Here is a 56,545-nt window from a genome sequence, read left to right as displayed (position 1 = left end):
GTATGTTTGTGCCCATGAGCCTACATCCATCACTGCAGCCAATCTTCGACACGGTGCTCCAACGGAACCCCGGAGAGTCGGAGTTTCATCAAGCGGTACAGGAAGTTCTCTATTCCCTGGGCCCCGTCGTGGACAAGCATCCCGAATACCTGGAACTCTCGGCGCTCGAGCGGCTGTGCGAGCCCGAACGCCAGATCATCTTCCGTGTTCCGTGGATCGATGACGCCGGCGTTGTCCAGATCAACCGCGCCTTTCGGGTGCAGTTCAACTCGGCTCTCGGCCCGTACAAGGGCGGCCTGCGGTTCCACCCCTCCGTCAACCTCGGAATCGTGAAGTTCCTCGGGTTCGAACAGATCTTCAAGAACGCGATCACCGGGCTGCCGATCGGCGGGGGCAAGGGCGGAGCGGACTTCGATCCCAAGGGCCGCAGCGACCGCGAGGTCATGCGCTTCTGCCAGTCTCTGATGACCGAACTCTCCCGCCACATCGGCGAATACCGTGATGTCCCGGCCGGGGACATCGGTGTCGGTGGTCGCGAGATCGGCTACCTCTTCGGACAGTACAAGAGAATGACGAACTCCTACGAGGCCGGCGTCCTCACCGGCAAAGGCCTATCCTATGGCGGTTCCATGGTTCGGACGGAAGCAACCGGTTTCGGTGTGGTCTACTTCCTCAAGGACATGCTCGCCGCTGCGAAGAAGAACATCGACGGCCGCACCGTTTCGATCTCCGGTTCGGGCAACGTCGCTGTCTTCGCAGCCGAGAAGGTCTCGGCGTTCGGCGGCACAGTCATCACCATGTCCGACTCCTCCGGCTTCATCCATGACCCGGACGGCATCGACACGGAGATCGTCAAACGCATCAAGTTCGAAGACCGCGGTCGGATCTCCGAATACGTGGATCAGCGAGGCGGTCGAGCCGCCTATCACGAGGGCGGAAACGTCTGGGACGTCGAGGTCGATGTCGCACTGCCGTGTGCGACACAGAACGAACTCGATGCTGATTCGGCAGCGACCCTGGTCAAGAATGGCCTCATCGCCCTCGCCGAGGGCGCGAACATGCCCTGCACTCCGGAAGCCGTGAAGATCTTCAACGACGCGGGCGTCCTCTTCGCCCCCGGCAAGGCCGCGAACGCCGGCGGCGTCGCCACCAGCGCCCTGGAGATGCAGCAGAACGCCAGCCGCGACTCCTGGGACTTCGATTTCACCGAGGCGCGCCTGGCAGAGATCATGGGGGATGTCCATGACAGCTGCGCTGCGGCTGCCGACGAGTTCGGTTCTCCCGGTGACTACGTCGCCGGCGCCAATATCGCCGGTTTCATCCGGGTCTCCGAGGCGATGCTCGCCCAAGGAGTCGTCTGATCTGCTGAACGGACCGCATCCGGGACCCGCCGACTGAAGCCCGCGGGTCCGCTGGGCGACGAGGAACCCCTGAGGTTCGAACCCATTCTTAGGGAAGGGGCTCGAACCTCAGGGGTTCGTCTCATGCGACGGCGAGGAATGGACCGCTCTCTCACCGAGGTCCCATGGTCCCGTAGGCCTTCCGCCAGCGCAGCAGCGGACGGCTCGTGCCGGCATCCCTGCCCGCGCCCAGAGACACCACTTCGCCGACGACGATATTGTGAGTGGCCACCTCGAGCACTTCGGTGAGTTCGAGCTCGAACCAGGCGATCGCCTCGGTGAGCACCGGTTGGCCGGCCTGCGGGGCCGGGAAGGTGTCGATTCCCTTGAGTGACCCGTACAGCGGCTGCCCGGAAGCGCCGAGTCGTTCGGAGATGTCCCTCTGATCCGAATTCAGCAATGAGATGGCAAAGTGCGAACTCGTCTCGAGAGTCTCCATCATCCTCGAACCCGAATAGATGCTCACAGCCATCGTCGGCGGATCGTAGGAGACGTCGAGAAACGAGTCGACAGTGATGGCGTGCAGTGCACTGCCGCGGGTCGCAGAGACGACCGCGACCGCCGCGGCGATGTCGTCGCTGAGCTCTCTGTACCGTTCTGTGAGCGAATCGTCGTGGGACTGGTCCATGACTCACATTCTAGGGAACTACAATGGAGCCATGACCATTCCAGCTTCAGGCGGTTCAACAACGATCGAACGTGAGCAGTCCGAGCAGCTTGTCGAGCCCGGAGACCACGAGCGATTCAGCCATTACGCGCCCAAGGACAAGATCATGGAGTCCATGGTGACAGGAACTCCGCTGATCGCCTTGTGCGGAAAGGTGTGGGTCCCGACTCGCGATCCCGAGCGGTTCCCGATCTGCCCCAAATGCAAAGAGATCTACGAGACGATGTCCGAAGGACCGCAGGAGTAGATGTCCGCGGAACGTCTCCCAGGAACACCAGGGACCTCCGCAGCTGAACAACTCCCACCGGCCTTCCCCGAGCGCGCCGCTTGGGGAACGGCCGGAAAGCTGCGTGCTTGGCAGGCCGAGGCCCTCGAGCAGTACTTCAAGAACGAACCGAAGGACTTCCTCGCCGTCGCGACTCCCGGAGCCGGCAAGACCACGTTCGCTCTGCGGCTGGCCGCTGAACTTCTGGCTCGCAGGATAGTCAATCGGGTCACGGTGGTCGCCCCAACCGAACACCTGAAGGTGCAGTGGGCCGATTCAGCGGCACGCGTGGGCATCAAACTCGACCCGCATTTCAAGAATTCTCAGGGCAAGCACGCTCCCGGCTATCACGGAGTGGCGCTGACCTATGCGCAGGTGGCGGCCAAGCCCACCCTGCACCACAACCGGACCGCTGCCGGTCGGACACTGGTGATCCTCGATGAGGTCCATCACGGCGGCGACGCTCTGTCGTGGGGCGACGCTGTGCGTGAGGCCTTTGGGCCCGCTGTGCGTCGTCTGTCCCTGACCGGAACCCCGTTCCGTTCGGACACCTCACCGATCCCATTCGTCACGTATGCCCCCGACGAGAACGGAATCCGCACCTCGGTGGCGGACTACTCCTACGGCTACGGTCGGGCGCTCAAGGACTCCGTCGTCCGTCCCGTCCTCTTCCTCGCGTATGCGGGAGCCATGTCCTGGCGGACGAAGGCCGGCGACGAGATGTCGCATGTGCTCGGCGAGGAGACGACGAAGGACATCAACGCGCAGGCCTGGCGCACTGCGCTCGACCCGAAGGGCGACTGGATCCCGGCCGTGCTCAAGGCCGCCGACATCCGCCTCACCGAGGTCCGACGAACCGTCCACGACGCCGGCGGCCTGGTCATCGCCACCGATCAGGAGGCGGCGCGGGCCTACGCGAAACGCCTGCACGAGATCACCGGCGAGAAGCCGACAGTTGTCCTCTCCGACGAAGCGGGCGCCTCGGAGCGGATCGAGCAGTTCCAGAACTCGACAGACCGGTGGATGGTCGCCGTGCGCATGGTCTCCGAAGGAGTCGACGTTCCGCGCCTGTGCGTCGGAGTCTACGCGACCTCCTCGTCGACACCGCTGTTCTTCGCGCAGGCCATCGGGCGCTTCGTGCGTGCTCGCAAACGTGGGGAGACCGCCTCGGTGTTCCTCCCTTCGGTGCCCGTGCTGCTGGCACTGGCCAACACGATGGAGGTCGAACGTGACCACGCCCTCGACCGGCCGAAGAACGACGACGAGAACGACGTCGTCGTCTTCGACGAGCAGGCCATGGACCAGGCGAACCGGAATGAGGGCGCCTCGTCCGACCAGCTCGGCTCGTTCGAAGCCCTCGGCGCGGAGGCGCTGTTCGACAGGGTCCTGTTCGACGGCGGAGAGTTCGGCACCGGCGGGGCCGTCGGCTCCGAGGACGAGCTCGACTTCATCGGGATTCCCGGTCTGCTCGAACCCGATCAGGTCCACGAACTGCTGCGGACCCAACAGGCACGCCAGGCCAAACGCAAGACAGCGGCGGCACCTGCGCCCGAGGCGGACACGAGCGAACTGGAACATAGGGCGATGAAAGAGGAGCGCAATCAGCTCCAGAGCCTCGTCGGAGCCTGGTCCCGGCGAACCGGGACGCCTCACCAGAACGTGCATGTCGAACTGCGAAAGGCATGCGGGGGACCTGCCGTGGCTCAGGCGACGCGAGAACAGATCCAGGCACGGATCAAGAAGCTGCAGGGCTGGTTCATCGGCCGCAAATGACCGAAAGCCGAGCCTTATGCCGAATAGAAGTTCGTCGGGATCGCCGGTTCGCCGTCCTGCAGCCGACGAGCAGAACGCGGCAGCTCGGCCAGGGACTCGTCGTGGCGTGCACAGGCCTGCTTCACACCGGCGGCACCGAGGAACGACTCGTCGACCTCACCGTCGACGACCAGGTCGACGCTCAGCCGGCGGCCCTCACCGAGATCATCGGGCAGTGAGGGGATGCCGACGGCCTCCTCGACGGCGATCGCACCATCGATGAGGCGCAGCGCCTCCTTGTGCCCGCCGCGGGAAGGCTTTCCGGTCGCGTGCTTGGCCACCGAGGTCCATTCTCCGGCCTCGTCGGCGCGAGCCACGAGCTTGTACACCAGACCTGCGGCAGGGGCACCGGAACCTGTGACGACACGGGTGCCGACTCCGTAGGAGTCGACGGGGGAGGCCGCGAGCGCGGCGATCGCATACTCGTCCAGATCGCTCGTGACGGTGATCGTCGTGTCATGAGCGCCGAGGCGGTCCAGCCCGTCCCGGACCTCCGCGGCCTGTTCGATGAGATCACCCGAATCGATCCGCACACCGCCGAGTTCCGAACCGGCGAGCTCCACGGCCACCTCCAGCGCCTCCTCGACGTCATAGGTATCGAGCAGAAGCGTCGTATCGGTGCCCAGCGACTTCAGCTGCGCGGCGAATGCCTCACGCTCGGAGTCGTGCAGAAGAGTGAACGAGTGGGCCGAGGTGCCGATGGTGCGCAGACCGTACTTCAATCCCGCTGCCAGATTCGAGGTCGATGCGAAGCCGCCGATGACCGCGGCCCGTGCCGCTGCCACCGCTGCATGTTCGTTCGTCCGTCGTCCGCCCATCTCCGCGCAGGGCCGGTCACCGGCCGCCTGCGCCATGCGGGAGGCCGCCGAGGCGACCGCACAGTCGTAGTTCAGAGCCGAAAGGATGAGCGTTTCGAGGATGACTCCCTCGGCGAACGTCGCTTCGATCGTCAGCAGCGGCGAGCCCGGGAAATAGATCTCGCCCTCGGCATACCCGCGGATGCTGCCCGTGAAGCGGTAGTCCGCCAGCCAGTCGATGGTGCGGGCATCGACGATCTGCTCGCGGCTGAGGAAGGACAGTTCGGCGTCGTCGAAGCGGAAGTCGCGGATCATCTCGAGGATTCTGCCGGTGCCGGCGACGACGCCGTAGCGGCGCCCTGCGGGAAGGGTGCGACCGAACACTTCGAAGAGGCTCCTGCGGTGAGCGGCGCCGGATTCCAGGGCGGCCTGCACCATCGTCAATTCGTACTGATCCGTGAAGAACGCCGTCGAATCGGTCCGTGTGAGATCACTCATAGGCGCGATCTTACGTCACGACAGCGTCAGTGTTCTGCCGTAAGCTGGAAACGTGAGCAATCCAACGACACCAGTTCTGGAGCCGGCGGTCGACGTCCGACCTGCCGAGGATCTGGCCAAGCCCTGGAGGACCGTGGTCTTCAACGACCCGGTCAATCTCATGAGCTATGTCAGTTTCGTGTTCCAGAGTTATTTCGGATATTCCGAGGACAAAGCCCACGCGCTCATGCTCGAAGTCCACGAGAACGGTCGCTCCGTGGTCGCCACCGGAGGTCGCGAAGCCATGGAGAGAGACACTCAAGCGATGCATGAATACGGCCTGTGGGCCGCCTGCCAACCCGATCCAGGATCCGACTGACACATGGCCGCCATCGACGCACGTGGGGACGATGTCGTCCTCAGACTCGAAGACAACGAACGCTCACTCATGCTCACGGTCTTCACCGACCTCTCGGCGCTGCTGTCCGAAGACGGCGACGAGGACGGGGATCGGCCGGACTCGGAGAACTGGGAGGCCCGTCTCGGCCTCGTCGACCGACCCCGCCCGGACGATCCTGCCCTTCTGAGGCTGCTGCCGGACGTCGATCCCGAAGACGAGGAGCGCTCCGCCGAATTCCGCCGTCTCACCGAATTCGACCTCAAGCAGGCCAAATCCCACAACGTGCGCATCGTGCTGCTGGGACTGAGCAAGGGCACCGAAATCACCCTGACCCATGACGAGGTCCTGGCCTGGATGAAGGGGCTCAATGATCTGCGGCTGGTGCTCGCCGTGCGACTCGGCATCGACACCGAAGAGGCACAGGAGGAGAAGTACGCCCACCGCGAGGAGCTCTCCGAATCAGAGGACCTCACACTGACTCTGTACGACTTCCTGACTTGGGTGCAGGATCGGCTGACGACGACCTTGCTGTCGCGGACGCAAGGGGAAGACGACGAATGAGACTCACTGCCATCGGCACCGCCGGATCCTTCCCGGGGCGTGGAGCGCTCGCCAGCTGCTACCTCATCGAAACCGAGGAGGACACGCCCACCCGCATCGTGCTCGACCTCGGCTCCGGTGCCCTCAGCCCCCTGCAGCAGACCGTCGACACAGACCGGCTCACGGCGATCGTGCTCAGCCACCTGCATCCTGACCACTGCATGGACATGACCGGGCTCTACGTCAAACACTGCTTCGACCCGAAGTTCTTCAACGGAGATATCTCCGACACGGGCACGATCCGCACCCGGACCCCGGTCTTCGCCCCGCCCCGAGCGAAGGAACGACTGACCCGGGCTTACTACACCGAACCCGGCAGATCTCCGGTCGCGAACGGGGGAGACGATTCGGACTTCGACCATGCCTTCGACTTCACCGACCTCGATCACGGCTCCCGACACCAGATCGGGTCCCTGACGGTCGAATCCTTCCTCGTCGACCATCCCGTGGAGACCTACGCGCTGCGCGTCACCGACGCGAGAGGCCGCGTCATCACCTATTCCGGCGACAGCGACGAATGCGACAATCTCGTGGCGGCTGCCAAGGGGGCCGATCTCTTCCTCTGTGAGGCGGCGTTCCAGGAGGACCGTGACACAGCTCGGGGAATCCATCTCACGGGCAGGCGCGCCGGACGCGTGGCACAGAATGCCGAGGTGTCCTCGCTCGTGCTCACTCATATCCCGATCTGGACCGACTGCTCCATCGTCCGCGGTGAGGCAGCCGGCGAATACCGCGGTCCCATCGAACTCGCCAAACCCGGAGCCACCTGGACCGTATGAGCCGACGCTCGCAAAAGAGAGCGCGGCAGCAACCGACACCGCAATCGAGACATGAAAGAGGCACACAGTGCGAGCAGACGGCCGTGCAGCAGACGAACTCCGTGAAGTCCGGATCACCCCCGACTGGATCAACACCGCCGAAGGATCCGCGCTCGTGGAATTCGGCAGCACCCGCGTCCTCTGCGCCGCTTCGCTGACCGAGGGGGTGCCTCGCTGGCTCAAGGGACAGGGCCGCGGCTGGGTCACCGCAGAGTACGCGATGCTGCCGCGGGCCACGGACTCACGCAGCACACGCGAGTCGGTCAAGGGCAAACAGGGCGGACGCACTCACGAGATCTCCCGTCTCATCGGCCGCAGCCTGCGGGCTGTCATCGACATGGACAAGCTCGGCGAGAACACGCTCGTCCTCGACTGCGACGTCCTCCAGGCCGACGGCGGCACCCGCACGGCCTCGATCACCGGTGCCTACGTGGCGCTGGCGAAGGCCATCGACAAGGGGCGCTCGACCGGGCTGATCCCCGCCGCCCACCAGCCGCTCATCGACTCAGTGGCGGCCGTCAGCGTCGGCATCATCGATGGAGAGCCCCTCCTCGACCTGCCGTACGTCGAGGACTCCCGCGCCGAGACGGACATGAATGTCGTCATGACCGGGTCCGGAAAGTTCATCGAAGTCCAGGGCACCGCCGAGGGCGCACCGTTCGACCGCGATGAGCTCGGCAAACTGCTCGACCTCGCCGGCCACGGGTGCACCGAACTCACCCGCATCCAGTCCGAAGTGCTCGCCGGATGACGACCTTCGTCCTCGCCACTCACAATGAGGGCAAGAAGCGCGAGCTGCTGACCATCCTCGGACCCGTCCTCGGCTCCGACACCCAGGTGCTCACCGCCGCCGAGGCAGGACTCGGCGATGTCGCCGAAACCGGAGTCACGTTCACCGAGAACGCGCTCATCAAGGCGCGTGCCGCGGCTGCGGCGACCGGTCACACCGCCATCGCCGACGACTCGGGCATCAGCGTCGACGTCCTCGGCGGGGCACCGGGCATCTTCTCCGCCCGCTGGTCCGGCCGACACGGCGACGATCGGGCCAACCTCGAACTCCTGCTCGCGCAGCTGTCGGACATCGCGTCCGAACACCGTGGTGCGCAGTTCCGCTGTGCGGCGGCCGCCGTGACCGCTGACGGCCGCGAATTCACCACCGAGGGCATCATGCCCGGGCGTCTTGCCACCGAGCCGGAGGGAGAGAACGGCTTCGGCTACGATCCGATCTTCGTGCCCGAAGGGTCGACGATCAGCGCCGCACAGATGAGTCCGGAAGAGAAGAATTCCCGTTCCCACCGTCGACTCGCCTTCGATGCCCTGGCCGAGATCCTGGCGGAGGAGCCGAACCTCTGAAGGCCGCCGCCCCGCAGGCTCCAGCATGCGAACGTGAGCGCCTCACCAGGTGAGAACATCGGATACACTGGCGATGCTTGTGTGTTGGTGAACGGCCCTTCGGCGGTCGGCGATTTCGAGGAGAACAATGAAGACTCCGCGCATGTGGGTGGCGGGCGCTGCCGCTGCGAGCCTGTTGCTGACAGCCTGCTCGGCAGGAGCATCCGACTCGGGCAGTGAGGCGGAGGAGAAGGACTCGATGAGCATCGCGTTCACCGCCGAGCCCGTGAACCTCGACTTCACGTCCACTTCGGGTGTGGCCATCCCAGAGGCCCTGATGGAGAACGTCTACGAATCGTTGGTCCGCCTCGATGAAGAGGGTGAGATCCAACCGGCCCTGGCCGAGGACTGGTCGCTCTCCGAGGACCGCAAGACCTACACCTTCGACCTGCGCCGAAATGTGACGTTCTCCAATGGCGCAGACCTGACCAGTGAGGACGTGAAATTCTCCTACGAGCGGGTGCAGAACGACTGGAAGAACGCGCTGAAGTCGAAGATGGACATCGTCGAGTCCATCGAGACCCCGGACGAACACACCGTCGAGATCGAGCTGGAGAGGCCGTCGAACACCTGGCTGTTCAACCTCACCAGCCTCGTCGGCGCCGTCTTCGACACCGAGGGCACGACGGACCTGGCCAATGAGGCGATCGGCACTGGGCCCTTCGCGATCGAGGAATTCACTCGCGGCCAGTCGATCGACTTCGCCGCCAGAGATGACTACTGGGGTGAGAAGCCGGCGCTGAAGACCGTGGAATTCAAGTACTTCAAGGACGCGGTCTCGGCGTCGAACGCTTTGAAGTCAGGAGAGATCGACCTCGTCTCCAACCTGCAGGCTCCCGAACTCGCGGGCGAGTTCCAGAGTGACGACTACCAGATCGTCTCCGGCACCACGAATGGCGAAGTCGTGCTGTCGATGAACAATGCAGAAGGCATCTTCAAGGACAAGAAGGCTCGCGAAGCCGTCATGCACGCCGTCGACCGCAAGGCCGTCCTCGACACCGCCTGGGCAGGATACGGCGAACTCATCGGCTCGATGGTGCCCCCGACCGACCCCTACTACGAGGACCTCACAGGGGTGTGGGAGTACGACCCGAAGAAGGCCGAGAAGCTCGTCAGCGAGGCCGGGATCAAGGGTGAGGAGTTCACGTTCACCGTGCCCAACCTCCCGTACGCCAAAGCGATCTCCGAAATCGTGTCCGCGCAGCTCGAAGAGGTCGGGCTCAAGGCGAAGATCAAGACCCAGGAGTTCCCGGCCGTGTGGTTGGACAAGACGTTCACGGAACACGATTTCGACATGTCGGTGATCAACCACGCCGAACCGAGGGACATCCTCACGGTGTTCTCCCACGACTACTACATCGGCTACGACGATTCGTCGATCAAGAAGATCGCGAAGAAGGCCGATACGGGAACCGAAGAGGACTACATCTCGGGGATGAAGGAGATCGCGAGAACGATCACCGACGACGCGGCCTCGGACTTCCTGTTCCTGTTCCCGAACCTCGTCATCGCCAAATCCGATATCGCCGGGATCCCCGCCAACAGGGTCTCCGACGCGTTCAGGATCGCCGATCTGAGCTGGAACTGACGACTCGGTTCGATGCTCAACTACGCGCTCAGCCGCGCGACCCAGTTCGCGCTCTCCCTCATCTTCGCTTCTGTGGTGGTCTTCGCTCTGATGAGCCTTCTGCCGGGAAACGCCGCACAGGTGGCTCTGGGCACGAATGCCACTCCTGAGGCGGTGGCGGCACTCGAAGCCCAATACGGTCTCGATCGGCCGCCCGTGATCCGGTACTTCGACTGGGTGCTCGGAATGCTCGGGGGAGATTTCGGCACCTCCTACGTGACCGGCGCCGAGATCACCCCCGTCATCGTCAGCAGCGTCCAGGTCACCGCGATCCTCGTCATCGCCGCAATCGCACTGTCGGTCGTCATCGCCGTGCCTCTGGGCACCTTCGCCGCTCTCGAGCAGCGCAACTGGATCGGGGTGACGATCTCCGCGGCGAGCCAGATCGGCATCGCGATTCCGAACTTCCTGGCCGCCATCATCCTCGTCATCGTCTTCTCGCTCACCCTCGGATGGTTCCCCTCCCAAGGGTGGATGGCACCGATCGAGGGCTTCGGTGGATTCCTGCTCCGCCTCGTCCTGCCGGTGGTCTCCCTCGCACTCGTGCAGGCCGCGATCCTCACCCGATATGTGCGGTCGGCCGTCCTCGACGTCATGCGCGAGGACTTCATCCGCACCGCCCGTGCGAAGGGTCTGACCCGGACGAAGGCCCTGTTCGTCCACGGGCTTCGCAATGCTGCGATCCCTGTGATCACCGTCGCCGGCGTCCAGCTGGCGACCCTGCTGGTCGGAGCCGTGATCATCGAGCAGATCTTCGTCCTGCCCGGCATCGGCTCCGAACTCGTCCGGGCGGTGGCCAACCGCGACCTCGTCGCCGTCCAGGGCATCGTCATGGTCCTCGTCCTGCTGGTGCTCATCATCAACCTCGTGGTCGACATCCTCGTGCCCGTAATCGACCCACGCATCAGGAGCGCCGCATGAGCCACAGACCCACCGGTGCCCAGAACCCCCGCGACGCCGCCGGCGTCGCCGCGCCCCCAGCGACCGCCGCGATGGCGATGGGACCGACCGAATCCCGCCGTTCGGCGCTGCGCCTCAACGCCTCGATGGTCATCGGCGCCGTGCTCGTCGTCCTCATCCTCGGTCTCGCGCTCGTCTCGTTCTTCTGGACCCCCTACGATCCTGGTGAGATCGATCCGGTCGCGCGACTGCAGTCCGGCAGCCTCGACCATCCGTTCGGCACCGACAAGTTCGGCCGTGACACGCTGACCTGGGTGATGTACGGGGCGAGGATCACCCTGCTGGTCGGCGTCGTCGCTGTCGGCATCGCCCTGCTCATCGGCACGCCGATCGGCATCATCGCCGCGATCTTCGCGAAGCAGCCGTGGGGCATCTGGATCGATGCGGTCATCATGCGTGCCAATGACATCCTCCTGGCGTTCCCCGCACTGCTGCTGGCGATCGTCTTCGCCGCGGTGTTCTCCCCGGGCACCGGTCCGGCCATGGTGGCCGTGGGCATCGCGGCGATTCCCGGCTTCGCCCGGGTGGCCAGGTCGGGGACCCTGCAGGTGCTCGGGTCCGAATACGTGCGCGCGGCCAAGGCCTCCAACCGCGGGGCCCCGGCCATCGCCGCAGTCCACGTGCTGCCCAACATCGCCGGCATGGTCATCGTCCAGGCCTCGGTGGCCTTCGCGATCTCCGTCCTTGCCGAGGCGGGGCTGTCCTTCCTCGGCCTCGGCACGCAGGCGCCCGTCCCCTCCTGGGGACGGATGCTCCAGGAGTCACAGCAGTTCCTGTCCACCCATCCGGAGCTCGCGCTGTGGCCGGGAGTGTTCATCGCCCTCGCGGTGCTCGGGTTCAACCTCCTCGGCGATGGGCTCCGTGACCGCTTCGACCCGAAGATGGAGGCGCGTGGTGCCTGAGAATCTGCTCGAGGTCCGCAACCTCACGATCACCCCTGCCGGTGCCGAGACTCCTGTGCTCCACGATGTGAGTCTGAGCCTGGCCTCGGGGGAGAGAGTCGGTCTGATCGGAGAGTCCGGATCGGGAAAGTCCCTCACCGCCCAGTCCGTGATGGGGCTGCTGCCCGAGGAGCTGCACGCGCAGGGACAGGTGAGTCTGGCAGGCCATGACGGCAATCTCCTCGACGCCGACGAAAGGACCATGGCCGCGCTGCGCTCGGACATCGTGTCCATGGTGTTTCAGGAACCCATGAGCGCACTCAACCCGCTCATGCGCATCGGCGACCAGATCGCCGAGGTGCTGCGCATCCACGGCAAGGTGCCGCGGACGCAGATCCCGGCACGCGTGCTCGCGCTTCTCAGCGACGTCCACATGCCCGACCCCGACAGCGCCCGCTACGCCTTTCCTCACCAGATGTCCGGCGGTCAGCGGCAACGGGTGATGTTGGCGATCGCCCTGGCGAACTCCCCGCGGCTGCTCATCTGCGACGAACCGACCACCGCCCTCGACGTGACCGTGCAGAGGCGCATGCTCGACCTCATCGCCGAACGCGTGGCAGCCGTGCATGCGGGGATGCTGTTCATCACCCATGACCTGGCCGTCGTGGCCGGTGTCTGCGACCGAGTCATCGTCATGTACCGCGGTCGCATCGTCGAGACCGGTCCCGTCGACAGGATCTTCTCCGCACCCGAGCACGAATACACGCGCGGTCTGCTGGCGTCCTCGGACCTCGAGGCCACGGACGACCACGGGCGACTCTTCACTCTGAAGACCGCGCTCGCCTACACCGGTCCGCGTATGCCGACTGCCGAAGGCGGTGAAGGGCGCGCGCTCGCACCCGACGACGAGAGGCGAGATCCGTCCCCGGCGCAGCGAACGGGTTCGCTTCGTGCCGCGCGCGGCGGCGGTGCCGACGGTGCCCGCGAGAAGGAGGACAGGGCCGCCCCGGTGCGCGATTCGGCACCGCTGATCGAAGTCTCGGACGTCTCTCGCGTGTTCCGTGCCAGAGGCATGTTCGGCCGACGGCGCTCGGCCGTCACCGCTCTGGGCGGGATCGACTTCACTGTCGCCGCCGGGGAGCGTCTCGGCATCGTGGGGGAGTCGGGTTCGGGGAAGTCGACTCTGCTGAACATCCTCTCCGGCCTCGACCGTCCCACCACCGGCCGCGTCCGGGTCGGCGACATCCGCGTCGAAGCGGCGAGTGCACGGGCTCTGCGCGCGCTGCGGGAGAACCTGCAGATCGTCTTCCAGGATCCGTTCGCCTCACTCGACCCGCGCATGAGAGTCGCGGACATCGTCGCCGAGCCTCTCATCGCAGCCGGCGTCGGACAGGACGAAAGGCTCTCGCGGGTCGAGGAGATGCTCGACGCCGTCGATCTCGACGCGAAATCGCTGCGCCGCTATCCCCATCAGTTCTCGGGAGGGCAGCGGCAGCGCATCTCGATCGCTCGAGCTCTGGTGAACCGGCCGCAGATCCTCGTCGCCGATGAGCCGGTCTCCGCCCTCGACGTCTCGGTGCGGGCTCAAGTGCTCAACCTGCTCACCGACCTCGTCGACGAGTATGCGCTCACTCTGCTCTTCGTCTCCCACGACCTCGGAGTCGTCAAACACCTGTGCTCTGAGGTGATCGTGATGAAGGACGGGGCGATCGTCGAATCCGGGGCCACCGATGACATCTATGCGAACCCGCAGGAGGAGTACACCCGTCGCCTCATCGCGGCGACCCCGAGCTTGGCCGAGGCGCTCGCCGCAGGCGGCCGAGTCGAATCGGGCATCTGAGCCACAGAACCATCGAGAGAAAGGGCAGCACGTGAGCACCACCACGCTCGCCGATCACACCGCAGCCGAGCTCGCGGCCGGATTCGCCGCCGGGGACTTCGACCCGATCGAGGTCCACGGCGCCGTCGTCGACCGCATGGACGAATGCGAACCGGTCATCAACGCCCTCTGCCACCGCGATGACGAACGGTCCCGGGCGGCGGCCGTGGCCAGCGCCGCGCGATGGCGTGAAGGCAGGCCCCTGAGCGATCTCGACGGTGTTCCGGTGACCATCAAAGAGAACATCGCTCGTCGAGGCGTGCCCATTCCCAGCGGCCATGCGTGGGTCGAGGTGCCCGTTGCCGAACACGACGCCCCGATCACGCAGAGGCTGGAGGAGGCCGGAGCCGTCATCCTCGGCTCCACGACGATGCCGGATTGGGGGATGCTGTCCTCGGGCGTCTCGTCTCTGCACGGAGTGACGCGCTCGCCGCTCGACCCCGCACTCACAACCGGCGGTTCGAGTGCCGGAGCCGGAGCGGCGGCCGCAGCCGGTTACGGCCCCATCCACATCGGCTCGGATATCGGCGGTTCGATCCGCCTGCCGTGCACATGGCTCGGGCTGGCCGGACTCAAACCCAGCTTCGGCAGAGTCCCCCTCGACGCCCCCTATCTCGGCCGGTGCGCCGGCCCGCTCGCGCGGGAGATGAACGATGTCAAAGCTGCCATGGACATCATCTCGGCTCCCGACGAGCGGGACTATTCCCGCCTGCCGCGCTTCGCGGTCGACGATGTGCGTCACCATCCCGAGAGTGAGTCGGGCGTCGCGTTCGACCCGCGTGGGCTGCGTATCGGGCTGCAGCTCGACGCCGGCTGCGGGGTGGGAGTCGACGGGCAGGTCCGCGCCACCATCGCCGAGGCGGCCGACCGCTACGCCGCGGCCGGTGCCGAGATCGTCGCGGTCGACCCGTTCATCGACGACGGCCTGCTGCGCGACATGGATCTGTTCTGGCGCGTGCGCTCGTGGGCTGACCTGAAGGCGCTGCCGGTCGAGGAACAGGCGCTCATCCTGCCTTACATCCAGCAGTGGGCCCAGGACGGAGCCGATATCAGCGGTGTGCAGCTGATGAACTGCTACCACAGCGTCCAGGAGATCCGACGGCGCACGGTCGCGGCCACTGCCGATCTCGACCTGATGATCTCTCCCACCGCTCCGGATGCGGCGTTCCCGGCCGAACAGCCGATGCCCTACCCAGAGGTGCACGAGCCGATGGGACATATCGGCTTCACTATGCCCTTCAACATGTCCGAACAGCCGGCAGCGACCGTATTGGCCGGGTTCATGGCCGACGGCCGGACCATCGGCGCACAGATCTCGGGGCGTCGCTTCGCCGACGAATTCGTCATGGCCGCCGGGGCCTGGTTCGAAGCCTCGGCCGGTCTGAAGCCGCCGGAGCGAGCAGCTGTGAACTGAGCTCGGTGAGGCGCCGAGGGCACCGGATGCAGAGATCGGGATGCAGAAGGCCCGTCTCGGTCAGAAGTCGAAGAACTCGACCGAAAGCTTGTCTCCGTCGATCTTCACGCTGCCGGAGACCGACAGCGAATTGCCGTTCGAGAAGTACGAGGATCCGGCCTTCTTGCCGTCGACCGTGAAGTTGAACTTTCCGGGCTTCTCGGTGAAGAACGAACCGGTGTTCGTGTCGCCCGCGCCGAAGCTGGCCTTCACCTTGGGCATCTCCTTCATGTCCCACTTCGCAGTGTTCTTCTTCGCCAGATCATCGAGCTTCTTGTCCGAACCGCCGACCGGGATCTCGGTAGGATCGAACTTGATGAACTTGCACTTGGGCTCGATGCTCTTGTTGTCGAAGCATTTCTCGAGTTCGGCCTCGACCTGCTTCTGAACTTCCTTCTCGAACGCCTTCGTCGGCGCCAGATCGAGGTTGAGGGTGGTGGGGGCGACCTGCCCCTCGTTCGGCTTTCCGCCCGGGGCGAAGGCCTTGGGGAAGTTCACTCCGGCAGTGTCGGATGCCTCTGAGACCCACTTGCTCGAGGGGATCTTGAACTCGTAGTTGCCGGGGTAGACGGCGAACGAGGTGGTGCCGGACTTCGCCTTGTAGTCCTCGCCGTTGACGGTGAGGCCGTCCGCGGCGGGGATGTCGAGGGAGACGACGTTGAGTTCGGGACCGGTCAGCGTCCATTTGTCGAAGAACAGATCCTGCTTGCCGTCCTTCTTGGCAGACAGTTCCACGTTGTACGGGCTGCCGTCGAGTTCGTAGGACACGACTACGGTGCCTTTGTCCCCGTCGACCTTGGAGGACTCGACCTTGGCCTTCTCGATCTTCGCCGACGAGGGTTCGGTGAATTCCTTCGACAGCAGATCGACGTTCGTGCCCTCCGGGCGTGGTGAGGGTGCGATCTTCTCCGCGGCGGCGAAGTCTCCCTTGTTCAGGGCGGCGACGTAGTCCTCGGCCACCTTGTCCGGGCCGTAGTTGTTCTTGTTGACGCTGCCGATGACGAGGAAGCCGACGAGGACGAGGACGATGACGAGACCCACGGCGCCGAGAGTGATGAAGAGCGGAAGTCTGCTCTTCTTCTGTGGACGCGAATCCGCACGGGAAGCAGCGGCCTGAGAGCCGGCGAAGCCGGGGGCCGGCGCAGGCTGGGGAATCGCCTGGGACTGCCCGGGACCCGAACCCGTCCGGTTGTGATTCGGCCCCGAGCCGGTCTGGAACTGACCTGCCTGATTCTGCGCCCCGGGGTAGGCGGGGCCACCCGGATACGGGCCGCCCGGATACGGGCCGTTCTGGTACTGACCGCCCTGGTGCTGATTGCTCTGGGAGTGGCTGCTCGGTGCCGGAGCCACAGTGGGACGGGGCGGCGCACTCTCGGCGGAACCGCCGAACTGAGGGGCCGGAGGAGGCGTCCGTCCTTCGCCGGCGCTCGGCTGGTCGGCCGAGGTCCCCAGCGGGGGCGCCTCGTCGTCGGGCACGGATGAGCTTTCGGAGGTCTGCGGCTGCGCGGATGGATCGTCGAAGTCGGGCGCGGGCAACGCCTGTGTCGCCTCGGCGTCCGAGGATGAGGCCGAGCCCGGGATCTCAGGAGCGTCCGAGTCTTCGCGGGATTCGGCCTGCGGGGCCGTCGATGAATTCGTCTCCTCGGCAGGCGTCGGGCGCTCGCGCCCCTCGTCCGTCGGGTGCTCCGAATGAGGCTTGGCACCGCCGGTCTCCGGAGGCTCGCTGGGTGGTGGCGGGAAATGGGGGTGATCGTTCCCGTTGCTCATCGTTGGATTCATCCTTTGTGTGTACAAGCCTGTCCTGGCGCAATTGTACGTCCCGGAACAGAGAATCGCCTTACCTGCGCAGGGAATCGCGTCGTCAATACCGAGAAGCGGCCCCGAAGTCAGCGAAAATGGGGATGATGCACACTTCTCCTCACCCCCAGTTCCTTCGTCGCACGGTCTTCGCAGCATTCCTCGAAGTCGTGAAGATCGACCTCATCGTCGTACCGGTCGCCTTCGTCGCGGCGACGGTCTTCTGGATCGTCGGACTCGGCTCACAGCTGCCCTATTCGGTGATTCCGGAGTGGGCATTCGCGCTGTGGGCGGCGGTCTCGGGTCTCAGTGTCTCGACTCTCGGCTTCGACTTCTCCCTGGCGCCGAGCCTGGTCACTCTCGGCCTGTGGTTCCTCGTGGCCGCTGCCGTTCGGCGACTGATCGCAGGCTGCGCAGCCGGGGGAGCGGACGACGGCGAGGACGTCCCGGGCGATTGGTGGAAGGCGGCAGCGGCCGCCTTGGCCACGTTCGTCCTCGCGTACGCCGGTCCGCTGCTCGCTCTCGCTGTCTTGGTCGGGGAGGCCACAGTGACTCCTCTGGGCTTCGGCCGTCTCTTCCTCTTCCTCGTCTCCGCCGTGGCCTTCGGCTTCTTCCGGGCCCGCGGCATCGGTGACATCCCGGGACTGCGCGTGATCGACGACGAGATCTGGGATATCGGCACCAGGCTGGTCCGTCGCCTGCTGTGGGGCGCTCTGGCCGCGTCGCTGATCGTGCTCGCGGCCGGCCTCGTCCTCCGCCGGCATGATGTCGCCGAGTCCCTGCAGGTCTACAGCTCACCGGTCGCCGCCGGCGTCGGTCTGCTCATCGTCCAGTTGCTGTTCGCCCCGGGAATTCTCTACTCGGTGCTGTCATGGAGCGCGGGCACCGGCGTCGGACTCGGAGGATCGGCATCGAGTTCGGCATTCCACTCGACCACCTCGCCGCTGCCCGATGTTCCCGTGCTGCAGCTGCTCACCGGGGACTACCCGGCGTGGACCGTGGCCGCGCCGGCGCTTCTCATCCTTCTGGGTCTGCTGTCGACCATTCTCGGACGAGCCCGCGCCGCTGAGGTGCGCGAGGGTGCGTGGACGGGGATCGGCGTCGCTGCGGTGCTCGTCTTCGTCTGCTTCGAGGTCCTCGCGCTCTTCTCGAGCGGCGCGCTGGGACCGTTGGGGCTGTCCGACTTCGGGCCCTCGCCCCTGACTTCGGCCGTGGCCGTCACGGCCTGGATCGGTGTGGGAATGGCGATCGGGCTGCTGCTGATCAGACTCTCCGCGCTGCAGGCCGAGCCGCAGGACGACGATTCCGTATTCTTCGGAGAGGATGCCGAAGGATACGGCGACGACAGTGCCCGTTTCGGTGAGGACGAGCCCCGGTGACGGTTCAGCTGCCGGCGGGCGTGCCTGGCAGGTGCGAACTCACTGAGTGCCCGGCAGGTCGAGGTCCTGGCCGGTGATCTGCTTGAACCAGTCGCCCAGGCCCGTCTGGTAGTCGCTCGTGCACGACAGCTGAGCCTGCTGAGTGATCGCATCGCGCAGGCACTCCTCGTACTTCGACTGCACCGGCCAGAGGATGACCGAGGACATCGTCGAGAAGATGAGGTAGAGGCTGAGCAGACCGCCGAGGATGCCCAAGGACATGTTCCTTCGCTGCTTCGTCCTCACCACGGCGACGATGTACTTCACCGACCAGACGACCGCAGCGATCGCGAAGCCGATGGCGGCGAGTTTGAACGGCAGCTGATACGTGAATGTCAGCACCGATGCGAGGATCAGCAGGATCAGGACGAGTCCGTGTCGTGCCGGAGCGGCCTGTCTCTCCTCCTCGGGAGTCGGCGCCTTCTTCTCTTCGGTGCTGTTTGGTGACGTCACCGTGCCAGTTTCTCACAGTCGACCGGCAAATGCTTCGACGGACTGAATCCGCGGTCCGGCCGCAGGAGAACGACTGTCAACGGCAGACGTTAGACTGGACGGGTGCGCATCGTTCTTCTGGCTTCAGGCTCCGGTACCCTCACGCAGGCGGTCATCGACGCATTCGCCGCCGGCACCCGCGGAGTCGAGATCCTGGCCGTCGGTTCGGATACGTCCACCGCCGGAGTTCTCGGCCGGGCCCGCAGGCACGACATTCCGACCTTCGTCGTCCGCCCCAAGGACTTCGCCGACCGTGACGCATGGAATGAGCAGCTCAGGGACACCGTCGCTCAGCTCGACCCTGACTGGGTGGTGTCGGCAGGATTCATGCGCATCCTCGGCCCGAGTTTCGTCGCGGAGTTCTCACACCGGATCATCAACACGCACCCGGCGCTTCTGCCGGCATTCCCCGGCGCGCACGGGGTCCGCGATGCGCTCGCCCACGGGGTGAAGCTGACCGGCGGCACCATCCACCTCGTCGACACCGGGGTCGACACCGGCCCGATCATCACCCAATACGTCGTGCCCATCGGAGATGACGACACCGAAGAGACCGTCCACGAACGCATCAAGACCCGTGAGCGGGACGAGCTCGTGCGCCTGCTGGCACACCTCGCTCACACTGATCTCGTCATCGAGGGCCGACATGTCCGCGGATATGCCGCCTCGGCGACGGCCGCAAACTGAACCCCGCCGTGAGAAGAGACGACCGGCAACCGAACCTCGAGGAGGATCTGTGACAGGAACCCGCGCGATCAAGAGAGCGCTGATCAGCGTCTACGACAAGACCGGCCTGGAGGACCTGGCTCGCGGACTCCATGCCGCCGGAGTCCAGATCGTGTCGACCGGATCGACGGCTGCGAAGATCGCCGAGGCGGGAGCGGATGTGACGAAGGTCGAAGAGCTGACCGGGTTCCCCGAATGCCTCGAAGGTCGGGTCAAGACTCTGCACCCGCGCGTGCACGCCGGCATCCTCGCCGATTCCCGCAAACCCGAGCACCGGGACCAGCTCGCCGAACTCGAGATCGAACCCTTCGACCTCGTCATCGTCAACCTCTATCCCTTCACGGACACGGTGGCCAGCGGCGCCGGGTTCGATGAGTGCATCGAACAGATCGACATCGGCGGACCATCGATGGTGCGTGCGGCCGCGAAGAACCATCCCACGGTCTCGGTCGTGACCGATCCGGCCGACTACCCGGCCGTGCTCGAAGCCGCAGAAGGAGAAGGATTCGATCTCGCGGCCAGGCGCTCCTTCGCCGCCCGGGCCTTCGCACACACGGCCGCCTACGACTCTGCGGTCGCCTCGTGGTTCGCTTCCGAACTCGCGGAGGACAGCCAAGCGGCATTCGCCGGGGTCACCGGTGAGAAGATCGCTGACCTGCGCTACGGGGAGAACCCGCATCAGGCCGCCGCGATCTACTCCGACGGCACTCGCGGCATCGCGGGGGCCGAACAGCTGGGCGGCAAGGCGATGTCATACAACAACTACACCGACACCGATGCCGCGATCCGCGCGGCCTTCGACTTCGACCAGCCGGCCGTGGCCATCATCAAACACGCGAACCCGTGCGGCATCGCCGTCGGTGAGACCGCGGCCGCTGCGCACAGGGCCGCTCACGAGTGCGATCCGGTCTCGGCCTACGGGGGAGTGATCGCGACGAACCGTGAGGTCGATGCCGAGCTGGCCGGTTCGATCAAACCGATCTTCACCGAATGCCTGGCGGCGCCGTCGTTCAGCGACGAGGCCCTGGAGATCCTGTCGACGAAGAAGAACCTGCGTCTGCTCGAACTCGGCGAGATCGACGTTCCTGCCTCGGAGGTCAAGCCGATCAGCGGCGGTTTCCTCGTCCAGGACCGCGACGCCTTCCAAGCCGAGGGCGACCGGCCGGAGAACTGGACGCTGGCTGCGGGCAAGGCCGCGACGCCGGAGGTCCTCGCCGATCTCGCGTTCGCCTGGAAGGCCGGACGAGCCGTGAAGTCCAATGCGATCCTGCTGGCCAAGGGCGAAGCCTCCGTCGGCGTGGGTATGGGGCAGGTCAACCGGGTCGATTCGGCGAGGCTGGCCGTCGAGCGTGCCGGTGCCGAACGCGCAGCCGGCTCCGTCGCCGCATCCGACGCCTTCTTCCCGTTCCCCGACGGTCTCCAGATCCTCATCGACGCCGGAGTCACCGCCGTGGTGCAGCCGGGCGGATCGATCCGCGACGAGGAAGTCATCGCGGCCGCAGAGGAGGCCGGCGTCACGATGTATCTGACCGGGAGCCGCCATTTCTTCCACTGAGATGAAGCGACCTCACCCCCGCCACGCACGGCGGGGGAGAGGCCCGATCGCCAAGCGATGGATCTACTGGAAGCGCCGGTATGCGCACCCCACGCGCCGCGATTGGGTGCTGCTCGGATGCCTGCTGGGAGCCGTTGCCGCGGCTGGATGCTCATTCGTCGATTTCCGGCTCGGCGCCGTCGTCTTGGCTGCCGTGCCGGCCGGCCTCGCCGTGTTCCGAGCGATGCCTCCGCCGTGGAACGAAGTGTGGACCAACCGCTCGAAGGCCGTCGACATCACCACCTGTCTCCTGTTCGCGGTGCTGCTGGTCGCCCTGGCGTTCCTCGTCCCACCGTCTCGGTGACGCAAGGCGGGTCCCACCGTCCCGGTGACGCAAGGCGGCTTGAGCTGATGATTGCTTTGGCCGCCTTTATGTGCATTCGCTGAGAAATGCGACTGTGCGGTGTCGCAACCTCGCTATAGATGGCAGGGTGAAAGACGTCAAGAGGTTCGCTTCGAACCTTTTCCGTTGAAAGGAGACAGTATGGGACTGGACGATCTGACGAACAAAGCCAAGGACGCCATGAATAGCGACAAGGGTGAGCAGATCAGCGACCAGGGCCTGGACAAGGCTGCTGACGCCGCCAACAATGTCACCGGTGGAAAGTTCGAGGACCAGGTCAACAAGGGCCGCGACGGAGCCGATGGCAAGTTCGGCAACGAATGATCTTCACTCCATAGCCGCGTCCGGCATGGAACAGGCGCCGAGGAGAACTCACGTTCACCTCGGCGCCTTCTTCGTCTGCCCTGCCCCGGGCGCGCAGGGTTCAGGCGGACGTGTCGGTCAGCCGAGTTTCTCGATCGGAGCGTAGCGCAGCAGCAGCCGCTTGGAACCGGCCGAACCGAAGTCGACGACCGCGACCGTCTTGTCCCCGACCCCGTTGACCTCGGTGACGGTGCCGAGGCCGAAGGACTCGTGCGAGACCTTCTCTCCGACCTCGACAGCGATCACCTCGCGGTTGGGCCGGATCCGATTGGGGAATCCGGCCACCGGCGCAGAGGAGCCGGCGCTCGCACGCGATCGGGAGGAACTGCCCGAGGAATGAGAGGATCCGAAACCGCGTGAGGATCCGGAATAGCCCGTCGAATAGCCGCTGGAGCCGTAACCGCCCGAACCGTATCCGCCGGAGAGCCCACCGGGGAAACCGCCGGAGAAGCTGCCCGTGTTCTCCCACGTGATGAGGTTCTCCGGGATCTCGGAGAGGAACCGGCTCGGAGGATTGTACTGCGGCTGACCCCACATGCTGCGGGTCTCGGCCCGGCTGACGAGCAGACGCTGTCGGGCACGCGTGAGGCCGACATAGGCCAGACGCCGCTCCTCGGAGAGCTCCTGCGGATTCTCGAACGACCGGGAATGGGGGAACCCGCCGTCCTCGAGGCCGGTGAGGAAGACGACGGGGAACTCCAGCCCCTTGGCCGTGTGCAGAGTCATGAGCGTGACCTGACCCAGTTCGGCGTCGGGGATCTGGTCGGTGTCCGAGGCCAGAGCCACCTGCTCGAGGAACTGATCGATGGCCGCAGGGCCCACGCCGGGCGCGGAGCCCGCCTCCGCAGCTGCGGCAGCGGAAGCGTCCTCGCTGCCCGCGGCGCCCGAGTCGGCGACCGTCTCGGTATCGTCGCTCGCACTCTCGAGCGCATCGGCGTCGGAGACGACGGCGGCCTGCCGGGTGGCGACGAAGTCCTCCGCCACAGCGACGAGCTCGGCGAGATTGTCCACTCGGGACTCGTCCTGCGGGTCGGTGCTCTTCTGCAGCGATTCGAGGTAGCCGGACTGTTCGAGGATCGCTTCGATGACTCGCGACAGCGGAGACGACTCGGCTGTCGAGCGGAGGTCCTGCATGAGGTCGTAGAACCTCTGCACCGAGGTCACGGCCCGTGAGCTCAGGTTCGGGATCTCCTCGAGGCGTCCCAGAGCCGTACAGAAGCTGATGCCCTCCCGGTCGGCGAAGTCCGCGATGAGACCTTCGGTGCGATCGCCGATGGAGCGTTTGGGGACATTGAGGATGCGCCGCAGGTTGACGTCGTCATCGGGATTCGCGATCACCCGCAGATAGGCCAGAGCGTCCTTGATCTCCTTGCGTTCGTAGAAGCGCGTGCCTCCGACGACCTTGTACGGAATGCCCGAGCGCACGAGGGCGTCCTCGATGGCTCGCGACTGAGCATTCGTGCGATAGAAGACGGCGAAGTCGCCGTAGGTGTAGCTCTCCTCGTCGATGAGGTCATCGATGCGGTCGACGATGAACCGGGCCTCGCCCTGTTCGTTCTCGGCCACCCAGCCGACGATCTGCTCGCCCGTGCCCTCCGAGGTCCACAGCTTCTTCTCCCTGCGGTCCTCGTTGTGGGCGATCACGGCATTCGCCGCGTCGAGGATGTTCTGCGTCGAGCGGTAGTTCTGCTCGAGGAGAATGGTCTCGGCGTTCGGGAAGTCCTTCTCGAACTCGACGATGTTGCGCACCGTGGCGCCGCGGAAGGCGTAGATCGACTGATCGGCATCGCCGACGACGGTGAGTTCGGCACCCGTCGCACCGCCGGCACCGTCTCCGGCCAGAGCCCTGATGAGCGCGTACTGGGCCGGGTTCGTGTCCTGGTATTCGTCGACGAGGATATGGCGGAAGCGCCGACGATAGGAGGCGGCGACCTCCGGGAAGGCGCCGAAGAGGTGGACGGTTTCGGCGATGAGGTCGTCGAAATCGAAGGCATTGGCCAGAAGCAGCCGGGAGGTATAGCGCTTGAAGACGTCCGCGAGCACCTCGTCGGCGGGGTTGTTCGGGCGGGGGACGAAGTCGTCCGGGGTCTGCAGCTCGTTCTTGAGGTTCGAGATCCGGTGCAGAACGGCCCGTGGAGCGTACTTCTTCGAGTCGAGGCCCAGTTCCTTGAGGATCTGTGCGACGAGACGCTGAGCGTCCTGTGCATCGTAGATGGTGAAGTTCGTGCTTCTGCCCAGGACCTTCGCCTCGCGACGCAGAATCCGCACGCATGCGGAGTGGAACGTCGAGACCCACATGGCGCGGGAGGCCGGCCCGACGATGGAGGACACGCGTTCGGCCATCTCCTTGGCGGCCTTGTTCGTGAAGGTGATCGCCAGCACCTCGCCCGGGTGGGCGCGTCCTGTGGCCAGAGCGTAGGCGATGCGACGAGTGAGCACAGAGGTCTTGCCCGAACCGGCACCGGCGACGATGAGCAGCGGGGAACCGGTGTAGATCACGGCTTCGCGCTGTCGCGGGTTGAGTCCGGTCAGGAGTTCGGCCGCTCGGGGGTCGGCGCCGGCGGCATGGTCGGTGTGTTCGGCTGCAGCAGTCATGTCGTCCCCAACGATACCGCCCGGGTCGGACACGGGACGATTCCCCTCACAGACACCTGACGGCGGCCCTGACACCTCGCGAGGTGTCAGGGCCGCCGTCAGGTGGTTCGAAGCGATCAGTGGACGAAGACGGCGACGAGAACGTTGATGATCGCGAAGGCGAACGTCAGATGCGCCATCGTCGCCGAGGGGTTCTTCACCGCCGTCGCCGCAGCACCTTCGGAGGGGGTGCCGCCTGCAGCGAAGGCCTTCTGCTTCCTGTTGCCGATGAAGGCGAAGACAGTGACGAGGATCGCCACGACAAGCTTGATGCCGAGCTTCATATGGTTGACGTCGCCATCGCCCATCTCGGCCAGCCCCATGAGCAGCAGGCCGGTGATCAGCTGCAGATAGGAGCCGTGCAGCATCCCGGGCATGACTTTGGGGGAGCGGATGACGGTGAAATAGCCGCCGACAATGATCGCCATTCCGACCAGATGCAGGGTCAGAAGAATCTCGCGTAGAATTTCCATAGAATTAATCGTAGTGGCATGATGGTGTCTCGTGAGCGCGGGCCCCTCTACTGGTGCACGCTGTTCCGCCCTGGTGTAATGGCAGCACGCCGGCCTTTGGAGCCGTGCAGTATAGGTTCGAATCCTATGGGCGGAGCTGGCCCGATCCGACATGCGAAGGATTCAACTATGCCGCAGACTCGTCCGACCGCCGTCATCGTCCTCGCCGCGGGCCAAGGCACCCGAATGAAGTCTTCTCTTCCCAAGGTCATGCATCCCCTCGGTGGTCGTTCCCTGCTCCATCATGCCGTCTCGGCTGCGGCCGGCACCGCTCCCGAGCATCTGGTCGTCGTCGTCAGGCATGAGCGCGAGCGGCTCGTCTCTCACCTCGACTCCCTGCCTCTGGCCGCGGAGCGTTCGCTGCTCATCGCCGATCAGGACGAGATCCCCGGCACCGGTCGCGCCGCCGAATGCGCGCTCACCCGGCTGCCCGAGGACATCAGCGGCACGGTCGTCGTCACCTACGGTGATGTGCCCCTGCTCACCGCGGAGACCATCGACGGCCTCGTCGAGGTCCACGAATCCTCCTCCAACGCCGTGACCGTCCTCTCCGCCGAGGTCGATGACCCGACCGGCTACGGCCGCATCGTCCGCGACGGCTCCGGAGCCCTGCTGCGCATCGTCGAGCAGAAGGACGCGAATGAGGACGAACGCGCCATCAGCGAGATCAACTCCGGAATCTACGCCTTCGACGCCGACGCCCTCAAGAAGGGGCTGGCATCCCTGACGACCGACAATGTGCAGGGCGAGAAGTACCTCACCGACGTCATCGGATTCTCCCGTGAGGCCGGCCTGCCCGTGGCCGCCAGCGCCACCGATGATCTGTGGCAGGTCGAAGGCGCCAATGACAGGGTGCAGCTGGCGAACCTGGGCAAGGAGCTCAATCGCCGCCAGTGCGAGAAATTCATGCGAGCCGGAGTCTCCATCATCGATCCTGACACCACCTGGATCGATGTCGATGTCTCCATCGCCGAGGACGTGACGATCCTGCCCGACACCCAGCTGCTCGGCGCCACCGACATCGCCACCGGCGCCGTCGTCGGCCCCTCCACCACGCTCAAGGACACCGAGGTGGGGGCCGGGGCGCACGTGGTGCGCACCCATGGCGAACTCGCCGTCATCGGCGCCGGAGCGGATGTCGGCCCCTTCGCCTATCTGCGTCCGGGCACCCGCCTCGGCGAATCCGGCAAGATCGGCACCTTCGTCGAGACGAAGAACGCGGACATCGGCGCCGGCGCCAAGGTTCCCCACCTGTCCTACGTCGGCGACGCCGAGATCGGCGAGGGCACGAACATCGGAGCCGCTTCGGTGTTCGTCAACTACGATGGGGTCAACAAGCACCGCACCGTCGTCGGCAAGCATGCACGCATGGGCTCGGACAACATGTATGTCGCCCCTGTCACCGTGGGCGATGGCGCCTATTCGGGTGCGAGCACGACCGTGCGCAAGGATGTCCCTGCAGGAGCGCTGGCCATCTCCGTGGCTCCGCAGCGCAACCTGGAGGGCTGGGTCCAGACAAACCGTCCCGGCACGCTTGCGGCGCAGGCGGCCGAAAACGCATCCGAAGGGGAACGGATTAGTGAATGAGATAACGACGGCGGGCGATAAGAAGCTCGTCCTGGTCAGCGGTCGGGCGAATCCCGAACTCGCCGAACAAGTCGCGGAGAATCTGGGGACCGAACTCCTCCCCACCGACATCTACAACTTCGCCAACGGAGAGATCTATGTCCGGTACTCCGAGTCGGTCCGCGGCAGTGACGTCTTCGTCCTCCAGTCGCACTGTGCGCCCATCAACGAATGGCTGATGGAGCAGCTGATCATGGTCGACGCCCTCAAGCGCGCCTCGGCCAAGCGGATCACCGTCATCGCCCCCTTCTTCCCGTACGCGCGCCAGGACAAGAAGCACCGCGGACGCGAACCCATCTCCGCCCGTCTCGTGGCCGATCTGTACAAGACGGCCGGCGCCGACCGCATCATCACCGTCGACCTGCACACCGCGCAGATCCAGGGATACTTCGACGGTCCGGTCGACCACCTCATCGCGATGCCGATCCTCGCCGGCTACGTCAAGGACAAGTATCCCGGCGAGCTCGCCGTGGTCTCTCCCGACGCCGGTCGCATCAAAGTCGCCGAGAACTGGTCGAACTCGCTGGGTGGGGTGCCACTGGCCTTCATCCACAAGACCCGCGACATCACACGTCCGAACGAGACCAAGGCCAACCGCGTCGTCGGTGAGGTCGAGGGGCGCACCTGCGTCCTCGTCGACGACATGATCGACACCGGCGGCACCATCGTCCAGGCCGCCGACGCCTGCATGGCCGCCGGCGCGAAGGGCGTCATCGTCGTGTCCACTCACGCAGTGTTCTCCGGGCCCGCCGTCGAACGCCTGTCGAACTCCGTGGCCGAAGAGGTCATCGTCACCAACACGCTGCCGCTGAGCGAGGACAAGGTGTTCGACAAGCTCACCGTGCTCTCGATCGCTCCGCTCATCGCCCGTGCCGTGCACGAAGTCTTCGAGGACGGATCGGTCACCAGCCTGTTCGAGGTCTGAGGCGGAGACGCTCCTCTCCGGGCAGTGGACTGCGCCGATGGGCCACGGGACCCCGAGTCGATGATCGGCTCGGGGTCCCGTCGTCTTCGGGGTCGTTCTACACTGGAGGCAACACCTAAGCGAAGGGATCCGCGACGATGTCGTCTCACGATTACAACCGGTACCGGGTGGACGTGGAAGGCGGGCAGCTGTCCGTGGGCGTCTGGGAACCCGTGGCCTCCGGGCCCGGACACGTACCGACGGTATGCGTCATCCACGGCATCACCTCGAACCATCTCTTCTTCGCCGGACTCGTCTCCGCTCTGCCCGGAGTCCGCGTCATCGGCCCCGACCTGCGCGGCCGGGCGGATTCCCGGACCCTTCCCGGGCCGTTCGGAATGCGCGCCCACGCCGAGGACGTCCGCGCCGCCGTCGACGCCTTCGCTGAGGACGGGCCCGTGACCCTCGTCGGGCACTCCATGGGCGGATTCGTCGCGATGACTCTGGCCGGACTCAGCCGCCGCACCGGCGCCGAGGCGGTCCGATGCTTCCGCGGCCCCGTGCTCATCGACGGCGGCCTTCCCCTGCCCGTGGGACACTCGGGCGGCGGAGAGCCCGTCGATGACCTCAACGACGAAGACCTCGACACCGATGATCTCATCGCCGCCGTGCTCGGGCCCGCCGCGGAGCGGCTGTCGATGAGCTTCTCGACCGTTGAGGAGTACCTCGCGTTCTTCGCCGCTCACCCCGCCTTCGTCGACGGTCTCGACACCGTGGCCACAGAGAGCTTCGTCTACGACCTGGCGGCCAAGGACGATCATTCCTTCCAACCCTCGACCTCGATCGAGGCGATGCAGGCCGACTCCGCCGATATGTACACCGGAACTGACTACCGGGAGGCGTTGCAGACGATCATGGGAGACGAGGAGTCGCAGTCCGAGGTCGTATTCCTCTACGCCGAACGCGATCTCGTCGCCTCGGAGCCGGGGCTCTACCCGCCCGAGCTCGTGTCCGACTACGCGCGGCAGTGGCCGCGTCTGAGGACCAACGACGTGCAGGGAACGAACCACTACGACATCCTGCTGACGGAGACCGGCATCGACACCTGCGCCGCTGCCGTCGGCGACCGACTTGGTGCCGCCCCGGACGGTGCCGTAGAATAGCCTGGTTGCCTCGGCGAGGGAGACCCCCGGTCTCCGTGATCGACGCGGCCGACGTCCCACGAACTGCGCGAACCGATCGGATTCGACGGTCGACGGTTCGGAGCGGATCCAGGCTGTTTCGCCGTGGTGCTCGAAGGTAAGTTCACCACGAAGGAGAGAAAATGGCTGACTTCAAACTTCTGGCCGAAGCTCGCAGCGAGTTCGGCAAGGGCGCAGCGCGCCGCATCCGCCGTTCCGGCCGCATTCCCGCAGTCATCTACGGTCACGGCGGAGACCCCGTGCACGTTTCGCTCGAGGGCCATGCCACCATGATGGCGCTCAAGCACGCCAACGCCCTGCTCGAGATCGAAAGCACCGATGGTGCCAAGAACGTTCTGGCCATCGCCCGTGACGTGCAGATCGAGCCGGTGCGCCGCGAGATCGAGCACCTCGATCTCATCATCGTCAAGCGCGGTGAGAAGATCGAGGTCGACGTGCCCGTTCACGTCGTCGGTGAGGCCGCACCCGGCACCATGGTCTCGCAGGAGGAGTCGACCATCGCCGTCAAGGCCGATGCGACCAAGCTGCCCGAACTCATCGAGGTCACCATCGAGGGACGTCCCGCCGGTGAGCACGTGCTCGCAGGCCAGGTCGAGCTGCCCGACGGCGTCGAGCTCGTCGCCGACGAGGAGCTGCTCATCGTCAACGTCTCCGAGGAGATCGAGATGGATGTCGAGTCGGACGCCGAGGAAGAGGCTGCCGACGCCCCGGCCGAGGCAGCGGCCGCCGACGAGAAGTCGGATGCGGAAGCGGGCTCCGAAGAGGAGTGACCCCCTCTCGGCACAGCACCTCGATGCTGTGGTGAGTGCAGACTGAATACGGATTTCGGTGGGTCGTCGATCGGGCGGCCCACCGAATCCGTATCCGCCGGGGGCTTCCCGGAAACCACCGGTTCCGACCCGGGCAGCGGACACAGATGAGCGGAGGACGGCAATGACGAATGAGGCGTGGTTGGTCTTCGGGCTGGGCAATCCCGGCCCGAAATACGAAGCGACCCGTCACAACATCGGACAGATGGTCATCGCCGAGCTCGCCTCGCGGATCGGGACCTCGCTGACGCGGACGAAGCTGCGGTCGAACGTCGGGACGGGCCGACTGCCCACGGGCAGCACACCTGGACTGCCCGGTCCGCGTGTGATCGTGGGAACCTCGACCAGCTACATGAACGACTCGGGCGGCCCAGTGCGACAGCTGGCCGACTTCTACGGCATCGCCACCGAGCGGATCATCGCCGTCCACGACGATGTGGACATCCCCTTCGACGCCATCAAGGCCAAACTCGGCGGGGGAGAGGGCGGGCACAACGGTCTGCGCTCGATGACCTCGGTGCTGGGGACGAAGAACTACCTGCGCGTGCGAGCGGGAGTCGGACGTCCTTCGGGGCGACAGGACACCGCCGATTACGTGCTCCGACCGTTCTCCAAGGAGGAGCGGACGACGCTGCCGATCTTCGTCTCCGATCTCGCCGACGCCGTCGAGATCCTCATCAATGACGGTCTGGAAGCAGTGCAGCAGAAGTTCCACTCACGCTGACGGTCTGACCGTCGCAGTCGAGCGGAGGGACTCACTTCCTGCCGGCCGGCTTCTGCCGCCTGCGGTGGAGGAGCCAGGCGGCGAAGATGCCGCCGGCGAAACCGAAGAGATGCCCCTGCCAGGAGATGTCATTGGCCTGCGGCAGCATGCCGAAGACCATGGAGGCGCCGTAGGTGACGAAGATGAAGAAGCCGATCGCGAAGTAGACGATCTTGCGCAGAACATCGTCGGTGAACCAGGTCCGCACGGCCAGATAGCCGAAGAATCCGAAGACGATGCCCGAGGCGCCGACGATGTGCTGGCCCGGCAGGGTCGTCAGCCACGCTCCGAGACCGGAGCTGAGCGCGGTGATGCCCGTGACCTGCCAGAACCGTCGCGACCCCTCGAAGGCGATGACGATGCCGAGGACGAGGAACGGGAATGTGTTGGCCACGAGATGGCCGAATCCGGAATGGAGCAGAGGCGAGGTGACGAGGCCGTAGAGGGAGAGCAGGTTCCATGACTGCAGGCTGAAGGCGTCGAGACCGAGCGGGAGGACGGTGTCGACGATCTCGAGCGCCCACATGACGGCCAACAGCACGAGCACCGGGACGAACCGCGACAGGTGGTGGCTGCGGTCGACGCTGGTGTTGAGGTGCGCCACGGGTGGGTGCGAGGCGCGGCCGGACCGGGGAGAGCCGCCGTCGGAGGAATCGGAGCCGAAGAGGATTCGGGCTTCCTCTGCGGAGAAACGGGGGGAGTGGTTGGAACTCATGCTCCAATTGTGTGCGATGAAGATTGGAGAACCCCGAAAAATCGGGGTTGTCGTATAAACGTGACCGTACCGTTAGTCCCGTTATCCGTCCGAAATGTTCTCAGCCCAGCCGTCGGCGGTCGCATCCGCTCCGCGGCCGCGGTCTCGGCCGGTCCTCGCCCGCGGTCTCAGCCGTTCCGAGTGCCCACCCGCGTCGAGCCGAGTGACTTGCCGTCGGCATCGAGCGCCTCCACCACGATCGTCGACCCGTGCGGAGTGATGTCGGCGGCGGTCTCGAACCCTGTGCGCTCGACCTCGGCGTTCTCAACGAGCTGGTCCTCGCCGTCGCCGCTGAGGATCCTCCAGGAGGCGACTTCAGTGGCGCCGTTCCAGCTCATGTGGATGCGGGTGACCCCGGCTCGGGGCTCGGACTTCGACGCTGTCGGCGGTGCGGACGGCTGGGCATGCCAGTCGAAGCGGTAGGCGCGGTAATTCGAGCCGCCGGTGAAGGTCAGATCGGTGAGCAGCTTCCCGTCCTCGGAAAACTCCGAGACGTAGGGCTGCGAACCCCAGCCGATCACGACGTTGCCGTTGTCGAGCTCCTGCAGATTGCCCTGACTGCCCGAGGACCGATCGTCGGGCGCAGGATACTCGGTGACCACCTCGGCGCGTCTGTGCTTCTCGTCGACGTCGAGACGCAGACCGCGGGTATCTCCCAGCCGCGGGGCGGCATGGTTGTCGAACAGTGTCAGTGTGCCGTCGGCTTGACGCTGGGCGTCGTGCTGCCACGCGAAGGTCGCATCCTGACCCATCTCGAAGTCCGAGGCCTTGCCTCCGAGGACCCAGTTCAGCTCCGCCGTCTTCCGGTCGAGCTGGTAGACGGCATGCGTATTGCGGGCCGAGATGAGCAGTGCTGAGCCGTCATCGTCCTCGCTGACCGAGTTGAGGTGGATGTAGTCGAAGGGCTCGTCCTTCGTGCCCTCGCCGTCCTTGAGCTCGGCCTCGGTCTGCTCCACCGGAACGTCGTCGAGAGAACGCCATTCGACGAGTGGTTCGCCGGTGGCGATGTCGACCTCCTGGGCCACGCCCTCCCAGACCCAGCCGTCGGCGTCTCCGCCGATCTCGCTGAGGTCGGCCTGCGTCTTGACATAGGAGAGCAGGAACATGGTGTCGTCATCTGTGATCGTCGTCTCGTGCAGATCCGAGGTGTCCTTGGCCAGCTCGCCGCCCATGCCCACCCGTGCGATCTCCTCGTAGGAGGAGTTGAGGACGACGACCTCTCCGGCGGTGTGAGGGGTCTCGGCCAGGCCTTCCCACCAGGTGAGCACGGGCTGGTCCTGATACTCCTGGACGCGCAGATCCCACAGGGTGCCCGAATTCTCGCGCACCCAGACGGGGTCGCCGGCCGCATCGAGGATGAGCCCGCCGACCCAGGACTTGTCGTCGGTCTTCGTCTGTCCCTTCGGAGCCAGGAAGGTCTTGAGATCACCGTTGTCGTCGGGGAAGGCGCCGGAGTCGATGTCGACCTTCGGCGGTGCGAGATCAGGGCGGGTGTGGAAGTCCCAGCGTTCGGCGACCTCGACGTCGTCATCGGCATCGCCGGTGCAGCCTGTGAGCAGGAGCGCCGTGGCGGCCAGTCCTGCCAGGACGGTTCTCATCATGGCCATGCACTCATCCTCACACGTTTCCGTCGCTTCCGCTCGATCTCCCACCGCGGCGGGGGCGGACGTGGGTGTCAGGTGCGTGGCCTAGAATGTTCGGGTGCTCAACGGACTCGATCTCACACGCCAGAATCCCACCATCACCGGACTCGTCGAAGCCTTCAACGACCCGAGCACGAGCGGTGGGACGATCGATGCGATCAAGGGACTGTGGCCCTCGATCCTGCGCCGGACCGTCACCGCCGCTGCAGCCGCGTCATCGGGTCAGGACGAGGGTGAGGGAAGGGTTCGAGCAGCGGATGCCGCGGCCTCGGCGCCGCAGCTCATCGTCACCGCCACCACACGTGAGGCCGAGGATCTCGCCCAGGCGCTGGCCGACTGGGTGCCCGCCGCGTCGATTGCGATCTTCCCCAGCTGGGAGACTCTGCCGCACGAGAAGCTGTCGCCGCGGTCGGACACCGTCGGCCAACGGCTCGAGGTGCTGCGTCGCCTCACGCACCCTCGCACCGACAGGGAACTGACCTTCATCATCGCTCCCGTGCGGGCCTTCCTCCAGCCCCTGGCGAAGGGCCTCGGCGACATCGCTCCGGTGGAACTGGCGGTCGGTGACGAATGCGAGATCGACGAGCTGTCGGAACGACTCACCGAACTCGCCTATTCGCGGGTGGACATGGTCTCTCGGCGAGGCGAGTTCGCCGTGCGCGGCGGCATCGTCGATATCTTCCCAGCCACCTCGGAGCGGGCGCTGCGTGTGGAGTTCTTCGGCGACGAGGTCGACGAGATCCGCGAATTCTCTGTCAGCGATCAGCGCTCCGTTCCCGCAGACGACGACGCGGATCCTCTGCGGCTCTCGGCACCCCCGTGCCGAGAGCTGCTCCTGACCGACTCGGTGCGGGCCCGGGCGGCCGAACTCGCCGAGACCGTGCCCGGTGCGGCCGATATGCTCGAGAAGATCGCCGGCGGAGTCGCCGTCGAAGGCATGGAATCCCTCTCCGCCGTCCTCGCCGACGGGATGGAGCCGATCATCGCGCTGCTGCCGGCGGAGTCGAAGATCATCATCACCGAGCCCGAGCGCGTCGAGGCTCGGGCCGCGGACCTCGTGGAGACGACTAACGAATTCCTCGAAGCCGCCTGGACCGGAGCCGCGGCCGGGGGAGAGTCACCGATCGACCTCTCCGCCGCGAGCTTCCGCACAGTGGCCGAGATGGAGGAGGGCGCTCGCCTCATCGGCCTGGCGTGGTGGGAGATCGGCGGTTTCGCCGCCGATGAGGAACTGGCCGGTCCCGAAGAGAACATCTTCGCCGTGCCGGCTCGCATCCCCAAGGGATATGCCGGAGACGTCGAAGCGATCCTGGCCGACGTCAAGGGACTCATCCACGACAGATGGCGCATCCTCGTCCTCACCGAGGGACCGGGCCCGGGCAGGCGGATGGTCGAGGTGTTCTCCGAGGCCGGTGTGCCCGCGAGCTTCGTCGACGACCCCACAGATCTGCCCGAAGCCCTCGTGACCGTGACCACGGCGGCGTCCTTCGGCGGCTTCGTCTTCGACGATCTCAAGCTCGCCGTTCTCACCGAGGCCGATGTCCTCGGGCGGGCTGCGGCCACCTCGACGCGGGACATGCGCCGTCTGCCCACCCGTCGCAGGCGCAACCAGGTCGACCCGCTCAACCTGGCACCGGGCGACTACGTCGTCCACGACCAGCACGGCGTCGGTCGATTCGTCGAGATGACGCAGCGGACGACGGGAAGGGGCGCGAACAAGCACACCCGCGAATACCTCATCATCGAATATGCCCCGGCCAAACGGGGCCAGCCCGGGGACCGGCTCTATGTTCCCAGCGATGCGCTCGACCAGGTCACCCGGTATGTCGGCGGGGAGAGCCCGAGCCTCAACAAGATGGGCGGCGCGGATTGGCAGACGACGAAGGCCAAGGCGCGCAAGGCCGTCAAGGAGATCGCCGGAGAGCTCATCCGCCTCTATTCGGCGAGGCAGGCAACGGTCGGACACGCCTATGGGCCGGACACTCCGTGGCAGCGGGAACTCGAGGACGCCTTCCACTACGTCGAGACCGCCGACCAGCTGACCACCATCGACGAGGTCAAGTCGGACATGGAGAAGACGGTGCCCATGGACCGTCTGATCTGCGGCGATGTGGGCTACGGCAAGACGGAGATCGCAGTCCGCGCCGCGTTCAAGGCGATCCAGGAAGGCAAGCAGGTGGCGGTGCTCGTGCCGACCACGCTGCTCGTCCAGCAGCACTATGAGACCTTCGCCGAACGCTATTCGGGGTTCCCCGTCACCCTCGGCGCGCTCTCACGGTTCCAGACCAAACAGGAGTCCGAGAAGGTCAAGGAGGACCTGGCGGCCGGTAAGCTCGACCTCGTCATCGGCACCCACCGGCTGCTCAGCGGTGAGGTGAGATTCAAGGAACTCGGACTGGTCATCATCGATGAGGAGCAGCGCTTCGGTGTCGAGCACAAGGAGACGCTCAAGGCCCTGCGGACCAATGTCGACGTGCTCGCGATGTCGGCGACCCCGATCCCGCGCACCCTGGAGATGGCCGTCACCGGCATTCGCGAGATGTCGACCCTGGCCACGCCGCCGGAGGAACGGCATCCGGTTCTGACCTATGTGGGCAGACGTGAGGACAAGCAGATCAAGGCCGCGATCCGCCGTGAGCTCATGCGCGAGGGGCAGGTCTTCTACATCCACAACCGGGTCCGGGACATCGAGGCCGTGGCCGGGCACATCGCCGAGTTGGTGCCCGAAGCCAGGATCGCCATCGCCCACGGAAAGATGAATGAGTCTCGCCTCGAACAGGTCATCGTCGATTTCTGGGAGAAGAAGTACGACGTGCTCGTGTGCACCACGATCGTCGAGACCGGCATCGACATCGCCAATGCCAACACCCTCATCATCGACAATGCCGACCGCTACGGACTCTCACAGCTCCACCAGCTGCGCGGACGGGTCGGGCGCGGACGGGAACGCGCATATGCGTACTTCCTCTACCCGCCGGACACACAGCTGACGGAGACCGCTCACGACCGCCTGACGACACTGGCCGCGCACACGGAGCTGGGTGCCGGAATGCAGGTGGCGATGAAGGACCTCGAGATCCGCGGCGCCGGCAACCTGCTGGGCGGTCAGCAGTCCGGTCACATCGAGGGCGTCGGATTCGATCTCTACGTCCGCCTCGTCGGCGAGGCGGTGGCGAAGTTCCGCGGCGAGGACACCGAGCCCGAGGCTGACATGCGGATCGAACTGCCCGTCGACGCCCACCTGCCGGCCGAATACGTCGATCATGAGCGGCTGCGCCTCGAGGCCTACCGGAAGCTCGCGGCGGCGACGAACGAAGCCGAACTGCAGGAGGTCCTCGACGAACTCGTCGACCGCTACGGGCCCTACCCCGACGCCGTCGCCGTGCTCGCCGATGTCGCCCGGCTGCGCATCCGCGCGCGTGCATCCGGCGTCAGCGACATCGTCGTCCAGGGCAATTTCATCCGCTTCGGGCCCCTCGAGCTGGCCGACTCCCAGGTGGTCAGACTCAAACGGCTGTACCCGAAGTCGCTGCTCAAGCCGGCGCTGCGGTCGGTGCTCGTGCCCAAGCCGATGGCGGGAACCGGATTCGATGCGAAGGAGATGACCGATTCGGACATCCTGCGCTGGGCCCACCAGTTCCTCGACGCGATCGTGCCTGTCGTCGAGTCCGAGGCAGCGGCCCCGGAGCAGAGCTGAGAAGGCTGTGCGAATCCGCTTCGGCACCGCCGGCAGACTGCAGACGTAGCGTAGAGTGCGCAGTGCGGAGCAGACCGCAGTGATCGATGAACTATCCGCAGCAATCGATGAAGGAGAGATGTCATGGGCGTTGACGACAGGTTCCAGAATAAGGCCGAAGACCTCGGCGGACGAGCCAAGGAGACCATAGGCGACATCACCGATGACGACGAGCTGAAGGCCGAGGGAGCAACCGACCAGCTCAAAGCCAAGGCCAAGGACGTCGGCGAATCCGTCAAGGACCTCGGAGACTCGGTCAAGGACAGATTCTCGAAGTGACCATTCCGGCCCCCACCGCATCTGCGGTGGGGGCCGTTCCTGTCAGCAGGAGGACGATTCAGCAGGAGGACGTTGCGTGGACGAGCCCACAACGGGGCAGGTGGTGGCGGCGATGGCGACTCTGCGGCAACGCTGCCCATGGTCGAGCAGGCAGGACCATCGCAGCCTCGAGAAGTATGCTCGCGAGGAGACCGAGGAGCTCATCGAGGCGCTCGAGGACTTCGGAGCCGCACCGACGGCGAACAATCGTGCGGCAGTGGTCGAGGAGCTCGGGGACGTGTTCTACCAGGTGCTGTTCCACTCCGCGCTGCTCGACGAGAGCGGAGGGCACGACTACGGGCACAGCCTCGGCGTCATCATGGACGGTCTGGAGGAGAAGCTCGTCCGCAGACACCCACTGGCCTTCGGCGACGATGCCGGCAACGAGATGGCTTCGCTCGAGGACGTGGAACGGGAGTATCGCCGAATCAAGGCGGAGGAGAAAGAGGAGACGGCGCGGCGGGGACAGGAAGGGCAGCGATGAGTCTGGAGCGGCTCCCGATCGAGGGCACGTTCAATTTCCGAGACCTCGGAGGCGCTCGCACCCGGGCGGGGGATTCCGCAGTGCGTCGCGGGATCGTGTTCCGTGCCGACGGTCTGGCCCAGCTGACCGACAGCTCGCGTGCCGACATCCGTGCTCTGGGCATCGGGACCGTCATCGACCTGAGGGACATCGGCGAGCGGGCGAAGCTTCCCGATGCACTCGAGGGACTGGGGGTGGAACGGATCGAGCTGCCCGTCTTCGACGACCACTTCTTCCCCAGCCGACCGATGAGCGCCGAGGAGATGAAGGCCGCTGCCGAGGCGACCGGAATGGACCTCAGCGATCGCTCGCTGAGCCGGATCTACGATCTCATGATCACCCATTTCGGGCACAGGCTCGCGCTGGCCGTCGACACCGTGGCCGAACACTGTGCCGAGGGTGTGGTCTTCCACTGTTCCGCCGGCAAGGACCGGACCGGGGTGGTGGGGGCGTTCCTGCTCGACCTCCTCGGGGTGGGACGCGAGGAGATCATCGACGAATACGCGATCACCTCGACCCATCTCTCCGGGGGCTTTCTGCAGTCGATCACCCGGAACTTCGCCGATGCCGGCATCTCCGGCAACCTCGCTGAGACCGCCACGGCCTCCCCTCCCGAACTCATGCACGGAATCCTCGAACGGCTCGAGGCCGAGCACGGGGCCGCCTCGGCGGGGGAGGATGGAGCCGACAGTGCGGTGGAAGACTATCTGCGCAAGCACGGAATGGATCCGGCGACACCCGAACGGCTGCGTGCCCGCCTGCTCGGACCCGCGGACTAGATCCCGGACCAGAAGTCTGTGCATCGGCGGGCCCGAGTACTCGCGCAAAAAGCGTTCGTGCCGTGTCGGGCGAGAAGGACGTGAGCCCGGACCCCCGGTGCATTATGCTGATCCGCAGGCACATGTTCCCCATGTGAAACCAAATGTGAAGGAGTACTCAGTGGCTGAGATCGTTGCCGCAAACGCCCGTGAAATCCTGGATTCCCGGGGAAACCCCACCGTCGAGGTGGAAGTGCTGTTGGCCGATGAGTCCGTCGGTCGGGCCGGTGTCCCCTCCGGTGCCTCCACCGGCGAGTTCGAAGCCGTCGAACTGCGCGACGGAGATCCGGAACGCTACCTGGGCAAGGGTGTCACCCAGGCCGTCGACGCCGTCGTCGACGAGATCCACGAGGTCATCGTCGGCCTCGAGAGCGACGATCAGCGTCTGGTCGATCAGGCTCTCATCGAACTCGACGGCAGCGACAACAAATCCCGCCTCGGTGCGAATGCGATGCTCGGCACCTCGCTGGCGGTGGCTCGGGCGGCAGCGGTCTCGGCCGATCTGCCTCTCTACCGCTACCTCGGCGGACCGAACGCACACGTCATGCCCGTGCCGATGATGAACATCCTCAACGGCGGATCCCACGCCGACTCGAACGTCGATATCCAGGAATTCATGATCGCCCCGATCGGTGCCGCAAGCTTCCATGAAGCGCTGCAGTGGAGCGTTGAGGTCTACCACGCGCTCAAGGGCGTGCTCAAGGAGCGTGGCCTGTCCACCGGGCTCGGCGACGAGGGCGGATTCGCTCCGAACCTCGACTCGAACGCCGCGGCGCTCGACCTCATCATCGAGGCCATCGACATCGCCGGTCACCGTCCCGGACGAGATATCGCCGTCGCCCTCGATGTGGCCTCCTCCGAGTTCTACAGCGACGGAGTCTACGAGTTCGAAGGCGGCAGGAAGACGGCCGAGGAGATGGCCTCATACTACGAGGAGCTGCTGGCGAAGTACCCGCTGGTGTCCATCGAGGACCCCCTCGACGAGAACGACTGGGACGGGTGGGCGACGCTCACCGAAACGATCGGTTCGAAGGTCCAGCTCGTCGGCGACGATCTGTTCGTGACCAACCCCGAGCGTCTGCAGCGCGGAATCGACAACGCCACCGCGAACTCGCTGCTGGTCAAGGTCAACCAGATTGGCACCCTGACCGAGACTCTCGACGCCGTCTCCCTGGCGCAGACGAACGGGTACACGACGATGATCTCGCATCGTTCGGGCGAAACCGAGGACACGACGATCGCCGATTTCGCTGTCGCCACGAATGCCGGTCAGATCAAGGCCGGCGCACCGGCACGGTCCGAGCGGGTCGCTAAGTACAACCAGCTGCTGCGCATCGAAGAACAGCTCGGTGACGCCGCACGCTACGCCGGCCGCAAAGCATTCCCGCGCTTCGAGGCCTGAGCCGGCGGCCCGGACCGAGGGTTCGGAACCGGGCACCGGTTGAGCTCGCCGAGGCGGGGTCGGACGATCAGCAGCGATCGCCGGCCCCGCCTCGACGTTCCTGGCGATAGGGCGCTGCGGCAGCCCGTGAGGTCGAGCATCCGCCACCGCTGCCGTCGCTTCCGAGCCGGAGCAGAATCTTCGAGCGCTGCTGGCATTCCGCACCGCTGCTTCGGGAAGAGACGGCATTTGCGGTGAGGGATCAGGCCTGTATCTTCTGTGCGGCCCGGATGGCCCGCCTGATCTCTTCGAACTTCGCCTCCTGAAACAGCTCCTTCCAGCTGATCCGCACCACCCGCCAACCGCGGTCACGCAGCCACTGCTCGCGGTGGCGCTCCCTCTCGAGCTCCTCCCGGGGAACTCCCGTGATCTGCGGTTCCATTCCCGTGATGCCGTGTTGGAAGAACCTCACCGCGGCAATCGACTCGGCGGGGGACTCTCGACGAGGGTCGGAGAGATCGATCGCCGACCTGACCTTCGAGACGTTCCTCTTCTCCAGGCACTGTGCGAGAGTCTCGAAGGTCTTGGTCTTGCTCGTCAGTCCGCGGCGCAGCGCATCGTCGAGCATCGCCACGGAGATGTCGAGGTTGTAGCTGCGTGCGACGTCGATGAGTGTGCGCTCGAGGGTCGTCACCTCGGCGCCTCCGATGGTGGTCCGATGCGAGCGAGGGATGCGACTGCCGCGGACGTGGATGCTTTTGAACCGACGGTTGATGCCGGGGCGGACGACCTCGACCTGATGGGTGACGGGGTAGGCGACGGGAAGGCTGTGCATGAGGGCCGCTGAGATGTGTGAGAAGACCTCTGGCGGCGGATTCGATTTCCCTGCGTCGGTCAGTCGGTCGGAACGCTGGGCGTAATGAGCCATCACCGAGGCGTTGAGCTCTTCCACCTGGTCGCGCATGTCGCCGTGTTCAATGAAGACCTGGTGCACCTTCTCATCGATGCTGGCCCACAGAGGTCGGTGGAAGTCCTGGTCGCAGACATGTCTGACGAGGTACGTGCCCCTCGACAGCCGGCGCAGACAACAGGAACGGGCGCGTCTGATATCGCTGTGGTTGAATCCGAGCCGGACGATCTCTTCGGTGCTCACTCGTTTGTACATGGATACAAAGTGCATCAAACTACATGAAAGCGCAATGGCAGCGTGCCTGCCTGTGGATAACCCTGTGGATGACTGTTCGTCGTGTGCGAAGAGTCTGAACGGCATGACGTATGTGACGGGACCAGTCCCGCGCGCCACGCACCCGCAGCGTCGAAACATCGTGCAGGAACAAGAGGTCATGGTGCCGATGGTGATGGGTGCCTCAGTACGTGTAGGCGAAGCTGCTCGTGCGAGGGTGTACCGGCAGCGGTGCGGAATCGAACACGCCATGAGGGCGAAATCCTCGCGCTGCGTGTGCGGACACGGCAGACTTGGAGATGTTGCGACACCCTTCCCCGATCCCCGGTCGCAGAGGAAAGAAGCATGGTCCCGAGCAAGCCCAGAAGAAGTGCCCCGAAATCGGCTCCTGGCAAGGCCTCCCCTCGTCGACGCCCGAAACCGGTCGTCGAAGCCGATGCCTCCGCTGACGTGCACCGGCACCGCATGTCCTGGCGCACCGGAATGTTCCTCGTCGTCATCGCCATCGTCCTCTTCGCCTTCCTCGCGCCTTTGAATTCCGCGCTGAAGCAGGCCCAGCAGATCGCTGCGCTGAACAATGAGATCGAGACCACGCGCGCCGAGGTCAAGAGCCTCGAGAAGAAGAACGAGAACCTCAAGGATCCCGAATACATCAAGCGGAAGGCCCGGGCGGACCAATACTACGTGGAGAAGGGCAAGAACGCGGTCATCGTGACCAACCAGGAGGCCGTCGACGAGGAGTCCGAGTCGGATCGGACGGTTCGCAAGCAAGCCTGGTACCTTGAATTGCTGGAGTCGATTCAAGAGGTCGGCAATACCGTGGAGAAGAGCTGATGATCACAGAGTGCACCGAGGCGGATTTCGCGATCCTGAAGGACCAGCTCGGCCGCATTCCCCGCGGAGTCGTCGGCATCGCCGCCCGCAGCGGCTCCGGTGAGCCTCTCGTCGTCGCGACGGCTCCGCGACTCGAGGACGGCACCCCGTTCCCGACGACCTACTACCTCACCCATCCGGCCTATGTGGCGGAATGCTCTCGTCTGGAGGCCTCGGGGATCATGGCCGAATGGACAGCCGAGCTCGGCGACGACGAGGAGCTCGCCGGCGAATACGCCGCCGCGCACCGAGCCTATCTGGCCGTTCGGTCGGAGATCGGCTCCGCAGCGGGTCTCGCCGAGGTCGAGGAGATCAAGGACTACTCGGCCGGCGGTATGCCCAGTCGGGTCAAATGCCTGCACGCGCTCGTCGGCCATTCGCTCGCCGCCGGTCCCGGAGTCAACCCGATCGGGGATCGCGCGCTGACGTTCATGGACGATGTGCCGCCGGTGGCCGAGACGGTCGCCGAGCCCGCTTCCCGGGCCGAGACGGACGCGCCCGGGAGTGCGGACGTCGCCGAGGCCACCGCCCCCACCGAATCGACTGACTAGGACCCGACCATGCGTGTTGCTGCCCTCGACTGCGGAACGAACTCCCTGCGCCTGCTCGTCGCCGATGTCTCCGCCGACGGCGCACTCACCGATCTTCGCCGCGAGACCAGGATCGTCCGTCTCGGCCAGGGCGTCGATGCGACGGGCGAGTTCGCTCCCGAAGCTCTGGAGCGCACTTTCAGCGCGGCAAGGGAATTCGCCGAGGTGGCTGCGGAGTATGAGCCGGAGAAGCTGAGGTTCGTCGCCACCTCTGCCAGCCGCGACGTGAAGAACCGCGATGAGTTCTTCGCCGGCATCTTCTCGATCTTCGGCGTCGTCCCCGACGTCATCACCGGCGATGAGGAGGCGCGACTGTCCTTCCTCGGGGCCACCGCCGAGCTCGGCCCAGCAGACGGACCCTTCATCGTCATGGACCTCGGAGGCGGCTCGACTGAGCTCGTCCTCGGCACAGAAGACGTCGAGGCGGCCGTGAGCATGGACATCGGATCCGTGCGCCTGACCGAACGGCACCTGCCTGTCGAGACCCCTGACGACGAGCAGATACGGGCGGCGATCGCAGACATCGATGCCCAGCTCGACCAGGCCGCGCAGATCGTCGACTTCTCGGCCCCGCGCACCTTCATCGGAGTCGCCGGCACCGTCACCACTGTCACGGCAGGCGTTCTCGGCCTCGGCAGCTACCAGCGAGAACGCATCCACGGTGCCCGCATCAGCGTCGCCGACGTCGACCACGAGGCCCGGCGGCTGCTGGCGATGGACCGCCAGTCCCGTGCGGATCTGCCGTACATGCACCCGGGGCGCGTCGACGTCATCGGTGCAGGCTCCCTGCTCTTCGCCCGCATCGTCGCACGGATCGACCGCGCGGTGACCGAGGCCGGCGGTGAGCTCGGCATCCGCATCTCTGAGACCGACATCCTCGACGGGACAGCGCTGGATCTCGCGCTGACGCGGTCGTGAGAGCGGCAGCCAGACTCGCCGCCGTCGCCTTGCTGGTCCTCGGGCTCGTCGTCGGCACCACGCACCCGGTCATCGCTGCGCCCAAAGCCGGGCCCGGTCAGTGGTTCATCAAGGACTACGGCATCGACAAGCTCTGGAAGACATCCACCGGCAAGGGCGTCAAGGTCGCCGTCATCGACTCGGGCGTGAACGCCGACCATGAAGACCTCGGCGGTGTCGTCGGCAAGTCCAAGGACTTCAGCGGACTCGGCAAGGACGGCAAGACTCCGATCGGTGGGAAGACGACGATCCACCACGGCACCGCAGTCGCCGGAGTCATCGCCGGGAAGGGGACCGGGGCGGGTCCGATCGGTGTCGCCCCTGATGCGACGATTCTCTCGGCGTCGATGTGGCTGGGCCCCGACCGGCCGAAGGAGTCCGGCTCAACCCGCGAGCAGGCCGACAAGGCCATCCGCTGGGCCGTCGACTCCGGGGCGAAGGTCATCAACATGTCCCTGGGGTGGGACGATCCGGGGTGGCCGGAGAGCTGGGACAAAGCCTTCTCCTATGCCTACAAGAAGGATGTGCTCGTCGTCGCCTGCGTCGGAAATGCCTCCCAGGGCGCGACCCAGGCCTGGTCTCCTTCGACCGTGCCTGGGGTCATCGGCGTCGGGGGGCTGGACAAGAAAGGCAAGGTGCTCGAGGACTCCACCGCTCCGGGCACCGCTGTCGACCTGATGGGGCCGGCCGAAGACATCCCGATTCCGTACTACAGCGGAGGCTACGCAGAGGGCCAGGGCTGTTCCTTCGCCTCGCCGATCGTCTCCGGAGTCGCGGCCCTCATCCGAGCGGACGACCCGAAGCTCAGCGCCGATGAGGTGAGAGCGAAGCTGCAATCGAGCGCGAAGCCGGTCTCCGGACACAAAGGAGTGAGCAAGAAGGGTGATCCGGATCCGATCGTCGGATGGGGCCGTCTCGACCCGAAGGCCGCGCTCAAAGCCGAAGTCCCCGCGAAGGTGCCCTCCGCGGAGAAGCAGCTGGAGGACTGGGTGAAGATGCACCGCCGCGGGGAAGCGGAGGCGAAGGAGACTGAAACCGCGTCGCCGGACGAGAGCGAGAGTCCGCAGGCCGTTGCACCCACGGACATCGCCGCTTCCCAGCCGACGCCCACACTCGGCTTCGTCGCCCTCGGTGCGGGTGCTTTGGTTTCGGTGGTCCTCATGGTGGCCTCGCTGCTCTCCTTCGCCCGCCGCAGACGCTGATTCCCCGGTCCGGGACAGCTCTGATCTGGGTGTTCGAAGCCTGTGGAGAAACAATTAGTGAAAGTTTTCACAAGGGTCTAGCATGGGAATATGGCACTCATCAGAAACTCAAAACTGCGTCCACGAATCCTCGTCGTCGGTGGCGGCTACCTCGGCCTGACCACCGCCCAGAATCTGCTGAAGAACCTCGGTCGGGGCGAAGCCACCGTCACCGTGGTCGACCCCAACCCGTATATGACCTACCTGCCGTTCCTCCCCGAGGTGGCAGCCGGTTCGATCGAGCCCCGCCACGCCGTTGTGCCGCTGCGTCGCAACCTGCCGGGCGCCGAGGTCATCACCGCGAAGGTCACCTCGATCAACCACGCCGAGAAGTTCGCCACCATCGAACCCGAGAACGACGAAGCATTCGAGCTCGACTATGACCACATCGTGCTCGCCGCCGGTTCGGTCGCTCGTGCGCTGCCGATTCCGGGTCTGAAGGAGAACGCGATCGCGCTCAAGCGCATCGAAGAAGCGGTCGCGCTGCGCGATCACTTCCTCTCCCGTCTGGCCGATGCCTCGCTGATGGAAGACGACGAGGAACGCCGCAAGGCTCTGACCTTCGTTTTCGTCGGCGGCGGGTTCGCGGGCATCGAGGCTCTTGCCGAGCTCGAGGACATGGTCCGCTCGGCCATCGCCCAGTACGAGACGCTGACCGAGGCCGATGTGCGCTTCGTCCTCGTCGAGGCTGTCGACCGTGTCATGCCGGAAGTCGGCGAAGCTCAGGCCCGATGGGTCGTCGAGCACATGCGTGAGCGCGGAATCGACGTCTACCTCGAGACCTTCCTCCAGGACTGCACCGATAAGCACATCAAGCTCTCCAACGGTGAGGAATTCGACGCGGACACCATCGTATGGTCGGCCGGCGTCAAGGCGAATCCGGTGCTCATCGACTCCGATCTGCCGATCAACGAGCGCGGCAACGTCACCGTCCGCGCTGACCTGCGGGTCGAAGGCGATGACGGCGTCGTCGAGGGTGCCTGGGCCGCCGGTGACAACGCCGCAGTCCCCGACCTCTCCGGCGGCGGCGTGGGCGGCTACTGCGTGCCCAACGCCCAGCACGCAGTGCGTCAGGCTCCGGTTCTGGCCGCAAACGTACTCGCTGCGCTGCGCGGAGAGACCGAATTCAAGCAGTACTTCCACAAGACGATCGGCACCGTGGCGGGCCTCGGTCTGTACAAAGGCGTCTCGCAGATGGGCGATTTCGAGGCTCGCGGTCTCCTCGCCTGGCTCATGCACCGCGCTTACCACGGCTACGCCATCCCGACCGTGGACCGGAAGGTCAAGGTCTTCGGCAACTGGTTCTTCAACGCCATCCTCGGACGGGACACCATGCCGCTGGTCGATCTCGACGTTCCGCGCAAGAACTTCGTCGAGGCCGCGAACTCGAAGCCGGCACCGAAGAAGGAGTCCGCGAAGGCCTGATCTCAGGCATTCGCAGCCGGTGCCATCCGGTATCCAGCCCTGATGAGGCGAAAGCGCCGGGGATGCAGTCATGCATCCCCGGCGCTTGCCTATTCAGCACCCTCTGCGTCAAGCGCAGCCACCGTCAAGTCCAGTCTGCGTCTGTGAAAGGCGCCGGCGACGGCAGGGCACGCTTTGCCCCCGCCTGCGGGAGCCCGGCTCAGTTCGCGACGGTGAACCGGGAGTCGATGTGCTTCGGATCGAGGATCTCGTCGACCATGGCCACAGCGAAGTCCTCTGCGGAGATCGAGTCGCCGGCCGGAACGTCGAGTTCGCTGGTATAGATGGCGGTGCGTTCGCCCGGTGCGATCTCCGGGGCGGGGGAGATGAGCGTCCACGGCGAGGGATTCGCCGAGCGCAGCAGCTCGAGTGCCTTCGTGCCGGTCTCGGACTCGGCCTTGTAGGCGGGCGGGAATCCCGGAGTGTCCTTGAGCATCACATCACCGACGAACAGCGACCCCGCACCTCCGACGACGAAGAGACGGGTGTCGCCGCTGGCCTTCGCCAGAGTCGACAGGGCATCGAGCCATTCCTGGTGGTCCCCGCCGGTGCGGCTGGGGCCGGTCGTGGACACGATGACATCGTGAGTGGCGGCCATCCGGGCGGCGAGCTCGGCATCGGACATATCGCCTGTGAGCGAACCAGCCGCATGGGGGACCTCGGTGCCGGAGCGGGTGATGGCAGTGACCTCGATTCCGCGGGAGGCCGCCTCGGCGGTGACGCGTGATCCGATCATGCCCGATGCTCCGAAGAGTGCGATCTTCATCTGCTTCCTTTCGTATGGCATCGCAGATGCGATGCGTGGAGTCGTATGCCGACATGATCACAGTATCTTTGAGATATCGAGTACCTCAAAGATACTATTGGATCATGGCCATGAGAGTTCACTGGGAAGGCGATGCCTTCGACCCCGAATGCCCGACCCGGATCGTGCTCGACCGGGTCGGGGACAAGTGGACGGTGCTCATCGTCGATGTCCTCGACGCCGGCCCGAGGCGATTCAGCGAAATCCGTCTGGCCATCGGCGGGATCACTCCGAAAGTGCTCACCTCGACGCTGCGCTCCCTCGTCGCAGACGGGCTCGTCGACCGAGAGGTGTATGCCGAGACTCCGCCGCGGGTGGAGTATTCGCTGACCGAGCTCGGGCGGTCCCTGCAGGAGCCCGTCACGGCATTGCGCCAGTGGGCAGAGGCGAATGTCGCGGCGATCGCCGGGAATCGGAATCGTCACGAGGAGAGGACCGCTCGCGTCTGAGGACTCGGACGACGAGGATCGCGGCGATGATCAGCCGCGGGTGAGCTCGCCGAGAACGGCGACGAACTGGCGCAGACGGCCGGCGACTCGGTAGACGCGAGGGGTGCCGGAATAGACCCAGTTGTTCGTGATGAGCGAGGCGCTTGCACCATTGGTCGCCTGCTTGAACTCCTTCACGTCGAGCGTCGCTCGGGTGTCGTCGATGAGCCGCCGACGCAGCTCGTCGGTCATCTGAGTCCAGTGGTCGGCCGCTTCGAAGTCGACCTCGACCCAAGCGCCGTCCTGCTCACGGCAGGCGAGTGGTCGGGAGGCGATGACACCGGTGATCTGACGAGTCTGCGAAGTTCGACCGGAGGAGTCCGGGGCGGCGGCCGCGTCCACGATCACAGCCGGTCCCGGGAGCACCTTCGAATCATCGAGAGCGGGAATTCCCTGATCTGCGAACTCGTCGATTCGCTGTGGCTCGAGGCGCCTGTCGAGAAGAAGGATGGACATGAGTCGATCATGCCCCAAACGGGGCCGGGAAGCGAGGGGTGGGAAGGCGCCCCGATGTGCGGTCTCAGCTCGTCGTCCACCGCGCCTGATTTTGCTCTCAATTGAACAGTGTTCAATAATGACGATATGGATAGGTACTTGTCACTCGCGGAGCGGGTGCTCTCCGGTACTCCGGCTGCCGTTTCTGATGCCCGTGCGATTCTGTCGTCTCCTGATGAGGATCTGCTCGACCTCGTTGCGGCCGCAGGCCGACTGCGCCGTGAGCACTTCGGCAATCGGGTCAAGGTCAACTACCTCGTCAACCTCAAATCCGGTCTGTGCCCGGAGGACTGCAGCTACTGTTCCCAGCGACTGGGCTCCGAGGCGGAGATACTCAAATACTCGTGGCTGCCCCAGGCCGAGGCCAGACGGCAGGCAGAATTCGGCCTGGCCGGAGGCGCCTCGCGCGTCTGCCTCGTCGCCTCCGGCCGCGGTCCGTCGAATCGGGATGTCGAGCGCGTCTCAGGCATGGTCGAGGAGATCAAGTCCGCCAGTCCCGACGTCGAAGTCTGCGCGTGCCTCGGATTCCTCAGGGACGGCCAGGCGCAGCGTCTCAAGGAAGCAGGCGTCGATGCCTACAATCACAATCTCAACACTGCGGAGTCCCATTACGCCGACATCTGCTCGACCCATACGTTCGCCGATCGTGTCGATACCGTGGACAAAGCCCGCGGCGCCGGGCTCTCTCCCTGCTCGGGTCTCATCGTCGGCATGGGCGAGACGAACGACCAGGTCATCGAGACGATCGAATCGCTCAAAGCCGTCGATTCCGACTCGATCCCCGTCAACTTCCTCATCCCGTTCGACGGCACTCCTTTGGAGGGAACCAACACGCTGACCCCACAGCACTGTCTGCGGATTCTCTGCGCCGTGCGCTTTCTGTGTCCGGACCGCGAGCTGCGCATCGCCGGAGGCCGCGAGATGCACCTGCGCTCGCTGCAGCCGATGTCGCTGCACGTGGCCAATTCTCTCTTCCTCGGCGACTACCTCACCTCTGAGGGACAGGCTGCCGAAGAGGATCTCGACATGATCGTCGACGGCGGGTTCGAGATCGTCGGCACGGACAGTGCCCAGCAGCTGCGCGATGAGCTCAAGGCCTACCGGGCAGCCCATCAGGCCGCCTTCGACAGTGCAGCGCCCGTCGACACGAAGCGCGACGAGACGAGGGGCGAGGGCACAACTGCTGTCGATGCCGAGAGCGTGCCCCCCTCGGCGCCGACCGCGGCCACCACCCTGCCGTGCGGCAAATCGCTGCCGCCAGTCGGTCACGAGGCCGATGGTTCGGGTGTGAGGATTCCGACGATCCGTCGCCGAGGTGCCGGCACGGAGCTCTCTCCCAATGCCTGAGCCTGCACGGAGTCCCGGTCGAAGTCGCGCACAGGCTCGCCATCCCATGCAAGCGAGCCCGCGGACGCGACCGCAGACGCTTTCTCTCTCTCGAGTGCTTCAGCGGTTTCACGTCGCATCGTTGTCGGTCGGAGCCAATTCTGTAGTCCCCAGCGCTTTCAAGGACATTGTGGCTCAGGCAAGCTCTTTCCCTGAGGCGGAGTGATCCGTATCTCCGCAGGAGAGAAGCGCATCAGGTGCGTCGCCGATGCGGCGGATCGGCCTCCAGGGGCTCGAGCAGGGCCATTCTGATGTTCTTCGACATCAGCGTGGCCAGGAAGAGGAGGAGGAACATCATGACCGTGTTCAGGAGCACGACTGTGAGGAATACCAAGGGATCCTCGAAGCTGCCCTGGGCGACGATGACCGCGGCGGCAGTGTTGCGCTGTGCGGTGCCCAACGCCCCGATCTGCGACTCCGTCGGCTGGGCCAGACCAGCGCCGTGACCGACGGAGAAAGCGATGAGCAATGCCAGCACACCGGTGCCGAGTGCGACCCACATCCGCGCGTCTGCGAAGACGTCGATGTTGCCGACCAAGGTGGCCGCGAGCATCGCGTACAGAGTCACATTGGACAGTCGTGCCACCCATGGCTGGACGACAGCAGTGAATGATTCAGCCGCTGCGTGCAGGACCATCCCCACCGCCATCGGGGCGATCGTCTGCAGCAGGAGGCTGGCGATCATCGCCTGCACATCGATCTCGACTCCCGTGATCAGCAGCGGCAACAGGATGGGAAGGACGATGACGGTGCCGACCATGAGCACCGTCTGCACAGTGGCCCCGGCCGCGACGTCGTTGCGGCTGCGGGCAGTGAGTTTGATGAGCAGTGGGGCACCGGCCGCGGCCGAGAAGATGATCAGGCCCGATGCGTACGGCCCATCGACGCCGAAGATGCCGATGAGGAAGATCATCAGCGCGGGGACGATGATGAAGTTGGCCAGAGCCATTCTCAGCAGGTACTGCCAGTGGCGCAGGTGAGAGAGAATATTTGCGGGCTTCTGCGTCAATCCGACATTGAGCATGGCCGAGACGACGAACACCGGCGTCAGCCAACCCACCATGGACTGCGCAAGCTCCTGCATCCGCCGACTCCTTCGCTTTCTTCTTCCGCCCCGGATATTCTCAGACTAACCGGTGGCCGGCGGGCCCTGACCGGCTGGGAGGGCGGCGTGCCGCTGTGACGACGACGAAAGGGAGTGGAAATGGCGCACAAGCGACCGAACATCCTGTACATCCTGGCCGATGACTTGGGACAGGGAGACGTCTCCTGCTTCAATCCCGACGCACAGTTCACCACGGAGAACATGGACCGCCTGGCCCGAGAGGGCATGCGCTTCACCGATTCCCATTCGACGTCGGCCCTGTGCACTCCCTCACGCTATGGACTGATGACCGGCCGCTACAACTGGCGCTCCCCGCTGAAGCGCTCGGTGCTGCCGGGAGACTCGATGGCCCTCATCGAGAAACATCGTCTGACGGTGCCCGAGTTCCTCCGCTCGGCGGGATATCGCACGGCGGTCGTGGGCAAATGGCATCTAGGACTCGACTGGCAGCTCAAAGACTCCGGCGACGATCTCGAGTCATTCGGACTCGACCCTGACGAACACCCTTGCCCCGAGCATCGGTATGGCCGGAACGGGAACTTCGACCCGCAGCACCTCTACGAAGTGGAAGGCCTCGATATCGACTATTCCAAGCCGGTGACCTTCGGTCCCGATGAGATGGGCTTCGACTACTCTTTCATCACGGCGGCCAGTCTCGACCAGCCGCCATTCGTGTACATCGAGAACGGCCAGGCGCAGGGAATTCCGTCGACCTTCGGCGGGGACCAGTACCACCTCGACCGCCGCACCGACTCCCAGCAGCAGCAGATCCAGAAGGGTCCGATGGTCGACGGCTACGACGTCGCCCAGGTGGCTCCCCGCTTCCAGGCGAAAGCGCTGGAAGTCCTCGACGATATGCTCGCAGCCGACGATCCGTGGTTCCTCTATGTGCCCAGTCACCTCGTGCATGGTCCGATCATCCCGAACGAGCCGTGGCAAGGCCGCAGCGGTGTCGGACCATACGGCGATTTCGTGCTCCAGTTCGACGACTACGTCGGACAGCTCGTCTCTCGGGTCGACGAGGCTGGGGCCGCTGATGACACGATCATCATCGTGACTTCGGACAACGGAGCCTCCGGGGTGGCCGGACTGCCCGCTCTGCGTGCCCAGGGGCATGACCCGTCGAACGGCTGGCGGGGGCACAAGACGGACATCTGGGAAGGGGGCCACCGTGAGCCGCACATCGTCAGGTGGCCTGGGCAGATCGAACCGGGATCGTGCAGTCGTTCCCTCATCTCGCACTCTGATCTGTTCGCCACGATTGCCGAGGTGCTGGGGCTGGGCGTCCCTGATGATGCGGCGGAGGACTCGATCAGCAACCTGCCGCTGTGGCGAGGGAGCGAGGGCCCCGTGCGCACGGACGTCGTCTCCCACTCGGGCGGAGGGGGCTTCGCCTTGCGTCAGGGCGAATGGAAACTCGCCTTCACCACGACCGGAGACGGCATGGATGCCGACTGGGAGGCTGCTCACGGTGGTCCTGCCACTCGTTATGTCCCGGCCCAGCTGTATCATCTCAGCGAGGATCCTGGCGAGCAGAACAATGTGATTGACGATCACCCGGAGCGTGTGCACATGATGCAGGCTGTGCTCGAGGACCACATCGCTCGCGGCAGGAGCACCCCGGGGCGGGATCAGCCGAATCATCGCAATGATCCTACGGGGGAGTGGCCGCAGATCGACTGGATGAGCAGTGCGGATGAAGTGCGTGCCCGGGCGAAGAGCCAAGGTCTCGGGTGAAGACCTGCACGCCGAGTTTCTGCAGATCCCTACGAGCGCCAGCGGCTCTGCAGGTGTCGGAGATCCTCCGGCATTAAGGACTGAAACGAAGCAGTTGGGTTTCCGATGACTGCTCGATCTCCCGTTGAAGTCGACTGATCTTCGCAAATGGCATCGTCGCAGATGCCTTTTCCATGGTCCCCCCAGTGGGACTCGAACCCACACTGAATCGATGTGGAGTCATGGTTTTCGCGAGTTTCCGTGGGGTGGCGTCTGCCCCTAGAAGTCGGGGAACTATGCACTTTTAGAGTTCGTGTAGTTGCCATGAGTTTCCGTGGGGTTCCGTTGAAAAAGATGGGTAAGCGTGGGGCGAGTGGAGTGGCCGCTGTGGTTGATCCGGTGTTTCCTGCTGGTCATTCCCGAGCCTGTGGGGACGGGGCTGATGCCAGCTAGTTTCACGAACGCGGGTTCGGATTTGAGGAGGTCGGGATTCTCGCCAGTGACGATGAGGATGTCCGTGGCGGTATCGATGCAGAATTGTTCTATCAGTTGTGGTGCTCGAGCGTTGACAAGCTCAGCGATGAGACCGCTGAGGTCTTTGAGTTTGTCATCGAGGTTGATCCACCGCCGGGCAAACGAGAGCAACATGTGCCGAATTGGGTCATCGGGATGCTCCAGTTTGCGCGGTTGCAGAGCGGCGCAGTGACGAGCCAGGGTGATCTGAATTTTCCAGCAGTCTCTTCCCGCAGCTGCTCGGGAACGTGGACGAGCATCACTTTCAGAGTCACCATGGTGGCCGTTCGTGCTTTGATCGCGGTGTCGTGGGCGACCTTGAACTGGCGAATCATCTCCACAGCCCCATCCCCGGTCTTAGGCGCTGCAGTGGCGAAGCCGGCCAATACGGCACGGGCAGCGTCCTCGGCATCGAGCGTGTCGGACTTGCCTTTGAGATTTCGTAGTCGTCGATCCGGTCGAGATACTTCGACGACCGTGTGACCATGCCCGCGGACGAACGAGGTGAGTCCGGCACCGTAAGAACCTGTGCCCTCAACCCCGAAGGCGATGATCTTCCCGAAGCCTGTCGCTCACTCCGCGAGCTGCCTGAAGCCGGCAGAGTCGGTAGCGATTGTCAGACTTGCCAGGACCCTTCCCGGGGTGTCCACCACGGCGGCGACATGGATGTCTCCGTCAATGAGAGCGGAAATCGCACGGTCAAACTGTGGTCGTGAGGCTCGTGCTCCCGAGACCCCTTGATCGATGTAGAGGTCATCGTGGCGAACGCCTGCCGCACGCAGATCGTCCACTTGCCGATCGGTTGACTGATCGCGAGTTGAGACTCGCGCGTAGCCGATCAGTTTCCCCATCGAAGACCTCCATTGCGTCTCGAAATTCACGGCGACAACGCCATTCCACCTTCCAGATTACGATGCAAAATTGCGAGAAGGCATCGAGACTTAAGTGGTCCGAGATTTGTCCCGGCCATGTGTTTTAGTTCCGGTGATAGCTGGAGGTCTCTCGATGACGCTATGCCGTTGTGCGCGAGCCGCAGACGCTCAATTGCTAAAGGGCTCGGCTTTTGCATCCCGAGAACCCACTGGTTGACCGATTCTGTTCCGTGGGCTCCAGCAATGTAGGCAACCAGAAGAACCCCGAGGCGAGCTCTAAGTTCGACCGCCAACGACTCTAGAGGAAGGGTTTCAGCTTCCTCACGAGCGCGTTGTTCAATAGCAGCAGACATTTTCCAAGTGTACCAATTCTGCCTTGCGATGAGGGGCTCTGGATCGATTGAGACAAACGCCCGATGCCGATCGAGCCAGTCTTGCAACCCTAGGGATCCGGAACGTCTCATGGATGCCTGACTCAATCGTTGCTCGGTCAGGCTGAGTTCCGCGGGTTTTCAGTCTTCTTGAGCAGTCGGCGCTTTCTTGTATCTATGTCTTGTAACCTCCGAGGCGGATTGTTGTACTCACCGCTAGATATGAGACACAGTCGAGGAGGTCTCTGTCGAGAGTTGTTCGAGATGTCCGAGTATTGCCGTGCGACCAAGCTCGCTGGCGGATGCATAACGCCCTCAGCATTGCGACCACTCAGAGTGTGTCGCGCCGCCCTTTCAAATGAACCTGTCAAACGACCCATAGTTCATGCCCTTGGCTGGGCCCGGACGAGCTGCCACTTCTCCTGGGCTGGCGCGTTTTGAGCGTGAAGACGGTTCATTCTGTTGGGAACTTCTTGATTCCGGACCGGAACCGAGTATCCTCATACTGAACATGAAAATGTTTCATGTTTGAGTGGTTTCGGTCCGAGACCACGACGCGCAGACAAGGACGTTCGTGCAGGGGGAGTGATGACTCAATCAGATCCAGTTTCAAAACCGTTGAATCGACTACAAGGAAACCTTGGGGTAACAAGTATCGTCCTCATGGTGGTGGCCGCGGCGGCTCCGCTGACCGTGGTCAGCAGTAATGTGCCGCTGGCCATCGCTTTGGGGAACGGTGTGGGGGCACCCTATGGATTCATCCTCGCAGCCGTGGTGTTGTTTCTCTTCTCGGTCGGATTTGTGGCGATGTCGCCCCGGGTGACCAACAGCGGTGCATTCTTTTCATATGTCAGGCTCGGATTGGGCCAGCGCCTCGGCAATGCAACAGCTGCGATCGCGCTGATCGCCTACACGTGCATTCAGTGTGCAGTGTGGGGATTCCTTGGTGTCGCTACTAACACGCTCATCGAAGGTTACACAGGCTTTGGGCTGCCCTGGTGGGTGTATTCGTTTGCGTACATCCTCATCACAGGTGTCCTCGGCTACCGTCACATTGAGCTGAGTGCAAAAGTGCTAGGAGTAGCGCTTGGAGCCGAAATCTTGATTGTCGTCATCTACGACGTAGTCGTATTCGCGGTGAGCAGCCCTGCATCACTCGGTGGAGCTATCGGTCCAGTCGGTACACTCGTCGACCCGGGAATCGCGACCGCAATAACTTTCGCTATTGCTGGCTTCATGGGCTTCGAGGCCACAGTGGTTTTCCGGGACGAAGCAAAGAATCCCGAAAAGACGTTGCCTCGTGCTACATACATATCGGTCTTCCTCATTGGTGGCTTCTATGCTGCGTCAGGGTTCGCGTTGATTGCGGCGACTGGAGCTTCCGAGGCAGTGGCAACGGCAACCCGGTCAGTTAACGGTGATGGAACCATGTTGACGGACTCGATGGAGATGTACCTTGGGACGATTGCTGGGCATGTCGTTCAGATCCTGCTGGTGACATCGTTGTTTGCTTGTGCTCTGTCGTTCCACAACGTGATTGCTCGCTATGTGCTCGTAATGAGTCAGGATGGTCTGCTGCCGACGAGACTTGGGCGAATCCATGAAAAGCATCAGTCGCCCTATGCTGCTTCTCTCACTCAATCGATCAGCGCCGGTGCCCTACTACTGATCCTTGTGATATTCGGCCTGCACCCCATTGCGCAAATTTACGGCTTTATGGCCGGAGTGGCAGCGATCGGATTCCTACTGTTGATGACTTTGACATCGATTTCTGTCTGGTTCTACTTCCGGTCCCAGCCTCATCGACGAGGCGGAAGTGCGTTCAAGCTGCAGGTGATCCCCGCAATAGCGGTGATCGCACTGGTGGTCACCCTTGTTGTCGTCCTGAGCAAGTTCACCTTAGTGACCGGGCTCTCCGTCCCGACCAGCGCAGTAATCGCAGCAGTGCCCGCGCTGGCGGGTGTCATTGGCCTATTCGTAATGACTCGCACAAACCCTTCTGACGCTACCGATTCGAACATCCCGAGTAAAGGAAGACGATGAACATGAACCCTGAGCACGATTACGCACTACCGATTGAGGCGCGACGAGCAGACTATGATCCGCTCCACGTTGTCGACGCCAAAGGCGCATGGCTGACTCTGGCCGACGGCCGAAGGGTCCTCGACTTTCACAGTCAATATATGTGCATTGGAATCGGCCACAAACATCCCAAAGTGACTGAAGCTCTTCACCGCGCTGTGGATGAACTCGATTATGTGAGCGAGGTGATGATCCATGACAGAAGACTTGATGCTGCTAAGCGCATTACTCAGGAAACCGGAGACCCGGACCACTGGAGAGGATGCAGGTTCGTGTCTTCTGGGTCTGAGGCTGTCGAAATGGCAATCCTTATCGCTCGCACAGTGATGCGAAGGCCGCGCATAGTCGTGGCACAAGCGGGCTACCACGGCTGGACCTCATCGGCTGCTGCTTCGACGACCCTGCCCCACATGCGCAACAACTTTTTTGACTTCGGGAACAACCGATATACGAGCGTACTGACTGATCAGCCACCGTTCTTGGGAGCCCCCACGCCGACCCCAGGGGCCGATGAAGACGAGGTGGTGGATTGTTTGAGAGAAACCGAAGGGACTGCTGAAGGTTTGGTTGACTCCTGGGTTTATGCCGCCAGGGCGACGGCCTTTTGGTGAACAAGCTCG

53 protein-coding genes, 1 tRNA gene and 1 pseudogene are annotated in these 56,545 nt (G+C 64.7%); 39 read left to right on the top strand and 16 right to left on the bottom strand.

Features of this window, described 5'->3' with window-relative positions; all coding sequences use genetic code 11:
* The first annotated feature begins 14 nt into the window (after positions 1 to 14).
* Positions 15 to 1,361, top strand: coding sequence for an NADP-specific glutamate dehydrogenase (gene gdhA, locus IHE57_RS15355; RefSeq protein WP_209325459.1), 1,347 nt, complete (start codon positions 15 to 17; stop codon positions 1,359 to 1,361).
* A gap of 151 nt (positions 1,362 to 1,512) precedes the next feature.
* On the opposite strand, the gene IHE57_RS15350 is transcribed toward gdhA, so the two are convergent.
* A complete protein-coding gene (locus IHE57_RS15350; RefSeq protein ID WP_209325458.1) occupies positions 1,513 to 2,028 on the bottom strand; it encodes a flavin reductase family protein in 516 nt (171 codons plus the stop codon).
* Positions 2,029 to 2,059: 31 nt separating this feature from the next.
* On the opposite strand from IHE57_RS15350, the gene IHE57_RS15345 reads away from it, so the two are divergent.
* Complete coding sequence (locus IHE57_RS15345) at positions 2,060 to 2,314, top strand: DUF3039 domain-containing protein (protein WP_209325457.1); 255 nt, start codon at positions 2,060 to 2,062, stop codon at positions 2,312 to 2,314.
* Positions 2,315 to 4,105, top strand: a complete 1,791-nt coding sequence (locus IHE57_RS15340; RefSeq protein ID WP_209325455.1) for a DEAD/DEAH box helicase — start codon at positions 2,315 to 2,317, stop codon at positions 4,103 to 4,105.
* Between the two features lie 14 nt (positions 4,106 to 4,119).
* On the opposite strand, the gene IHE57_RS15335 is transcribed toward IHE57_RS15340, so the two are convergent.
* Positions 4,120 to 5,439, bottom strand: a complete 1,320-nt coding sequence (locus tag IHE57_RS15335; protein WP_209325454.1) for a nicotinate phosphoribosyltransferase — start codon at positions 5,437 to 5,439, stop codon at positions 4,120 to 4,122.
* Positions 5,440 to 5,491: 52 nt separating this feature from the next.
* On the opposite strand from IHE57_RS15335, the gene clpS reads away from it, so the two are divergent.
* The 10 genes from clpS to IHE57_RS15285 all read left to right on the top strand — a co-directional run bounded on the left by clpS (position 5,492) and on the right by IHE57_RS15285 (position 15,389).
* A complete protein-coding gene (gene clpS, locus IHE57_RS15330) occupies positions 5,492 to 5,797 on the top strand; it encodes an ATP-dependent Clp protease adapter ClpS (RefSeq protein ID WP_209374444.1) in 306 nt (101 codons plus the stop codon).
* Positions 5,798 to 5,800: 3 nt separating this feature from the next.
* Complete coding sequence (locus IHE57_RS15325) at positions 5,801 to 6,379, top strand: DUF2017 family protein (protein WP_209374442.1); 579 nt, start codon at positions 5,801 to 5,803, stop codon at positions 6,377 to 6,379.
* Complete coding sequence (locus IHE57_RS15320) at positions 6,376 to 7,197, top strand: MBL fold metallo-hydrolase (RefSeq protein ID WP_209374440.1); 822 nt, start codon at positions 6,376 to 6,378, stop codon at positions 7,195 to 7,197. The genes IHE57_RS15325 and IHE57_RS15320 overlap by 4 nt, the downstream gene beginning before the upstream one ends.
* A gap of 67 nt (positions 7,198 to 7,264) precedes the next feature.
* On the top strand, positions 7,265 to 7,987 hold the full coding sequence (gene rph, locus IHE57_RS15315; RefSeq protein ID WP_209374438.1) for a ribonuclease PH: 723 nt from the start codon (positions 7,265 to 7,267) through the stop codon (positions 7,985 to 7,987).
* The gene (gene rdgB, locus IHE57_RS15310) at positions 7,984 to 8,589 is read left to right on the top strand and encodes an RdgB/HAM1 family non-canonical purine NTP pyrophosphatase (RefSeq protein ID WP_209325445.1); all 606 of its coding nucleotides are present in this window, start codon (positions 7,984 to 7,986) and stop codon (positions 8,587 to 8,589) included. The genes rph and rdgB overlap by 4 nt, the downstream gene beginning before the upstream one ends.
* Before the next feature lie 127 nt (positions 8,590 to 8,716).
* Positions 8,717 to 10,216 carry an ABC transporter substrate-binding protein gene (locus IHE57_RS15305; RefSeq protein ID WP_209374436.1) on the top strand — a complete coding sequence of 500 codons (1,500 nt, stop codon included), beginning with the start codon at positions 8,717 to 8,719 and terminating at the stop codon, positions 10,214 to 10,216.
* A 12-nt stretch (positions 10,217 to 10,228) separates the two neighbouring features.
* Entirely contained in the window at positions 10,229 to 11,176 is a 948-nt protein-coding gene (locus tag IHE57_RS15300) for an ABC transporter permease (RefSeq protein ID WP_209325438.1), read from the top strand.
* 71 nt (positions 11,177 to 11,247) lie between these two features.
* Positions 11,248 to 12,117 carry an ABC transporter permease gene (locus tag IHE57_RS15295; protein ID WP_246475926.1) on the top strand — a complete coding sequence of 290 codons (870 nt, stop codon included), beginning with the start codon at positions 11,248 to 11,250 and terminating at the stop codon, positions 12,115 to 12,117.
* Positions 12,110 to 13,936, top strand: coding sequence for a dipeptide ABC transporter ATP-binding protein (locus IHE57_RS15290; protein ID WP_209374434.1), 1,827 nt, complete (start codon positions 12,110 to 12,112; stop codon positions 13,934 to 13,936). The genes IHE57_RS15295 and IHE57_RS15290 overlap by 8 nt, the downstream gene beginning before the upstream one ends.
* A 31-nt stretch (positions 13,937 to 13,967) precedes the next feature.
* Complete coding sequence (locus IHE57_RS15285) at positions 13,968 to 15,389, top strand: amidase (RefSeq protein ID WP_366933987.1); 1,422 nt, start codon at positions 13,968 to 13,970, stop codon at positions 15,387 to 15,389.
* Between the two features lie 60 nt (positions 15,390 to 15,449).
* On the opposite strand, the gene IHE57_RS15280 is transcribed toward IHE57_RS15285, so the two are convergent.
* Positions 15,450 to 17,195: a zinc ribbon domain-containing protein gene (locus tag IHE57_RS15280; protein WP_209374431.1), complete on the bottom strand. Its 1,746-nt coding sequence runs from the start codon at positions 17,193 to 17,195 to the stop codon at positions 15,450 to 15,452.
* Positions 17,196 to 17,332: 137 nt separating this feature from the next.
* Between IHE57_RS15280 and IHE57_RS15275 the strand changes: the two genes are divergently transcribed.
* The gene (locus tag IHE57_RS15275; protein WP_209374430.1) at positions 17,333 to 18,604 is read left to right on the top strand and encodes a cell division protein PerM; all 1,272 of its coding nucleotides are present in this window, start codon (positions 17,333 to 17,335) and stop codon (positions 18,602 to 18,604) included.
* A 39-nt stretch (positions 18,605 to 18,643) separates the two neighbouring features.
* On the opposite strand, the gene IHE57_RS15270 is transcribed toward IHE57_RS15275, so the two are convergent.
* Positions 18,644 to 19,096: a hypothetical protein gene (locus IHE57_RS15270; RefSeq protein ID WP_209374429.1), complete on the bottom strand. Its 453-nt coding sequence runs from the start codon at positions 19,094 to 19,096 to the stop codon at positions 18,644 to 18,646.
* A 102-nt stretch (positions 19,097 to 19,198) separates the two neighbouring features.
* On the opposite strand from IHE57_RS15270, the gene purN reads away from it, so the two are divergent.
* From purN to IHE57_RS15250, 4 genes are all read left to right on the top strand, one after another.
* The gene (gene purN / locus IHE57_RS15265) at positions 19,199 to 19,822 is read left to right on the top strand and encodes a phosphoribosylglycinamide formyltransferase (protein ID WP_209374428.1); all 624 of its coding nucleotides are present in this window, start codon (positions 19,199 to 19,201) and stop codon (positions 19,820 to 19,822) included.
* A gap of 49 nt (positions 19,823 to 19,871) precedes the next feature.
* The gene (purH, locus tag IHE57_RS15260; RefSeq protein ID WP_209374427.1) at positions 19,872 to 21,416 is read left to right on the top strand and encodes a bifunctional phosphoribosylaminoimidazolecarboxamide formyltransferase/IMP cyclohydrolase; all 1,545 of its coding nucleotides are present in this window, start codon (positions 19,872 to 19,874) and stop codon (positions 21,414 to 21,416) included.
* Position 21,417: 1 nt separating this feature from the next.
* Positions 21,418 to 21,759 carry a DUF3017 domain-containing protein gene (locus tag IHE57_RS15255; protein ID WP_209374426.1) on the top strand — a complete coding sequence of 114 codons (342 nt, stop codon included), beginning with the start codon at positions 21,418 to 21,420 and terminating at the stop codon, positions 21,757 to 21,759.
* A gap of 180 nt (positions 21,760 to 21,939) precedes the next feature.
* On the top strand, positions 21,940 to 22,122 hold the full coding sequence (locus tag IHE57_RS15250; RefSeq protein ID WP_209325429.1) for an antitoxin: 183 nt from the start codon (positions 21,940 to 21,942) through the stop codon (positions 22,120 to 22,122).
* A 117-nt stretch (positions 22,123 to 22,239) separates the two neighbouring features.
* On the opposite strand, the gene IHE57_RS15245 is transcribed toward IHE57_RS15250, so the two are convergent.
* Positions 22,240 to 24,756: a UvrD-helicase domain-containing protein gene (locus IHE57_RS15245; RefSeq protein ID WP_209374424.1), complete on the bottom strand. Its 2,517-nt coding sequence runs from the start codon at positions 24,754 to 24,756 to the stop codon at positions 22,240 to 22,242.
* Positions 24,757 to 24,872: 116 nt separating this feature from the next.
* Complete coding sequence (locus tag IHE57_RS15240) at positions 24,873 to 25,268, bottom strand: hypothetical protein (RefSeq protein WP_209374422.1); 396 nt, start codon at positions 25,266 to 25,268, stop codon at positions 24,873 to 24,875.
* Positions 25,269 to 25,332: 64 nt separating this feature from the next.
* Here IHE57_RS15240 and IHE57_RS15235 point away from each other — a divergent pair.
* The 6 genes from IHE57_RS15235 (at position 25,333) to pth (ending at position 30,572) form a co-directional block, all read left to right on the top strand.
* A tRNA-Gln gene (locus IHE57_RS15235) sits at positions 25,333 to 25,404 on the top strand.
* Between the two features lie 32 nt (positions 25,405 to 25,436).
* A complete protein-coding gene (glmU, locus tag IHE57_RS15230; protein ID WP_209374420.1) occupies positions 25,437 to 26,894 on the top strand; it encodes a bifunctional UDP-N-acetylglucosamine diphosphorylase/glucosamine-1-phosphate N-acetyltransferase GlmU in 1,458 nt (485 codons plus the stop codon).
* A complete protein-coding gene (locus tag IHE57_RS15225) occupies positions 26,887 to 27,858 on the top strand; it encodes a ribose-phosphate diphosphokinase (protein ID WP_209325425.1) in 972 nt (323 codons plus the stop codon). Before glmU ends, IHE57_RS15225 begins: the two co-directional genes overlap by 8 nt.
* A gap of 137 nt (positions 27,859 to 27,995) precedes the next feature.
* On the top strand, positions 27,996 to 29,000 hold the full coding sequence (locus IHE57_RS15220) for an alpha/beta hydrolase (protein ID WP_209374418.1): 1,005 nt from the start codon (positions 27,996 to 27,998) through the stop codon (positions 28,998 to 29,000).
* Positions 29,001 to 29,161: 161 nt separating this feature from the next.
* A complete protein-coding gene (locus IHE57_RS15215) occupies positions 29,162 to 29,809 on the top strand; it encodes a 50S ribosomal protein L25/general stress protein Ctc (RefSeq protein ID WP_209374416.1) in 648 nt (215 codons plus the stop codon).
* Positions 29,810 to 29,972: 163 nt separating this feature from the next.
* On the top strand, positions 29,973 to 30,572 hold the full coding sequence (gene pth / locus IHE57_RS15210; protein ID WP_209374414.1) for an aminoacyl-tRNA hydrolase: 600 nt from the start codon (positions 29,973 to 29,975) through the stop codon (positions 30,570 to 30,572).
* 31 nt (positions 30,573 to 30,603) lie between these two features.
* Here the strand turns inward: pth and IHE57_RS15205 are convergent, their stop codons facing one another.
* Both IHE57_RS15205 and IHE57_RS15200 read right to left on the bottom strand, forming a co-directional pair.
* Positions 30,604 to 31,326: a rhomboid family intramembrane serine protease gene (locus IHE57_RS15205; protein WP_209374413.1), complete on the bottom strand. Its 723-nt coding sequence runs from the start codon at positions 31,324 to 31,326 to the stop codon at positions 30,604 to 30,606.
* A 167-nt stretch (positions 31,327 to 31,493) separates the two neighbouring features.
* On the bottom strand, positions 31,494 to 32,972 hold the full coding sequence (locus IHE57_RS15200) for an arylsulfotransferase family protein (RefSeq protein WP_209374412.1): 1,479 nt from the start codon (positions 32,970 to 32,972) through the stop codon (positions 31,494 to 31,496).
* 94 nt (positions 32,973 to 33,066) lie between these two features.
* On the opposite strand from IHE57_RS15200, the gene mfd reads away from it, so the two are divergent.
* The 5 genes from mfd to eno all read left to right on the top strand — a co-directional run bounded on the left by mfd (position 33,067) and on the right by eno (position 39,805).
* Positions 33,067 to 36,705 (top strand): transcription-repair coupling factor, encoded by a 3,639-nt coding sequence (mfd, locus tag IHE57_RS15195; protein ID WP_209374411.1) that lies wholly within the window; start codon positions 33,067 to 33,069, stop codon positions 36,703 to 36,705.
* A gap of 123 nt (positions 36,706 to 36,828) precedes the next feature.
* Positions 36,829 to 37,023, top strand: a complete 195-nt coding sequence (locus tag IHE57_RS15190; protein ID WP_209325418.1) for a CsbD family protein — start codon at positions 36,829 to 36,831, stop codon at positions 37,021 to 37,023.
* 76 nt (positions 37,024 to 37,099) lie between these two features.
* A complete protein-coding gene (locus IHE57_RS15185) occupies positions 37,100 to 37,546 on the top strand; it encodes a MazG nucleotide pyrophosphohydrolase domain-containing protein (protein WP_366933985.1) in 447 nt (148 codons plus the stop codon).
* Positions 37,543 to 38,364 carry a tyrosine-protein phosphatase gene (locus IHE57_RS15180; protein WP_209325417.1) on the top strand — a complete coding sequence of 274 codons (822 nt, stop codon included), beginning with the start codon at positions 37,543 to 37,545 and terminating at the stop codon, positions 38,362 to 38,364. Before IHE57_RS15185 ends, IHE57_RS15180 begins: the two co-directional genes overlap by 4 nt.
* A gap of 160 nt (positions 38,365 to 38,524) precedes the next feature.
* Positions 38,525 to 39,805: a phosphopyruvate hydratase gene (eno, locus tag IHE57_RS15175; RefSeq protein WP_209374410.1), complete on the top strand. Its 1,281-nt coding sequence runs from the start codon at positions 38,525 to 38,527 to the stop codon at positions 39,803 to 39,805.
* 241 nt (positions 39,806 to 40,046) lie between these two features.
* On the opposite strand, the gene IHE57_RS15170 is transcribed toward eno, so the two are convergent.
* Positions 40,047 to 40,964 (bottom strand): hypothetical protein, encoded by a 918-nt coding sequence (locus IHE57_RS15170; RefSeq protein ID WP_253720381.1) that lies wholly within the window; start codon positions 40,962 to 40,964, stop codon positions 40,047 to 40,049.
* Positions 40,965 to 41,312: 348 nt separating this feature from the next.
* Here IHE57_RS15170 and IHE57_RS15165 point away from each other — a divergent pair, with 348 nt between their 5' ends.
* The 5 genes from IHE57_RS15165 (at position 41,313) to IHE57_RS15145 (ending at position 46,053) form a co-directional block, all read left to right on the top strand.
* On the top strand, positions 41,313 to 41,801 hold the full coding sequence (locus IHE57_RS15165) for an FtsB family cell division protein (RefSeq protein WP_209325415.1): 489 nt from the start codon (positions 41,313 to 41,315) through the stop codon (positions 41,799 to 41,801).
* Positions 41,801 to 42,391 (top strand): DUF501 domain-containing protein, encoded by a 591-nt coding sequence (locus IHE57_RS15160; protein WP_209374409.1) that lies wholly within the window; start codon positions 41,801 to 41,803, stop codon positions 42,389 to 42,391. The genes IHE57_RS15165 and IHE57_RS15160 overlap by 1 nt, the downstream gene beginning before the upstream one ends.
* A gap of 9 nt (positions 42,392 to 42,400) precedes the next feature.
* Positions 42,401 to 43,348: a Ppx/GppA phosphatase family protein gene (locus IHE57_RS15155; protein ID WP_209325413.1), complete on the top strand. Its 948-nt coding sequence runs from the start codon at positions 42,401 to 42,403 to the stop codon at positions 43,346 to 43,348.
* Entirely contained in the window at positions 43,345 to 44,589 is a 1,245-nt protein-coding gene (locus IHE57_RS15150) for a S8 family peptidase (protein ID WP_209374408.1), read from the top strand. Before IHE57_RS15155 ends, IHE57_RS15150 begins: the two co-directional genes overlap by 4 nt.
* 90 nt (positions 44,590 to 44,679) lie before the next feature.
* Positions 44,680 to 46,053 carry an NAD(P)/FAD-dependent oxidoreductase gene (locus tag IHE57_RS15145; protein ID WP_209325411.1) on the top strand — a complete coding sequence of 458 codons (1,374 nt, stop codon included), beginning with the start codon at positions 44,680 to 44,682 and terminating at the stop codon, positions 46,051 to 46,053.
* A gap of 199 nt (positions 46,054 to 46,252) precedes the next feature.
* On the opposite strand, the gene IHE57_RS15140 is transcribed toward IHE57_RS15145, so the two are convergent.
* Positions 46,253 to 46,858 (bottom strand): NAD(P)-dependent oxidoreductase, encoded by a 606-nt coding sequence (locus IHE57_RS15140; protein ID WP_209325410.1) that lies wholly within the window; start codon positions 46,856 to 46,858, stop codon positions 46,253 to 46,255.
* Positions 46,859 to 46,968: 110 nt separating this feature from the next.
* On the opposite strand from IHE57_RS15140, the gene IHE57_RS15135 reads away from it, so the two are divergent.
* Positions 46,969 to 47,346: a winged helix-turn-helix transcriptional regulator gene (locus IHE57_RS15135; RefSeq protein WP_209325495.1), complete on the top strand. Its 378-nt coding sequence runs from the start codon at positions 46,969 to 46,971 to the stop codon at positions 47,344 to 47,346.
* 30 nt (positions 47,347 to 47,376) lie between these two features.
* On the opposite strand, the gene IHE57_RS15130 is transcribed toward IHE57_RS15135, so the two are convergent.
* Positions 47,377 to 47,841 carry a hypothetical protein gene (locus IHE57_RS15130; RefSeq protein WP_209374407.1) on the bottom strand — a complete coding sequence of 155 codons (465 nt, stop codon included), beginning with the start codon at positions 47,839 to 47,841 and terminating at the stop codon, positions 47,377 to 47,379.
* A gap of 126 nt (positions 47,842 to 47,967) precedes the next feature.
* Between IHE57_RS15130 and bioB the strand changes: the two genes are divergently transcribed.
* Complete coding sequence (bioB, locus tag IHE57_RS15125; protein WP_209374406.1) at positions 47,968 to 49,227, top strand: biotin synthase BioB; 1,260 nt, start codon at positions 47,968 to 47,970, stop codon at positions 49,225 to 49,227.
* 232 nt (positions 49,228 to 49,459) lie between these two features.
* Here the strand turns inward: bioB and IHE57_RS15120 are convergent, their stop codons facing one another.
* The gene (locus IHE57_RS15120; RefSeq protein ID WP_209374405.1) at positions 49,460 to 50,350 is read right to left on the bottom strand and encodes a bile acid:sodium symporter family protein; all 891 of its coding nucleotides are present in this window, start codon (positions 50,348 to 50,350) and stop codon (positions 49,460 to 49,462) included.
* Positions 50,351 to 50,470: 120 nt separating this feature from the next.
* Here IHE57_RS15120 and IHE57_RS15115 point away from each other — a divergent pair, with 120 nt between their 5' ends.
* Positions 50,471 to 52,108, top strand: coding sequence for a sulfatase family protein (locus tag IHE57_RS15115; protein ID WP_209374404.1), 1,638 nt, complete (start codon positions 50,471 to 50,473; stop codon positions 52,106 to 52,108).
* A gap of 273 nt (positions 52,109 to 52,381) precedes the next feature.
* Here the strand turns inward: IHE57_RS15115 and IHE57_RS16810 are convergent, their stop codons facing one another.
* The 4 genes and pseudogenes from IHE57_RS16810 to IHE57_RS15095 all read right to left on the bottom strand — a co-directional run bounded on the left by IHE57_RS16810 (position 52,382) and on the right by IHE57_RS15095 (position 53,825).
* Positions 52,382 to 52,735 carry a transposase gene (locus tag IHE57_RS16810; protein WP_209374402.1) on the bottom strand — a complete coding sequence of 118 codons (354 nt, stop codon included), beginning with the start codon at positions 52,733 to 52,735 and terminating at the stop codon, positions 52,382 to 52,384.
* Positions 52,633 to 53,151 (bottom strand): IS110 family transposase, encoded by a 519-nt coding sequence (locus IHE57_RS16805; protein WP_366933989.1) that lies wholly within the window; start codon positions 53,149 to 53,151, stop codon positions 52,633 to 52,635. The genes IHE57_RS16810 and IHE57_RS16805 overlap by 103 nt, the downstream gene beginning before the upstream one ends.
* 81 nt (positions 53,152 to 53,232) lie before the next feature.
* Positions 53,233 to 53,451 (bottom strand): annotated as a pseudogene (locus tag IHE57_RS15100) (recombinase family protein); the annotation flags it as partial.
* Between the two features lie 26 nt (positions 53,452 to 53,477).
* The gene (locus tag IHE57_RS15095; protein ID WP_209374400.1) at positions 53,478 to 53,825 is read right to left on the bottom strand and encodes a hypothetical protein; all 348 of its coding nucleotides are present in this window, start codon (positions 53,823 to 53,825) and stop codon (positions 53,478 to 53,480) included.
* 606 nt (positions 53,826 to 54,431) lie between these two features.
* Here IHE57_RS15095 and IHE57_RS15090 point away from each other — a divergent pair.
* A complete protein-coding gene (locus IHE57_RS15090; protein WP_209374398.1) occupies positions 54,432 to 55,886 on the top strand; it encodes an APC family permease in 1,455 nt (484 codons plus the stop codon).
* On the top strand, positions 55,883 to 56,536 hold the full coding sequence (locus IHE57_RS15085) for an aminotransferase class III-fold pyridoxal phosphate-dependent enzyme (RefSeq protein ID WP_209374396.1): 654 nt from the start codon (positions 55,883 to 55,885) through the stop codon (positions 56,534 to 56,536). Before IHE57_RS15090 ends, IHE57_RS15085 begins: the two co-directional genes overlap by 4 nt.
* Positions 56,537 to 56,545: the final 9 nt, after the last annotated feature.

This window comes from Brevibacterium renqingii, assembly GCF_017808105.1.
Lineage (GTDB): Bacteria > Actinomycetota > Actinomycetes > Actinomycetales > Brevibacteriaceae > Brevibacterium > Brevibacterium renqingii.
Note: the sequence above shows the minus strand (reverse complement) of the source record. Positions and strands in the feature narration are given on the sequence as shown.

Bases quoted from the DNA above. Each gene is read 5' to 3' on its own strand.
- gdhA (WP_209325459.1), top strand. From the start codon at position 15: ATGAGCCTACATCCATCACTGCAGCCAATCTTCGACACGGTGCTCCAA.
- IHE57_RS15350 (WP_209325458.1), bottom strand. From the start codon at position 2,028: ATGGACCAGTCCCACGACGATTCGCTCACAGAACGGTACAGAGAGCTC.
- IHE57_RS15345 (WP_209325457.1), top strand. From the start codon at position 2,060: ATGACCATTCCAGCTTCAGGCGGTTCAACAACGATCGAACGTGAGCAG.
- IHE57_RS15340 (WP_209325455.1), top strand. From the start codon at position 2,315: ATGTCCGCGGAACGTCTCCCAGGAACACCAGGGACCTCCGCAGCTGAA.
- IHE57_RS15335 (WP_209325454.1), bottom strand. From the start codon at position 5,439: ATGAGTGATCTCACACGGACCGATTCGACGGCGTTCTTCACGGATCAG.
- IHE57_RS15325 (WP_209374442.1), top strand. From the start codon at position 5,801: ATGGCCGCCATCGACGCACGTGGGGACGATGTCGTCCTCAGACTCGAA.
- IHE57_RS15320 (WP_209374440.1), top strand. From the start codon at position 6,376: ATGAGACTCACTGCCATCGGCACCGCCGGATCCTTCCCGGGGCGTGGA.
- rdgB (WP_209325445.1), top strand. From the start codon at position 7,984: ATGACGACCTTCGTCCTCGCCACTCACAATGAGGGCAAGAAGCGCGAG.
- IHE57_RS15305 (WP_209374436.1), top strand. From the start codon at position 8,717: ATGAAGACTCCGCGCATGTGGGTGGCGGGCGCTGCCGCTGCGAGCCTG.
- IHE57_RS15300 (WP_209325438.1), top strand. From the start codon at position 10,229: ATGCTCAACTACGCGCTCAGCCGCGCGACCCAGTTCGCGCTCTCCCTC.
- IHE57_RS15295 (WP_246475926.1), top strand. From the start codon at position 11,248: ATGGCGATGGGACCGACCGAATCCCGCCGTTCGGCGCTGCGCCTCAAC.
- IHE57_RS15280 (WP_209374431.1), bottom strand. From the start codon at position 17,195: ATGAGCAACGGGAACGATCACCCCCATTTCCCGCCACCACCCAGCGAG.
- IHE57_RS15275 (WP_209374430.1), top strand. From the start codon at position 17,333: ATGCACACTTCTCCTCACCCCCAGTTCCTTCGTCGCACGGTCTTCGCA.
- IHE57_RS15255 (WP_209374426.1), top strand. From the start codon at position 21,418: ATGAAGCGACCTCACCCCCGCCACGCACGGCGGGGGAGAGGCCCGATC.
- IHE57_RS15250 (WP_209325429.1), top strand. From the start codon at position 21,940: ATGGGACTGGACGATCTGACGAACAAAGCCAAGGACGCCATGAATAGC.
- IHE57_RS15245 (WP_209374424.1), bottom strand. From the start codon at position 24,756: ATGACTGCTGCAGCCGAACACACCGACCATGCCGCCGGCGCCGACCCC.
- IHE57_RS15240 (WP_209374422.1), bottom strand. From the start codon at position 25,268: ATGGAAATTCTACGCGAGATTCTTCTGACCCTGCATCTGGTCGGAATG.
- glmU (WP_209374420.1), top strand. From the start codon at position 25,437: ATGCCGCAGACTCGTCCGACCGCCGTCATCGTCCTCGCCGCGGGCCAA.
- IHE57_RS15220 (WP_209374418.1), top strand. From the start codon at position 27,996: ATGTCGTCTCACGATTACAACCGGTACCGGGTGGACGTGGAAGGCGGG.
- IHE57_RS15215 (WP_209374416.1), top strand. From the start codon at position 29,162: ATGGCTGACTTCAAACTTCTGGCCGAAGCTCGCAGCGAGTTCGGCAAG.
- pth (WP_209374414.1), top strand. From the start codon at position 29,973: ATGACGAATGAGGCGTGGTTGGTCTTCGGGCTGGGCAATCCCGGCCCG.
- IHE57_RS15205 (WP_209374413.1), bottom strand. From the start codon at position 31,326: ATGAGTTCCAACCACTCCCCCCGTTTCTCCGCAGAGGAAGCCCGAATC.
- IHE57_RS15200 (WP_209374412.1), bottom strand. From the start codon at position 32,972: ATGGCCATGATGAGAACCGTCCTGGCAGGACTGGCCGCCACGGCGCTC.
- IHE57_RS15190 (WP_209325418.1), top strand. From the start codon at position 36,829: ATGGGCGTTGACGACAGGTTCCAGAATAAGGCCGAAGACCTCGGCGGA.
- IHE57_RS15180 (WP_209325417.1), top strand. From the start codon at position 37,543: ATGAGTCTGGAGCGGCTCCCGATCGAGGGCACGTTCAATTTCCGAGAC.
- IHE57_RS15170 (WP_253720381.1), bottom strand. From the start codon at position 40,964: ATGCACTTTGTATCCATGTACAAACGAGTGAGCACCGAAGAGATCGTC.
- IHE57_RS15165 (WP_209325415.1), top strand. From the start codon at position 41,313: ATGGTCCCGAGCAAGCCCAGAAGAAGTGCCCCGAAATCGGCTCCTGGC.
- IHE57_RS15160 (WP_209374409.1), top strand. From the start codon at position 41,801: ATGATCACAGAGTGCACCGAGGCGGATTTCGCGATCCTGAAGGACCAG.
- IHE57_RS15155 (WP_209325413.1), top strand. From the start codon at position 42,401: ATGCGTGTTGCTGCCCTCGACTGCGGAACGAACTCCCTGCGCCTGCTC.
- IHE57_RS15145 (WP_209325411.1), top strand. From the start codon at position 44,680: ATGGCACTCATCAGAAACTCAAAACTGCGTCCACGAATCCTCGTCGTC.
- IHE57_RS15140 (WP_209325410.1), bottom strand. From the start codon at position 46,858: ATGAAGATCGCACTCTTCGGAGCATCGGGCATGATCGGATCACGCGTC.
- IHE57_RS15135 (WP_209325495.1), top strand. From the start codon at position 46,969: ATGAGAGTTCACTGGGAAGGCGATGCCTTCGACCCCGAATGCCCGACC.
- IHE57_RS15130 (WP_209374407.1), bottom strand. From the start codon at position 47,841: ATGTCCATCCTTCTTCTCGACAGGCGCCTCGAGCCACAGCGAATCGAC.
- bioB (WP_209374406.1), top strand. From the start codon at position 47,968: ATGGATAGGTACTTGTCACTCGCGGAGCGGGTGCTCTCCGGTACTCCG.
- IHE57_RS15120 (WP_209374405.1), bottom strand. From the start codon at position 50,350: ATGCAGGAGCTTGCGCAGTCCATGGTGGGTTGGCTGACGCCGGTGTTC.
- IHE57_RS15115 (WP_209374404.1), top strand. From the start codon at position 50,471: ATGGCGCACAAGCGACCGAACATCCTGTACATCCTGGCCGATGACTTG.
- IHE57_RS16810 (WP_209374402.1), bottom strand. From the start codon at position 52,735: ATGTTGCTCTCGTTTGCCCGGCGGTGGATCAACCTCGATGACAAACTC.
- IHE57_RS15095 (WP_209374400.1), bottom strand. From the start codon at position 53,825: ATGTCTGCTGCTATTGAACAACGCGCTCGTGAGGAAGCTGAAACCCTT.
- IHE57_RS15090 (WP_209374398.1), top strand. From the start codon at position 54,432: ATGACTCAATCAGATCCAGTTTCAAAACCGTTGAATCGACTACAAGGA.
- IHE57_RS15085 (WP_209374396.1), top strand. From the start codon at position 55,883: ATGAACATGAACCCTGAGCACGATTACGCACTACCGATTGAGGCGCGA.